This window comes from Thermogemmatispora argillosa (genome assembly GCF_059696725.1).
Genome location: NZ_AP019377.1, coordinates 2,878,235 through 2,935,905, shown reverse-complemented (window position 1 = coordinate 2,935,905; position 57,671 = coordinate 2,878,235). Strand labels below are relative to the sequence as shown.

The following is a 57,671-nucleotide window of genomic DNA, read 5'->3' as shown; positions in this document are numbered from 1 at the left end:
CAGGGAGGAATCGGAGGAAGGCAGGAAGCAGCTGTTAGCCCTGCGTGGCCTGCGACTCTGCGCGCTGCAGCAAGAGCAGTAACAGGATACCAAGCGGCGCCAGCTCCAGAAAACCTACGCCAGCGATAATGCCCAGGCGACCAGCAATTAACCCCACGATACTGGGCAAGACCACAGAAAAAGGTGTGCCCAGGCTCAGTAAGGCTCGCCCTGTGCCCGAGCGCCCCGGCAGACGCTCGTAGATTTGGGCGCGAGCCAGCGGAAACCAGCTAATCGAACTGGCCCCAACTACACAGAGCAAGAGCCCCGCGAGCCAGAGCGAGCGTGTGAGCAGGAGGGCCGTCATACCACCCAAAGCCACCAGGGCTGAGCCAGCCAATACCTGGCGCACGCTTAGTCCCAAGGCTAGCAACAGCTCGCAAAACACGAGACCGGCGAAGCCAGAGGCGCTCTCGAAGGTAATCAGGCTCTCCACTACGTCATCGGCCAGATGCAGGACATCTTGCAGATAGAGCGAAACAAAGGAGCGATAGACCTCGTCGAGCATGACCGGCAGAGTGGCGATTACCACCCAGCCGAGCAGAAAAGGATTGCGCAGAGCGGCAACAAAGCCCTCCAGGAGCAGGCCAAGACGCGAACGCCTGCCCTCGACGCGCTCCACCTGGGGGAAGCGCAGGAGACAGACAGCTAGAGTCACGACCAGCCAGATGGCCGCTGCCAGCCAGCAGAGACTTGCCCAGCCGAGAGCCAGCAGAGCGATAATGGTCACTGTCAACGGCGTCAAGAAATCGCCCAGGTTGCCGATAAAGGCCAGACGCAACATCGTACGTGTACTACGATGGGGATTCTCATCGATGAGCGAGGATTGCGCCGCTCCCAAGGCAATATCATTGGAAGGATAGAGCAGCGCAAAAGCCAGCAGAATCACGGCGAACGAGTGAGCAAAACCAGCCAGCACGAACGAGCCAGAGAGCACCAGTAGCCCGCCGATAACCCAGATCTTTTTCGTCCTCCCCAGGTCGCTGAGCACATTGCTCACAGGCTCCAACACCATCGACATAGCTGCCCCTAGCGTGAACAGCAGCCCGATCTGCGTATAGTTCATGGGCACCTGATGGCGCAACAGAGGCAGACCAATAGTGGGAATGCCCGAGAGCATCTCCTCCAGCAGCGTGATGCCAAAGAGGGTCAGACGCAAAGGAGAGAGGGAGAAGCGGCCCGGTAAGGCCCGCGAGAATAGCATGGAGCCTCCTTTCGTTCCAGTTCACTCAGATGCCTAACAACGCTAGCCTGGATGAGGAGCTGTATAGCTCCTCTCTGGCGCTGCCTGCCTGTCTATCTGCGCGGCAGCACCAGCTAAGCGACATTGCCGCCGGCTTCCTCTTTTGTGCCTGCTGATCTACGGTCATAGCTAGAATTTTATAGCTACTATTTATTATACTTAAACATTCAAATATATCTTAAGCATATAACAAGCGAGCAGTATTATAGAGATGTCTTGTGTAACAAAGTGTGGCTCTTGCCGGGGAGGGAGGGGGGTAGAGGAGCGCAGATTGGGAGAGGAGGGCTAAGTACTTTAGTACCAAAAAGAGAGCTTCAATGCAGGATTGTAGTAACCTAGTGACAAAATGAAGGTGAACTTGTTGGCAGGTGCCCATTCTGAGTAGAGAAGAGAGAAGGAAGAAAGCGAAGCCCACATGCCTGGGAACAGACAGGTTTTCAAGACAGCAATGGATGCCGCCGACCGCTACCGTTGGGAGAGCAAGTGGACGGAGGCAGCCCGCGAGTATCAGCGGGCGCTGGCAGAGTTCCCAGACGACACAGCGGCACATGAGGGCCTGGGCTTCTGCTATATGCAGACCAAGCAGTGGCAGCAGGCGCTTGATGAATATGAGTATCTACTGAAGCGCAAGCCTCATGATATCATTGTACTAAGCAAGGTGGCCGAGCTGTATGGATGGTTGGGCAGGCGCGAGGAGGCCTATAACGCCTATCTACAGCTTGCTGATCTCTATGCCCAGGCGGGCCAGGGAGCACGGGCCGAGGCCGCCTGGCAGAAGGCGCTTCAGTTCTCGCCTGCTAGTCCTGAACCTCACGAGCGGCTCGCAAACTACTACGCAGAGAAGAAAGATCTCTCGTTGATGATACAGGAGCGCCTGGCTGCTGCCAGAGGCTATCTGCTCAGAAATGACCTGGCGGCAGCGCGCGCTCAATGTGAAGAGGTCCTGCGTATCGATATCTCCAACGCTGAGGCGCGGTCACTTCTGACGCAGATCACTGCCGGTCTGCAGCAGGGGCCCGCTGGCTCAGCAGACTCGCTGGCCAGCGAGGCCCAGGCGGGTGCGCCCTCCAGTGAGGATAGGAGATACGCAGGTCAGGAGGCTTCTTTCACTGGTAGCCCGGTCGCTGGCCCTGCCGCGCCGGGCAACATAAGCGGAGGTAATACTGGCATCATGGGTAACATGGGTAGCGCGGGCAATTTCGGCGGCATGGGGAACCCGGGGCAGGCTCTTGCCCCGGCTGGCCCCGCTGGCGGAGGAGCAGCTCCGCAGAGACGCATCACGGCAAGCCAGGTCACGGGCATTTTGCGTCAGGCGCAGGCTTTTCAGGCCCAGGGTCGCTATAACGACGCCATCGATCTCTGTGAGCAGATCCTCGAAAGTGGGTTCGATCGTCCCGATGCGCGCTACTTTCTTGGCTGGCTCTATCAGGAGCAGAAGCGCTGGGATGACGCGATCCGTCAGTTCCAGATGCTGCTCAATGACCCTGAATATGCGCTTTCGTGCTATTATGCTCTGGGGCAATGCTATCGCGCGCGGGGTGATCTGCGCACGGCCACTGTTCATTTCGATGAAGCTGTCGATCGCGTCAATCTCGATGCCCTGACGATTGAGGAGGCTGACCAACTGGTCCAGCTCTGCCAGGAAGCGGCAGAGGCTCATCGCTTGCTCGGTGAGCAGGAACAGGCCCTGACTATCTATAACGCGCTGCTTGGCTTCCTGCGCAGTCGTGGCTGGAATGATAAGGTCGCTCAGGTTGAGCTGCTTTTGAAGCAGATGCAGAGTGCGCCTCCTGTTCAGCCCAGTACGCCGCCGCCTTCTTTGCAACAGCAACCGCTGCAGGCTTCCCCTGGCCTGCCACCTGAGCAGCCAGCCGCCCCGTCCATTCAGGATGCGGCCACCATGATGTTTTCGACTCCTGGGGCTGCTTCGGCGGCTCCTCAGCCTCCTGCCGCTCCTGCTGCGCCAGCCCCGGCCCCGGCGTCATCAGCCGCGCCTGCCGCTGGCGAATTGCCCGACTGGCTGACGGGTATTCTCAATGAGCCTGCACCTTCGCAGCCAACGGCGAATCCTGTGCAGCCTCAACAGGTGCCGGCTGCCTCAGCCCCCGTTTCGCCTCCGGCTGCCCCTCCGCCTCAGTCAGCGGCTCCACCCCAGTCGCCCACGGCTCCCAATCCACCGGCCCCGGCACCTGTCTCGTCGGCTTCCTGGCTGACCGATAGTCCAACCCGGCAGGTGGAACTGCAGCCGTCGGCCCCGGCTGCCCCAGCGGCTCCGGCCACTGCCCCAGCTTCAAACGCTGTTCCAACCCAGAGCCAGATGCCCGCCTCGCCAGCGGCTCCGCCCGCTACCGCCGCGCCGGCTTCGGTCCCTCTGACGTTGGAGCAGCTCAGTCCGGCGGCTCCTCCGCCTCCTTCGCCCGCTGGTGCTAAGGATAATGTCGAGGAGCTGCTGAGCAAGATCGCTGGCAATACCGCCCGTGATGAATCGCTGCAGCAGGTGGCCGGCGCGGTGCTCGCGAGCACGGCTTCACTGCCCGAGGGCGTCCGCATGCAGGTGGTGCGCTCGATGCAGGATATCCAGCGCTACATCGAGCATGGCTTGTTGAATTCGGCCATCGATGAGTGCTTGAAGGTCATCGAGATCGCTCCCCAGTACCTGGATGTGCACCAGGTCCTCTGTGAGATCTACGTGCGCCAGGGCCGCATCGAGCAGGCCATCACTAAGTACGCCATTCTGGTCGATACTTATATCGCCAATGGACGTATCGATGATGCAATTGCAACTTATCGGCGCATTCTGCAGCTAGAGCCAAATAATCTGACGTACCGCATGCGCCTGATCAATCTCCTCTCCTCCCACGGCAATAAGGAGGATCTGCTGCGCGAGCGTACTCAGGCTGCCGAGGCTTATCTGCGCCTGGGCTATATGGATCGCGCTCTCAGTGAGTTAGAGCAGGCGCTGCAGGAAAGTCCTACGAGTGTCCCCACTCGTTTGAATTACGCGCTGGCTCTGCAGAAGCTCGGTCGCTCTCAGCAGGCCGCCGCTGAGTATCAGCGCGTATTGCAGGTTGATCCGCGCAACATCGTGGCCCTGGTGCGCTGGCATCTCTTGATGATTACCGGCGCCGCTCCTGCCGGACGCGCTTCGGCTCTCGAGCTGTTGACGCGTATTCGCTGGCAGTTGCGCGGTCAGGGGCAGCGTCACTATGAGGTGGTGGCACGCGAGTATACGCAGGCGCTCGAACTGCAGCCGAATAATGCGGATCTCCATTTCTCGCTCGGCCAGATCCATCAGCAGGCCGGCTACTTCGATCGCGCGGTGGCGGCCTATCAACAGGCAGCGCGCGATAGCGCGGTGGAGGTACTGGCCCGTGTGAGTATGGCTCACTGCCTGCTCTCTCAGGGCAAGCCAGAGGAGGCTATCCAGCAGCTAGAGCAGGCTCTGCAGTTGGTGCGCCGCTCGCCGGCAGCGATGGACCCCACTATCTGGGCCGCTCGTCCGCGCGAGGATGATGAGGAGCACCAGGCCCCAGAGGTGGAGATTTCTCTCTTGCTGGCAAAGGCCTATCGCCGCGCTGGCAAAGAGGAGCAGATGCAGGCCGTGCTGCGCCGCATCAAGCAGATGACGACCTATCAGGATGAGGTGGCCTCTGCTCTGGCGGAGATCTCGGCGCGTCAGGGCGATATTGATAGCGCCCTCCAGGAATATGCTGAGCTGGCTCGCTATTATCTGAGTAAGCGCCAGGGCGATAATGCCCTCAATGTGCTCAATGAGATGGTGCGCCTGGCTCCCCAGGACCCCCGCGCTCATGCCGAGCTGGCGGAGATCTATATTAATCGTGGCCAGCTTGAGGAGGGCATCGCGGAGCTACGGCTGTTGGCCGATATCTATGAGCGGCGCAATCAGCGCAGTGAGGCCTCTGAGGCCATGCGCCGCATCGCTGATATCTATGCCGAGATGGGCAATAATGAGGAGGCGCTGACTTGCTACCGCCGCGCCGTTGATCTGGCCCCCAACGATATGGGGCTGCTGCGCGAGGTGGTGGCCTTCTGCTGGCGCATCGGTCGTACGCGCGAGGCCACCGAGTATCAGACGGTGGTGGCTCGCTACTACTTTGAGACCCATCAGGTTAAGGAGGCCGTGGCCGCTTTGCAGCAGTTGATTGCGATCGACCGCCATAATTATGAGGCTTACGATATGCTCGGTCAGACGTATCAGTCGGTCGGTGAGTATGAGCAGGCCAGCCGCGTGTATAAGAACCTGGCGCGTGTGAAGCCTGATAGTACGATCGCTCGTGAGCGCCTGGCTGCCTTGCAAGCTCTGCGCTCGGGTCAGTAGCTCGGGCCAGGCTCGTTATCACTCGGGTCACGGAGGGAAAGGCAAAAGAGCGGCGTACAGAGGCGGGCAAGGTCGGCCCGCTACACCTGTTAAGGCTGCTCTGTGCTGGAAGATAGAAAAAGATCGCTAAATAAAATGGGGATCGGCAAGCTGGTAGAACGAAATCGTAGAGCCGATCCCCGTTTTTTTGGGTTTCTGCTTTCTCTCGTGCCTGTCTTCAGGCTGCCTGCTGTGCCTGGCTCTCTAGTCCCGTTTAGTCCCCTTGGGCGGCGCCGGAGAGCGTTGCCTCTGTCTCCCGGCTGGCGGCTGCTCTCTGGCCCTGTGCCGCTTGCTTGCCAGCGGCTGCTTGAGTGGTGGTGCGACGCTGTAAGCGGCTCCGCTGTTGCTGATCACGCCAGCGCTTCACGTCTAGCAGGCGACGGTAGGCTTGATAGACGAGAGGCTTGTAGGCGAGATCGTGGGTCTCCAGGAAGCGCAGCGGATAGCCGCCGAAGCCTTGCTTGAAGACGTAGACGCCCCATAGCTCTTGACCCTCCTCCAGGACATCAGGAATGCCGCGAAAGTTGTAATACCAGCAGCCGTGCTCTTTGGCCCAGCGAATGGCTGTCCACTGCAGCAGGTGATTGGGCATACGGTTGCGGTGCTCATTGGAGGAGGCTCCGTACATGTACCAGCTCCAGCGACCGAAGCGTAGGGCAATTAGGCCGGCAATGGCCTGCCCTTCATATTCGGCGAGAAAGAGGGCGGCGCGATCGCCTTCGCTGTAAAGGCGCATGATGTCCTCATAGTGAGCCTTCTCGTGGATGAAAAAGTGGTCGCGCTCGCTGGTGATACGATAAAGGCGATAAAACGTCTCAAGGTCGGCTGGCCCTTCGCCGCGCCGTACACTGACGCCTTTACGTGTGGCCAGGCGAATGTTATAGCGCCACTTCTCTTTCATGTTGGCTAACAGGGTTTGTTCATCGGGCCGGATGTCTAGGACCCACTCATGGCGAATGTGCATAGCATAGGGCGTGCGGCGAAAGCCGTGGCTGCGCAGGGCGGCAAGCCAGCGCTCATCACCGTCGGGTACGCTTGGCTCGACTTTGAGCATAAAGGCGCCGCGACGCCGGGCCTCGTGACGCACGAAGTCCAGGAGCTGGCCCAAGGCGGGGGAGCTGGGATCATCAATCACCGGCCCGCGCGGTGCGTAAAAGTAGGTGCCCAGCACGGGGAGGCGCGAAACAAGGACGAGCATGGCCGCGCAGAGCTGTCCATGATTGTCGACAACGCCAGTGTAGAGGGCTTCGGCTCCGAGATGTGGGGCAAGCTGCCCCCACTCATAAGATTGGGTAATATTGCAGCAAACTGAGGCAGCTACAAACTCATTCCATTGCTGCCGATCGCTAATAAAACGCGCTTCCATAAGCTTTCCCTCTGCGAGGAACACATACAATCTCTTCGTCTCTTTGCTTTTTCACTAGAGCAATCAATGGCGGATCACGCAAGCACAAGGAAGAAGAGGTAGGCTCGTGCATGGATGGCTACCCTCACAGCTCCCTGGCAGCTCTCCCCTGGCCAGGCTGCCAGGGAGAAGCGAGCGGGCAGATGCTGAGCTAAGGGAGCACGTCCATACTGATGGGCCACCGCTGACGACGACGAAAGTCAGAGCCTATCACGGGGGCTGTTTCGCCATCGCAAAGCAGGACGGAGCGGGACAGAACAGAGCTGGTAGTGGGAACAAGCTGGCGCAGCGGGCACTCACTGGCTGGCGCCAGAGGACGAGGCTGGCTCTGCCGGCTGTTCTTCTTTGCCACCGTGGCTACTGCTCTGGGCTGGAGCGGCAGCCTGACTTTTGCCTCCCTGTCTGCCGCGCGCCGCCCGCTCCAGCTCAATGCGTCGTCGCTCGGCTCGCCTGCGCTCCCTTCGAATCTCCACCAGCTTGCTCCAGAGGCGGTAGATCAGAGGACGATACACATAGTCCTGTGTTGGCATATTGAGGCGAGAGTAGCCGCCAAAACCCTGCTTGTATTCATAGACGCCCCACATCTCTTCTCCAGGTTCCAGTACCTCTGGAATGGCGCGAAAGTCGAAGTGTGTGCACCCCTGCTCTTTGGCCCATTGGATGCAGCGGTACTGGAGCAGGTAAGCGGCCTTCAGATTGCGCTTGTGATTGGCGGTGGCTCCGAACATATCCCAGCACCAATCTCCAAAGCGGATCAGCATCTTGGCCGCCAGGGCTTCCCCTTCGTGCTCGGCCAGAAAGAGTACGGCGTCGCCGCGCGCGGCGAATTGGCGCAGGATCTCGCGATGATAGTCTTTGCTGTGGATAAAAAAATCGTCGCGCTCGCTCGTGATTTTGAGCAAGGCGTAGTAGGCATCGAAATCGGCCTCGCTGCTGGCTTCCCGTACAGTGACGCCCTTGCGCCCGGCGACCCGTACGTTCTGACGCCAGGTCATCTTAAAATTGGCGAAGAGGGTCTCTAGCGGGGGGCGGATATCCAGGACCCAGCTACGCCGGGGATGGACGGCGTAAGGATAGACGCGGAAGCCAAGCGCGCGATAGGTGCTTTGCCATTGCTCCAGGCGCGGATCATCGTCGGCGATGTTCGGTTCGAGGCGCAGCACTACACTGCCCTCCCGTCGGGCGATGGCATGGGCCTCAGAGATTAAGGCCGGCAGGGCCGGCGAATCGGGCGCCTCGACTGTGGGACCGCGACAGCTGTAGAGCCAGTTGAGTTGCAGTCCAGGCAGGCGAACAGGGAGCGGTACCGGCGCGACGGAAATCATCATGGCGCCGATCAGTCTTCCAGCCTCCAGCGCCCCCAGCCGGTAAATGCGTCCGCCAAGATACTTATTCAGCTCACCCCACTCGTAGGACTGCAGCAAATGCCCACCTGGCTGGGACGTCAGAAAGGCGTTCCATTGCTCGCGATCTGTGATTTCCTGCACAACAACAGTCATAGCTATGTCTATCCTCTAGAGAAAAAACTTCAGCTTCCCTTGTTCTCCTGCTCTAGACTTTCGAGATATTCGCTTCTGAGCAGGCTGTAGACGCGAACATCGTGATATTTCCCAAAGCGCAGAATCGCCTGACGCAGCGTTCCCTCATACTTAAAGCCGGCCTTTTCGTCGGCCCGCCAGCCTCCGATGTTCTCCTCCATATCCTGCGTCTGAATGCGGTTAAGATTCAGCTCCATGAAGCCATAGCGAATCATCAGTTTGGTGGCTTCCGTACCATAACCCTGGCCCCAGACCGCGCGATCGCCGATGATAATATAGAATTCTGCCGTCTGGTTAATATAGTTAATATCCTTTAAGCCGACAAGGCCGATTAGGCGATTGTTACTTTTAAGAGCCACTCCAAAGATGATATGCTTGCCATCCTTATAAAGCTGCTCCAGACGCTCTTTAGCGCGGGCGTCGCTGGTTGGATAGATCGAAAAGTAGCGGCGAATCTCCTCATCATTGAGCCAGGTGGCATACAGATGGTTGTCCTGGGTAGGTTCCAGCGGACGCAGATAGACGCGCTCACCAATGATAAATGGGTTCTGGAGATGGGCAGTCTCTTCAGCCATCGTCTTCTCACTCCTGGGATAGACTGGTGCGCGCCACGCCTGCTGCTGATCGTGCTAGCGCTCCGGGGAGGGACAGCGTGGCGGGCAGGAGAAACGTGCTAGACCTGTTCTTCGCTGAGCTGAGTATCCTGACACAATCGGCTAGTGCCAGTTCAGTATAGCATAGTCCCCCAAGGCCGACAACGCACGGCCCTGGTCCCTAGGACCAGAAGGGGCCGACACTCCTATAAGACGGCAGGGCGGCTGGAGGTCTGCTTGCCTGGCGGGCGCGCTACGCAAGGCGGGGGACGGGCCAGAGATGGTAGTGAATCTTTAAGGCAACAATGCGTGTGACGGAGGCGTCAATGGCCTGCAGCGAGAGCTGTCCGCTAGCCAGGGCCTGCTTGATGGCCGCTACCGCGCTACGCAGATCGTAGGAGCTGCGCACACCCAGGATCATATCATTGCCCGCTGCCAGGGCCAGGACTACGGCCTCTGGCAGGCTCCATTTTTTAGCGATGCCTTCCATGTAGAGGGCATCGGTGATGACCACGCCGTCGTAGCCTAGCTCGTGACGCAGAATGCCCGTTACGATCGTTGGAGATAGCTCCGCTGGCCAGACAGGATCGAGGGCCGGCATCAGCAGATCAGTCGTCATGATCATACCAGGATGATCCAGCGGCTGAGACGACTGAATAAAGTGTTTGAAAGGGACCAGCTCGGTGCTATAGATCTGTGCACGCGTGCGCTCAATGATTGGCAGGCCGGTATGGGCGTCGGTTCGCGCGGCACCCAAACCCGGAAAATGCTTAAGGCAGGCAATGACACCGTCGCCCTGAACAGCGCGCAAATAGGCCCCGCCATAATCGATGACGGACTGCGGCGTGTAGCCCCAGGTGCGTAGATACTGATCAGGACCGTTGACGACCGGTACGTCGACATCGGGAGCCAGATCGGTATTCAGTCCCAGCGCCTTCAAGTCGCGGGCAATGCTATGACCGAGCGCGGCAGCGTTACTGACTTTACCTGTCTGGTAGGTCTCCAGAGCGCCAGGTCGGTGACCGTAGATATTGTTGATCCGTTCGACAAAGCCCCCCTCCTCGTCTGCCGAGATGAAAAGAGGCATCCAGGCCCGGGCCTGCATACGCTGAATATCGCTGCGCGTTTGCTGAAAAGTGCGCATCTGAGCCGCATACATGATGACGCCGCCCGCGTAGAGATCATGGATCATCGTCTCCAGGTCGGCTGAATAGGTTGTCCCATAATACTGCACCATGAAGAGCTGGCCGAGCTTCTGATCAAGGGTCATGTGGGCCAGATAGAGGCGCGCCAGGGCCTGTTCGTTCATCGCGCTCTCGCGGTGACGCAGCGCCTCAACCTGTGCGGGGGTCAGCGGATTCGCAATAAATGGGCCAGGCAGGAGCTTCTCCTGTAGCTGACTGGCCTGCCGCGGCAGTAACGGCGCGTCACCTTTGCCCAAGAAGGTCATTGCTAGCAATAGGAGCGCGCCGCCGCTCGCCAGCAAAAGACGCAGCGCAGAATGCAAGGACCGCTGGCTAAACCGCCGTTGAGCCTGCCTGGAAGAGTTAACCGCTGTCTCCCGACGCTCTCGCTCCGGCGGGCAGGAGGCAGCAGCCGGTGGCTTGCTGTTCGTCAACATCACTGGAGGACCCCCGCATACAGGCTAATACTTTACTCTTATTCTGCAGATAAATAAGAAATTGTCTAACTCTATAGAGCGATAAACGCGTGTAAGCCACGGCCTATCTTGCTTGCGCTACTGAGCGCGCCCATCCTTATTTAAGCTGAAGGGGGAACCGCTGGCATCAGATGATACTGCATCTTCAAGGCCAGGATGCGCGTCACAGCCTCATTGACGCGCAGGATCGAGAGCCGTCCATCCTGAAGCGCCGCCTTGAGGCCGTTAATCATCGCCAGTGTTTGATCGCTGCCAGTAGGCCCGAGGAGCATATCGTTACCCGCATTGAGAGCCAGCACAGCCGCCTGGGGCATATCCCATGTCTGGGCGATTCCCTGCATATAGAGAGCATCGGTGATCACCACTCCGTCGTAGCCGAACTCCTGGCGCAGGATCTGGGTCATAAAGCGATAGGATAGCTCACCTGGCCATTTGGGGTCGATCGCGGGCATCAGCACATCGGTTGACATAATCATCCCTGGGCGCATATAGGGATTGGGGGCTTTGGCAAAGTACTTGTAGGGGGCAAGCTCGGTCTCATAGATCTGGCTGGCACTGCGATTATCTGAGGGCAGCGTCTTATGCGCATCTTCTGTCGTATTCCCCAGGCCACCGGGGTAATGTTTGATGCAGGCAATCAGGCCATCCTGCTGCATTGCAGCCATAAAGGGGCCAGCATACTTGATCACATCCTGGGCGGTCGTGCCAAAGGTGCGGGTCACCGTATCGTAGCCCGGCACCAGCATCACATCGACGTCCGGGGCCAGATCGACGTTGATGCCAAGCGCCAGCAGATCATGGGCCATCTTGTGGCCCTGCTGCTCGGCGTAGGCCACGCTGCCCGACTGGTAGATGTCCCAGGCAGAGGGACGCTGACCATAGATGTGGCTCAGGCGATGGACATAAGGGCCTCCCTCCTCATCGGTGGAGATCAGCAGGGGAATTTTCGCGTGTTGCTGCATAAGAGCAATGTCGTGTTTTGTCTGGGCAAAGGTCTGCATCTGGAACTCGTAGAGAATGACGCCGCCCGCATGGAGATTCGTGATCATATTGTTAAGATCAGGTGAATAATAATCATCAGCATACTCTACCATAATTAGCTGACCAAGCTTTTCATCCAGCGACATCCGCGCTACATAGAGGCTGGCAAGCTGCTTATAGGACATATGATCACTCAGATGACGCAGGGCATTGATCTGCTCGGGAGTATAGGGAGGACTGATAAAGATGCCTGCAGGATTGCTGACTAGCGGATTAGTCACAGAGGAAGAAAGCGGCCCAGGGAAAAGGTAGGCGGCGTTAAAGTAAGTCAACAGAGCACCGCTGGCTGTAACGATAGCCAGTATGATCATCGCAATGCCGAGCGCCAGGCGTAAGCGGCTGCCGCTCCGGACCGCTTGGGGAGAGGCCTGATTGCGCTGCATCTTTCCTGGCGCCTTCTGGGCCGCTGACGCGAACCGGCCAGCTTCCGCCAGGTTCGCCTGGGCGGCGGCCCGGCCATCGGCCCTGGCTTGAAAGACTTCAGTCCCAGCTAATAAAGTCGATCTTTTTAGAGATTTTTTCCCAAACAAAGACATAGAAACTCCCGCTCAAAATTATACTGCCTATCTATTATAAAAATGTTATCAACAAATGTTTGAAATCAGAGATCGTCAGCGTGTTCTGAGGAAGGGCCCGGAGCCAGCTCTTGTTCCTCCTTTGATAGTTTCAACGAGCGAGAAGAGCGATTCGTCGCATTGTGGGAAAGGGAGGAGGCGCCCCGGGAGGGTGAAGGCCCAAAGGACTCGCTGTCACCTTGGGGACTGATCTGGCTCAGCGAGCCAGTCGTAGCAGGAGCAGAAGGGGCGGCATGGGGCAAGTGCAGCGCGGCCGGCGCGGCCTGCCGGCGGCGCATACGGGAGGCGCGCACATTGGGCACCACCAAAGCTGGCTGCAGCGCATAATCAAAAATCACCTTGATCGCCCGCGTCTGGGCCCGGCGCATCGCCGTACTCAGGGCATGGCGATAATCGCTCAGAGCAAAGCGGTGGGTGATCAACTGCTCTGGAGCCAACAAGCCCTGAGCAATCAACTCGCAGGCTACAGCGAAAGTCGAGCTACGGTTTGGCTGGTCTGGAGGCCAATACTCCTGACCATGTGTCTGCGAACCAATCAAGTTCACCTCACGTGACCACACGGGCGTCAGGTCCAGATGCAGACGGTGGAGGCTGCGACCAACCAGGACAACCGTGCCGCCGGCCCGCGTCCAGCGCAGCGCATCTTGAAGCGTTTGACTGCGACCCACGGTATCGTAGATCACATCATAGCCTCCCAGCAAAATCGGTTGACCAAGAGGACCGCTGACTAGCTCGGCCCCCGTAACGCGCGCTACCTCACGATAGCGATCCTGGGGATAGATGATGTGAGCCGCTCCCAGGCGGGTAGCTCGCTCCACCTGGAAAGCGTGACGCGCCATTACCCCCACCACCGCGTCGGGAACTAAGGCCCGCACCACCTGTAAGGTCAGCAGACCGATCGTCCCCGCTCCGATGATCAAAACGCGCTCATGTGGCTGTGGCGGACAGCGCAGCACCGCATGCAAGGCTACTGCCGTCGGCTCTAACATTACGGCCTGCTCGTCACTCAGCAAAGGCTCACCTGGCTTCTCAGGGGAAGCTGGGAGGCGAAAAAGCTGGCGCTCATGGACCAGCATCTCCTCGCTCCAGCCCGAGCCGATCTGAGCTGGCCCCGGCTGATAAGCGCGCTCGCAGAGGTTATAGTCGCCAGCGGCGCAGGCCCGACAGGGCGTCGGCACCCCCAAAGTCAGACAATGAGGAGCATACTGTAGGACCACTATATCGCCCACCTGCAAGGTTTGAACCGCATCGCCCACCTCGATGACCTCCCCTACCACCTCATGGCCTGGATAAAGCTGCTGACCTGCCAGCGCCGCTGCCACGCGCGGATCAACGTCTGCCGCAATCAAGGGCAAATCGCTGCCGCAAATCCCTGCCAGTCGATTACGTACGCGCACCCAGTCAGGGGCAGGCAAAGGACGCCGGGGCAGGTTCTGCACCTGAAGCGGCGCAAACGAAGAAAAATACGCCCCCCTCCAGAAGCGTCCCAGCAGAGAAGTCACAAGCGCCCGTTTGGGATCAAGGTCCAGCGTTGCTATCCACATAGCGGTAGCCCTCCGCCGCGCATGCTCAGCTCACATAGCCTCTCATCCAGGCAGGAGAAAAAGCCTGTGCACGTTGCTACCGGCTTCTCTGCCTCTCTGCTCGCCGTAGGCTATAACCCCGTTGTCGCGAACAGCGTCACAGCGATCGGATCGAAGGCAGTGTACCATGTGCAGCATGCGCGGTCAATGCTCCTGAGAGCACCATCACTGATAACCAGTCGGCTGAAAGCTGCAGAACACCAGCGGAGACCGACCTGAGCATCTATCTCTCTCAGCGGCAATCGGCGGGTTGGCTGGCAAGGCAAGGGCAAAGAAACGCTGGCCAGAGGCAGACGCTGAGAGCGGCAGATCCGCAGCCAGACCGGGGGAGCTGCCTGCTAGACGAGAGAAGACCTTGCCATCGCAAAGACGCGGTCGACGCGACGCTAGTGCTCTGTGCCATTAGGCGAAGGCAAAGGCCGCGTTGGAGAACCAGGCAGGCAAGGCAAAGTCAGCGTGAACACAGAACCTTTATCCTGCTCGCTGCTCACACTCAGCTCGCCCTGATGAGCGTGTGCGATGGCGCGGGCAATAGCCAGTCCCAGACCCGCGCCGGGGATAGCACTACCATCCGCACGACTGGGCGGGATGTGACGACCGCGATAAAAACGCTCAAAAATATAAGGCAGGTCCTCGGGCGCGATGCCCGGCCCATTATCGATCACCTGGACCTCGCCAAGGTCAGCATGGCGGTTCAGACGGACAATCACCTGCCCCTCGGGAAAGGGACGTCCATACTTCACAGCATTGTCCAGCAAGGCTGCCAGCGCCTGCTTAAGACGATCCATATCGCCGCGGACAACCAGCCGCTCCTGGGTTGCCAGCTCCAACTGAATCCGTGGGCCCTGCTCACCGGAGGAGAGGCGTGCCTGCTCAACGCTCTCGACAGCCAGCTCTACCAGGTCCACCTCTCGTAACTGCAGCGGACGCCCCTCATCAAGGCGCACCAGCGTCAGCATATCATTGATCAGACGGGTCATACGCTCGGATTCGTTCTTGATCAAGCGCAGAACACGCTGCAATAGCTCAGGATCGTCCACCGGCCCGCGGAGCAGTACCTCCGAGAGGCCGCGAATCGACGTCAGCGGAGTGCGCAACTCATGAGAAGCACTGCTCAGGAGGCGCTGGACGCGAGCCTCGCTCTCATGCTGACGCGCGGTGGCCAGCTCTATCTGTCCCGCAAGCGCGTGGAGACTCTGGCCAAGAGAAGTCAGCTCATCAGCGGCTGGGGGAGCAGCAGAAGAGGGCAGCAGCGCCCGCTGACTGAAATCGCCTTCAGCCAGGGCTTGAGCGACCTGGGCCAGCTCCTGCAGAGGGCGCAGCACCTGGATGGTGGCAAACACACTTAAGCCACCGATCAGCAGGACTAAAATTAGATAACTGCAAAAAACAAGAGCTGGAGTGTCTAGGAATTTCACACGAACAAGAAGGAAAACCAGCAGAGCCATCAAAGCCAGGCCCAGGGCTAGAATAGCTAACTGGAGCAGAGCCAGGCGCAGACTCACACGATCTAGAGGTAGGCGCACAGAAGAGGCCAGCAGCGGACCGGCGGCCAGAGGACGCCGCTGAAGAGAGGCCAGAGCTGAAGCCTCAGCCCGATTGCCATCGTGCCTGCTGGCCTGCCCTTCCGGGGTCATCTTTCGTTCCGCTGATGACTCTTTCATCTTCTTCTCTGTGGACCCATCGGGAGCTCCTTCCGTGCGTGTCCTTACCGTTCCTCGCTCGGCTGGCATAACAGCTATCCCTGGCCTTTCAGAATATAGCCGACCCCACGCACCGTCTGGATTAAGCGGGGGGCGCTGGGGGTATCTTCGATTTTCTCGCGCAGGTAGCGCACATACACCTCAATAATATTGGTCTCTCCAAGAAAATCATAGCCCCAAACGCGATTAAGGATCGTCTGGCGATCCAAGACCTGGCGCGGATGGGTCATAAACAGGTGCAACAAGTTATATTCTGTAGCCGTCAGCTCGATAGGGCGATTACCGCGGCGGACCTCGCGCGTTGCCGTATTCATCCAGAGATCCTCGAACTGCAGAATATGCGCGGAGTCAGCAGAACCGCTATGCTCGCCGTGTCCGCTGCGGCGCAAACGGCGAAGAATCGCACGGATGCGAGCGACCAACTCTTCGAAGCTGAAAGGCTTCGTCAGGTAGTCATCGGCGCCGCTATCGAGACCGAGCACGCGATCGCGCACATCGTCTCTGGCCGTCAGCATTAGGATCGGCACATCGCTCGTCACCGGATTTTCGCGTAAGCGGCGACAGACCTCCAGGCCATCCATATCTGGCAGCATCAGGTCCAGGATCACGATGTCGGGGTCACAGCGCTGTGCCGCCGTCACGCCCTGCGCGCCGTCGGGGGCCGAGACCACCTCGAAGCCTTCATAGCGAAGGCCCAGCTTAATGAACTCGATAATCGACTGCTCGTCGTCGATCACCAGCGCCTTGAGGGGTCGTTTCTCCTGATCGGTGCGTTCGTGAACCACTTGCGGCATGGCTTGCATCCTTCTGTGTGGGATTCAATTTTCATTATAGTTACCACGCAGCAGCAGTGCAAGGCATGCGCCAGCAAGGGCCGCTCAGCAGAGTAAACAGAGCGCTAACAGTCCTGAGCTGGCCTTCCTGGCTGCTCTCTCATGTCTTACTGCCCGCCAGTCCGGTCAGAGCAGTGGATTGACGGCTTATCCCAGGACGCTTCTACTTCTGCCGCAGCTAGAGAGCTGGCTCCAGCTCTTACCGAAGGCGCCATCAGGGAGAAGCGGCCAGCAGCGAGTTTCCGCGAGAGGCGTAGCTCAAGTGTACACGACGCGCCAGGCCCGGTCAAGCTCAGCATCTTTGGCCACCACCGTAGTCTTGTCACCTATCCCTCCCACGAGAAAGGCGATAGAAGAGTTTCAGTAAAAGAACGGAAGTGTCTTGCGTTTTGGCAAAGTGTTTCTCATTGTCTTATCCTGGTTAATGGTAGCGGTCTTAAAAAACTCTTAAGAGCGCTGCACATTGATTGACAAGTGAGAGGGGACTCATTACAATGGTATTGATAGAGACGGCTCACGTAATCAGCAGGAGGCAGATTCATGGCAGTTGTGCATCCCGACTTCTATCGTCATGAGCACCTCGTCCGCAAATCAATTCAAATTCCGTTGAACCAGCACCAGGAGCTGAAAGCGCTGGCGATGGAACTGGACTCCTCTCTTGGGGATGTTGTGGAGACAATCATGGAACTAATGCGCCGGGACAACTACCAGCAACTGCGACAGGCAATCCTCCAGAAACGCGAACAAGCCCTCTCCTCCTTGACTCGCTCCCTCGATGAGGCGTATGCTTATCTAGGATCTCTCCCTGAGACTCTCGAAGATGCCCGCTTTTATTTTGAGGCCGGGCGTGAAGGTATCGTTGCATGAGTAATGAGGCCAGGCAAACATCGCCCAGCCCCAGCCATAGCGAGGATTCTGCCAATCGAATACGTGAAATGCCCAGTCCCAGGCGCGGCGAGATCTGGGATGTCAACTGGTCTCCCGGGCGTGGCGCGGAGCAGCAGGGTGTCCGCCCTGCCCTCATTATCCAGAATGATCGAGGTAACGCCTCCCCCACTTATCCTTTAACGATTGTTGCCTCGATGAGCCGTACGGAGCGTGAACTGCCCCTGCATGTGCGTATCGCGCCAACGCCGGAAAATGGATTGACCGACTTCACTGACGTGAAATGTGAACAGATTATGACGATCGAGAAGTCGCGTCTGATCCGTAAACGCGGGAGCATTACAAAGGAGGAACTCGCGCGCGTCGATATGGCGCTCAAAATCAGCCTTGATCTGCTCTCCTGATCTCAAACGTCGAGGGAGCAACCCAGGCAAGGCCAGGGCGCATACTTTACTCAGACAAAACGTGCGTGGGGCTGCTCTTCTTCTCTCTCCTCCTTGGCGGCCCGGCGCCTCCTGGCAGCATCCCTGCTGGTGGCTGCTCCAGTGCCTGGTAACGTTGTTTTGCTATGCCTGGCTGCTTGCTTAGAGACAGGGCGTGCCGGCCTCGGCTGGCTCGCTTGGCTGCAGGTGCCTACTTATACCTCTGTCAGTCGGCCGCTTGTCCGCCAGCCAGCCGCCTGGTTGGTCCCATGAGACAACGACTGAGACCATCCCTTCTTGTCGCTTCTCGCTGCTCAGTACCGCTCTCCTGACTATCCTCTTGCCTCTGGCTGGCTGATCTCCTCTAGCGCGATTGGCTGGTGTGAGCCAGCCACCAATGTGCTACAATGAAAACCAGATGTTCAGGCAAGACCCCAGGAGATGATCACCTATGCAGCAGAGAACGGTCGGAACGGTTGATGTCAAGCGCAGTTTCCCTGAGATGCTCAAGGGAGGCGTGATCTGCGACGTTGTCAATCCCGAACAGGCCAAGATCGCGGAGGAGGCCGGGGCAGTCGCGGTTATGGCCCTGGAGCGGGTTCCCGCCGATATTCGCGCTCAAGGCGGCGTCGCGCGCATGACCGATCCCGAGCTGATCATTCGCATTAAAGAGGCCGTCACTATTCCCGTCATGGCCAAGTGCCGCATCGGCCACTTTGTCGAAGCGGAGATCCTGCAGGCCATTGGCGTGGACTGCATTGATGAATCGGAAGTGCTCACGCCCGCCGATGAGCAATTTCATGTCAATAAGCATCTGTTCTCGGTGCCTTTCGTCTGTGGCGCGCGCGACCTGGGCGAGGCCCTGCGCCGCATCGGTGAGGGCGCGGCGATGATTCGGACCAAGGGCGAGGCCGGCACCGGCAATGTGGTGGAGGCGGTGCGCCATATGCGTGCTATCCAGGATGGCATTCGACGTTTACAGATGCTTCCCGAGGAAGAGCTAATGACCGAGGCCAAGCGCCTGGGAGCTCCCTATGAGCTGGTCTGTCAGGTCGCTCGCACAGGCAAGCTGCCAGTCGTGAACTTCTCCGCGGGCGGAATCGCTACCCCGGCGGATGCCGCGCTGATGATGCGCCTGGGGGCGGAAGGCATCTTTGTCGGCTCCGGTATCTTCAAGTCGGGCAATCCGCTGAAGCGCGCTCGCGCCATTGTGCGTGCCACCACCCATTTCGACAATCCCAAGATCCTGGCAGAGGTCTCGCGCGACCTGGGCGAGCCAATGGTAGGGATCAATCTCGATACTCTGCCCGAGCAGGAGCTGATGGCGCGCCGCGGCTGGTAGCTGCCTGGGCCTGCTTGGAGTGGGTGGGATTGGGTTGGATTGCCTTGGCTCGCCAGTAGACAAGAGAAGAAAAGAAGGCCAGAAGAGCCACAGAGGTTCGTGCCCGGTCCCATCCGCCGGCTCATTGCCTCTCTTCAGGAGAGAGGCGGGCCGGCGGCCCGCTTTTTAGGGCGGGATGAAATGCCAGGGGCACGGGTGTTCTCTCACAGCAGAGAGACTGCAGTACGACGAAGGAAGGAGGGGGCGGTGCAACGGGAGGAATGACCGGGCACCGCGTGAGTAGGCAATGGTCCACAACGGACAGGAACGACCGCTAATTGGGGTGCTGGCCCTCCAGGGAGATTTCGAGGCCCATCTCAAAGCGCTTTCGAAGCTGGGCGTAGCAACACGCGCCGTAAAACTCCCTGAGCATCTGACCGATTTAGATGGTATAATAATACCCGGTGGAGAGAGCACCACTATTGGCAAGCTCATGGTCGATTATGGCCTCGATAGGCCGCTGAAAAGCTTAATTGAGCAGGGCCTCCCCGTCTGGGGAACCTGCGCCGGTTTGATTCTCTTGGCCAAAAAGACGGACAACGCTCTGGAAGGTCAGCCGTTGCTGGCTGTGATGAATATCGCTGTCCGTCGCAATGCGTTCGGTAGTCAGCGGGAAAGTTTTGAAACTGATCTGTCGATACCCGTGCTGGGTGAAGTACCATTTCATGCCTTTTTCATTCGGGGGCCAGCTATTACCGAGGTAGGCCCCGATGTCGAGGTGCTGGCAACGCTCGATGATGGAACCATCGTCGCTGTCCGCGAGGGTAACCGGCTGGGTACCGCTTTTCACCCGGAGGTTTCCAGAGATCCGCGATTCCATCATTACTTTCTCCGCCTAGTACAGAGCGTTCGAAAGTAGAGGCGTGGCGACGTGACCAGGCGCTTGGTCTTGCTACTCGCTTGCCCGTTCGCCGTTCCTGGCCAGAGATGGGATGACCTGCTGACTCCCTTCATGAGCAGGCTCCCGCCTCGCCCGAAGGTAGAGATGAGCTGCTGGCTAACTGACCGGGACGGATGGTCCGGTGGGGGATAAGTGAGTGAGCTGGGCTAGCCGATAGAAGTTCGGTCCGCTTCCTGCACCCGGTCTGGCGCTAGCGCTGGCCGCCTGTGGAACGAAGCGGCTATGAAGCCTGGCACGACCACTTAGCGTGGACGAAGTGTAAGGATCTGCCTCTGCTTGGCGCAGGAGCACTGATGATACGACCGGTACCCTATGTTGACCTACCGGGAATCATCTACGCATTAGATCGGCGCGCACGCATGCGACAGCGCGCACTGGCGAACTTCGTTTGCTGGCTAGAACCGGTAGAGCACCGTGCTTCATGGCCTCCTCTCCTGCGCAATATCTTTCCTCTCGATCCGGTAGCGCGTACCTGGCTGTGTGAAGATCGCTGGCGCATCCTCGGATTCGCCCAGGTACGCGAGCGCCCATCGGGAACGATGTGGGAGCTGACCTATCTGGCCTCGATGCTCCAAAGTGCCTTCTCCGGCGAGGATGTTCTGACAGCTCTGCTCGACTATGTACTGGAGATGGCTGCCTCCCACGGCGTGCTACGCGTCTTCGCCAGAGTTGAGGAAGCACTGCCGGAACTGGAGCTGTTCGCCCGCAGCGGCTTTCAGCGCTATGCGCGCGAAATTACCTATGTCTACGGACTGGGCGATGAAACCGAGGCCGACGCTGTAGAAGAAGAAGAGATCGGTGCCTCGTCCAAAAACCGGCAGCCTCATCCTGGGCTGATCCTGAGCCCGGCTCCAGCCGAGCGCCTGCAGGCCTTAACTTCCTTGCAGCGCTGGAGCCGCCATCATGTCTGGGGGCTGCACCAGCTCTATCGGGCGGTCACGCCTCAGCGGGTCCAGATGGCTGAGCTGCTGGAAAATAGCGAGGAGTACGCGCGTCTGCTCGTTGGCTCCCAGCGAACAGGACTCCTGCCGCTTGGACGCAGGTGCGAAACCTACGTCTGTGACATGGGGGTACGCCTCGGCGCCTGGCTCCAGCTACGTCGGGGGCGTGGTACAAGGCCACATCAGCTCTCGCTGATTGTTCACCCAGAGTATGCTGATCTGGCCGAGCCGCTCGTAGGCTTCGCCTGTCAGCGCTTGCTGGCGAGCGACAGACGTCCGATCTATTGCCAGGTACGCGAGTATGAGGGCGCCGTTATCAATGCCTTGCGTGCCTGCGGCTTTGCGCCAAAAACCACCAGAGTCTTGCTTGTGCGCCACATGGCCTATCTGGCTGTGAGACAGCGCGTCGTTCCTGCATTAGAACAACGAGTAATCTACGGCGTGAAGGGCCTGGGTACGGCCAACTCACGCCAAACTATGAGGTGATTAAACTGTCTATGCACAATGCGATCACTGACGATCTGGAGGCTCTGCTGGAGGCCCTTCCTCCCAGCATCCACGAAGCGGTCGACCGCCTGGAGAACCGCGGTGAGCTGCTAGAGATCGTGATGGACCTGGGGCGCCTGCCCGAGGCCCGCTTCCCGGATGGAGAGGTGATCCTGAGCGACCAGCCCATCACCTATGCTGACCTCGAGTATGTCGTTGAGCGCATCGGTGAGTTCGGCGATGATAATCGCGCTGGCATCGAGCGCACGCTGCATCGCATCAGTGCCTTGCGCAATCGGAAAGGTCGCGTTGTCGGCCTGACCTGCCGCATTGGCCGTGCGGTGCTGGGGAGCATTGCGCTGATCCGCGATATCGTTGAACAGGGCCAGTCGATTCTGATCCTTGGTCGCCCGGGCGTAGGCAAGACAACCCTGCTGCGCGAGATCGCGCGCGTCCTGGCCGATGAGGCCAATAAGCGGGTGGTTGTGGTCGATACCTCCAACGAGATCGCCGGCGATGGCGATATTCCTCATCCCGGCATCGGGCGCGCACGACGCATGCAGGTGGCTCATACCTCGATGCAGCATGCGGTCATGATCGAGGCTGTGGAAAACCATATGCCCCAGGTGATCGTGATCGACGAGATCGGTACGGAGCTGGAGGCGCAGGCGGCGCGAACTATTGCAGAGCGTGGTGTCCAGCTAATCGCAACGGCGCACGGCAATTCGTTGAGCAACTTGCTGGTCAACCCAACCCTCTCCGACCTGGTGGGCGGTATCCAGACGGTGACGCTTGGCGACGAGGAGGCTCGCCGGCGCCATACGCAGAAGAGTATCCTGGAGCGTAAGGCTCCGCCTACCTTCGATGTGGTGGTGGAGCAGCAGAGCTGGCAGGAGCTGATCGTCCATCGCGATGTTGCTGAGACGGTCGACAACCTGCTGCGGGGCCAGCCGGTAATTGCCGAGGTACGGACGCGGGATGAGGAGACTGGACGAGTGTCGGTGCGCCGGGTGACCATCGGCGGTATGGAGCTGCCCGCCTGGGGCGGTGGCTCCGGCTCGCTCGCTGGACGTCAGGGGGGATATCTCCCTTTCGAACGCTCGGCGGGCGGCTGGAACAATCTGCGCCAAATCGGCCAGGTGACCTGGCGCGACGCCGCCACGGTTGACCCTTTGCGCCGCAATGGTCAGTCTTCGCTGCCAACGCTCGCACCTGGCGGCCTGGCAGCCAATGTACGCCGCTCGCCTTCAGGCCTGGTGACGTTAAGTAATACCGCTCCCGCGTTGGCCGCTGAGGAGACGCTGACAGGCGAGGAGGTGCAGGAGGCTGTCGCTCCCTCTCCTCCCAAGCCGATCCGTATCTATCCCTTCGGGGTCAATCGCGATCGCTTGGAGCAGGCCGCCCGCCAACTCGGGGTCCCGGTGATCATCACCAAGAATGAGCATGAAGCCAATGCCATTATCACGCTCAAGAATTACTATCGGCGCCAGCCTGAGCGCTTGCAGCAGGCCGCCGATAATCAGAAGACTATTATTATTCTGAAGAATAATACGGTAGCGCAGATGCAGCATGCCCTGGCGCGCATCTTTGCTCTTCCCGAGGAGGATGATGGTGAGGGAGAGTCGGATGCGTCCAGCTCGATCGCTGGCCTGGCTCACGATGAGGAGACACGGCGCGCTCTCCTGGAGGCAGAGGACGCGATCCATCGCTTGCTAAATAATGGGCTGACCGCTGCAGAGCTGGCCCCGGCTAATGCTTATGTGCGTCGGTTGCAGCATCAGCTTGCCAGCCGCTATAACTTGCTCTCGCGCAGTCGGGGAAAGGAGCCAAATCGGCGCGTGAAGATCTTCCGTAGTTAATAGCCAAACTGTAACGGCGCGGCATGGCATGGCAATTGCCCATCTCGCGCGCTGGCTTAAGCTTGCTCAGTCGGACCAGCCCGGTCGGGGCAACGATGATCAGGCTAAGCCAGCCGCGGTGAGGATGGTGAGATCGGCCCTCTGCCGCGCCGTGCTGCCTTCCCGGCCAGGTCCGTACCGTACCGCTGGGGTGAACTGACCAACATAGACGAGTAGGGGCAGGCTCGTCTCCCCTCTCTCTCCTTATCCTCTTGCGCTTCAGACTGACGCTGCGCTATAATAGCCGCAATTCGAAGGAGGGAGAAGAAACGCGTGGCATGCGAGCCTGGCCCGTCAATAGGTGACAGCAGGCAGGCAGATCAAGCAGGCCGACGAGGTGGGGAATAAGTTGTAGGGAAGGAGGGCATGCGGCCAGTCCGCTCCGGCGCAGCGCCGCGCTGCGAGCAGAGGCGAAAGTAGGGGAAGATAGACGGAAGGGAGAGAAGGAAGGCGCCAGCCACAGTGCTGTGGTCAGGTTCAATATTCTGTGAAAGGACTATGCCACCTATGCGTGTTGTGAAAGATGATCATGCCACCGGTACCGGCGAGCCGGCAGATAGGGGAGGAACGCCTTCAGCCACTCCTGCTGCTGTCCTGTCGTCCTCTACAGCTCTCCCCGTAACCATCGCCGATATCTGGGAGGCCTATAAGCTCCTGAAACCGCTGTTACATCACACTCCATTAACCCCCTCGCGTACGCTCCGGGAGATGACTGGGGCGGAGGTCTATTTGAAGGCCGAGAATATGCAGCGCTCTGGCTCGTTTAAGGTGCGAGGCGCTAGCTATAAGCTCTCGCGTCTGAGCGAGCAGGATTATCAGCGCGGTGTGATTGCGGCCTCCGCTGGAAACCATGCCCAGGGTGTGGCTATCGCGGCGGCTCAGCATAAGATCCCCTGTACGATTGTGATGCCGGAGACTGCCCCGCTGGCAAAGGTCATGGCCACTCAAGGGTATGGGGCCGAAGTGGTGCTGCATGGCTTCACCTACGATGATGCTTATCAGCGCTGTCTGGAGCTGCAGGAACAGACAGGCGCGACTTTTATCCATGCCTTTGACGACCCTGATATCATTGCCGGCCAGGGGACGCTAGGCCTGGAGATGCTCAGCGATCTCCCCGATGCCGATGCGATCCTGGTCCCTATTGGAGGCGGCGGCTTGATCGCTGGCATTGCCATTGCCGCCCGTGCTTTGCGTCCCAATATTACGATTATCGGGGTGCAGGCTGCCGGCGCTCCTAGCTGTCGCAGCTCGCTCGATGCTGGCCGACCGCTGGAGCTGCCCTCGATTACGACGGTGGCCGATGGTATCGCGGTGAAGCGCCCCGGCGAGCTGACCTTCTCGGTCATTCAGCGCCTGGTCGATGATGTCGTGTTGGTCGACGATGAGGCCATTATCAGTGCGGTGCTCTTCTTGATGGAGCGCTGCAAGATGCTGGTCGAGGGCGCGGGTGCCGCCGGCGTGGCGGCTTTGCTGAGTGGTACAGTAAAGCTGCCTGGTAAAAAGGTGCTGGTCCCCCTCACTGGCGGCAATATCGATATTAACCTCGTTGGCCGCTTTATTGAGCATGGCCTGGCCGCCGCCGGTCGCTACTTTGTGATTCATACTCGCCTGGAGGATCGCCCCGGCGAGCTCATGCGCTTCCTGAGCATTATCGCTGATATGCGTATTAACGTTATCGATGTGAGGCATCAGCGCATATCCAGTCATTTGCCAATTATGCAGCGCGAGGAAACGCTGACGCTAGAGACCCGCGATCGGGCTCAGTGTGAGCAGCTCCTCCAGCGCCTGCGGGCTGCTGGCTATGTGGTGGAGGAGGCGCAGTCGCTCGATTAGGCCATGCGAGCGGTGAGTGAGAGCCAGGCTGGCCTAGCATCTTCTGCCTGTGACCTTCCAGCTTTCTCCTCCAGAATGTCCTTCATGCCGCGTTGAATTCGTATGGATGTGGCAAGGGACATTCTGTCTGCTTGTCTGCCTATAGCCTCCAGCAGGAGCCGCTACGTGGAGCAGTGCGCTAATGGTACGAGCGTCGCTGGCCGTCAGGGAAGCTCTGAGCAAGCTAGTTAGTGTATTGACAAGAAGCTTAGATCTCCTATCGCGGCACGAGGCGCCTTTCTTCTGGTAGCAGGTCGTTCTCCTTGGCCAGCGAGCGAGGCTCTGCTTAGAGAAGAAAGCGATTGTCATGCTCCGGCTGCTTCGCTATAATGGCTGACAAATATCAATCCAGGATACGAGTAAAGAAGCAGTCTGCGGCACGATCAGGTAGTGATTAGTTCCAGACAAGGAGCCGGGGGAAGATCATGGATGCTGTCAACAGTCCGCCGGGCCTGGCTACACTCCGTTTCCTCACTGGCCCGTTGGCGGGCACGACTGTGCAAATCGTCAAGACGGTCACCACTCTTGGACGCGAGCCAAGTAACGATATCGTTATTTCTGACCCGACGGTTTCGCGGCAGCATGCTCGCCTGCTCTACGAAAACGGGACCTGGATCATTGAGAAGCTAAGCCCTCAGAATACTGTCACCGTCAATCAGCGGCAGGTGCAGCGGGAAACCATTCATGATCGTGACACGATCGGACTTGGTCCGGGCACGACCTTTCTTTTCCTGGTAGTAGCCGGGCAGGCTGGTGGTGGCGTCAGCAAGGGACCTGGCGAGGTCGGGCAGCCGGCTGGCGCTGGCGCCGTTGCGGGTACAGCGGGTAGCCCACAGTCGCCAGCTATGCCAGGCGCAAGGCCCACACCGTCGCCCACACCAGCGCCCGTGAGTGGACCGGGCGCCGTTCCGGCTGGCGCAGTACCGACGGCAGGTGAAGGAGGGACCGAGCGCGTTGATTCTGATCTCTTCAAGGGGCAGCTTGCAGCAATGGCCGATGCGGGCGTCCCCCAGGGAGTACCCTCGCTCGAGATCAGCAGCAACGTGCGGCGGGAAAAGCTAGTCTATCCGCTCAATAAGCCGGTCATCAGTATCGGGCGTGATCCCTCCAATGATATTGTGATCCCGGACCCGATTATCTCGGCCTTTCACGCTCAGATCGTCTTTGACGGCAACCAGCCCTACATCGTTCATCCTCACCCGGCGCGCGGGCGAACGCTCAACGGCCTCCTTTATCGTGGCCAGCGTATTCGGGGCGACGAACAATTTCGCAAGCCGCTAGAGCGAGGCGATATCTTCCGTATTGGCGACGAGCATGGTACCCTGGTCACACTGGCCTACAACGACGGCAGCGGCCAGGCTCAAGAGATGCTGCCCGAGATCCGTCCGGTGCCCCTGGGGGCGCCAGTGATCACCATCGGGCGCCATCGCGATAACATGCTCGTACTCAGCCATCCCCAGGTCTCGGGTCATCATGCACGCCTGGAGCGCCTGGCCGACGGTAGTTATCGCATCGTCGACCTGGGCAGCACAAACCATGTCTATGTCAACGGGCAGCGCGTGGGGCAGCGCCTCTTGATGCCCGGCGATGAGATCCGTATTGGCCCCTTCAGGCTGATCTACACCGGCACCGAGCTGACACAGCATGACGAGAGTCGCAGCATCCGCATTGATGCCCTGCATCTGAAGCGCTACGGCACCCATCATATGCTGTTGCTGCAAGACATCTCGCTTGTTATCCCGCCGCGCAAATTTGTGGCTGTCGTCGGTGGCTCGGGGGCTGGGAAATCGACCCTCATGGATGCCCTTAACGGTCTGCGGCCAGCTCAGGAAGGGCTTGTCCTCTACAATGGCCAGGACTACTACAAGAACCTGGCCGCCTTTAGTACTCAGCTTGGCTACGTTCCCCAAGATGATATTGTCCATCGCGATCTGACGGTGGAGCGCGTGCTCTACTACGCCGCCAAGTTGCGCTTGCCCGAAGATTTCACCCATGAGCAGATTCAGAAGCGCATCGAGGAGGTACTGGAAGACGTCGAAATGACCCACCGGCGTCATCTGCTGGTGAGTAAACTCTCCGGTGGCCAGCGAAAACGTGTCTCGATCGCGATGGAGCTGCTGGCTAATCCCAGCGTCTTCTTTCTGGATGAGCCGACCTCGGGCCTTGATCCTGGACTGGACCGCAAGATGATGCTGCTGCTGCGGCGCCTGGCTGATAAGGGGCATACCATCATCCTGGTGACGCATGCGACGACCAATATTAATGTCTGCGACTACATCTGTTTTCTGGCCCCGGGCGGCTATCTGGCCTACTTTGGACCCCCAGAAGAGGCCAAGCAGTTTTTTGGTCGCAGCGATTTTGCTGAGATCTATAGTCTGCTGGAGCCAACCGACGAGAATCCCAATATTCCCCAGCAGGCAGCGGAGCGCTTCAAGCAGTCCGCCGATTATCAGAAGTATGTTGCTATGCCGCTAAGCACGGGACCAGCGGGCCGCCTCAACCAGCCCTATGCCCAGACCGTGGCTGTCAAACCGCCAAAGCGCGGCAACCCGTGGCGGCAGTTCTGGCTGCTCTCTTTCCGCTATCTGGAGCTGCTCAAGAACGACGTTGGGAACCTGCTCATTTTGTTACTGCAGGCGCCTGTGATTGGCCTGATTCTCTTCTTCCTGGCCGGGCACGGTACCTTTGATTCGAGCAGCATCGCTACCTGCCAGACGCAGCCCCCCCCGTCGGGTCTACCAGCTATCCCGATCACGGTCCCCAACGGCAATAAATACGATTGCCAGAACGTGGTGAACGCCCTGCATACGCCGCAGGGACAGGCGCTTCTCGCCCAGAAAGGCCTGACCGAGGATCAGGCGCTGAACTACTACATTGCGCCGGGTTCGGGTGGTGATGCGCAGAAGATTCTCTTCATCATGGCCTTTGCCGCCGTGATGTTCGGCTGTATCAATGGCGCGCGCGAAATCGTCAAAGAGGCGCCCATCTACCGGCGTGAACGGGCGGTCAACCTGGGCATCATCCCGTACATGTTCTCAAAGATCGCGGTGCTGGGCCTGCTTTGCCTTCTTCAGAGCCTGGTCCTGGTAGTGATGGTCAATCTGAAAGCCCCCTTCCATCAGGGGATCTTCCTGCCCGTCGGGCTGGAGATCTACATTACGATGGCGCTCACCTCGCTGGCAGGCCTGATGCTGGGGCTGACCATCTCGGCCATTGCTCCCAACAATGACCGGGCTATGAGCTTTGTTCCGATAGTGCTCATTCCCCAGGTCATTTTCTCGGGCATCATCTTCGCCTTGAAAGGTCCACTCATGCAGTTCCTGGGCGCCTTCTTCGCGGCTCGCTGGGCGATGGCGGCGCTTGGCTCATCGATCGGTCTGCACGGCGATAAGCTAGGGGCCGACGACTTCTCTTATCACGGTACCCTCTTCCCAACCTATGAGGGCCATAGCCAGGCTGAGGCCGTCTTTCACCTGCTGCTGACCTGGTTTGCCCTGGCCCTCATGAGCGTTGTGCTCGCCTGGCTAATCGCCTACTTCCTGAAGCGCAAGGATGTCAGGCGCTAAGCAAGGCGGGTGATCGCGACTGACGACATATAGAGAAAAAGAGAGGCAAAAACAAGCGGGGACGAGGCATAGCCAGGGCTGGCAGCCGGCGCAGCAAGAGACAGTCGGCCAGCCCTGGCCGGCCCTCTCCTTGGCTTCGCTATCTCCGCTGTCCACTCCGGCCCTCCTTCCCTCCCTCCGCTTCCCGAGACTGCTGAGGCCCCCAGATCGGAGGGTGAAGGGATAGCAAGGAACAGCGAGAAACAGCGGCAGGATATCGGGCATAAAGGCGAAGAGGGGCGCATGGTACTTCTTGGCATCTTGCTTGATCGCACTTTTCACCTTATGTTATTGTAACAATGTTCTTATCCGGGTACACCCGGGCTAGTTCTGGATACAATGAGCGAGCGAGCGAGCGGACGGGCAACAGGGAAAGTGTTACTCAACAGGCGTATCATCGTCGGCGTTTGTGGGGGGATCGCCTGCTATAAGGCTGCTGACCTGGTGAGTAAGTTACAGCAGGCGGGGGCGCTCGTCGATGTGATTATGACGGAGCGCGCTGAAGAGTTTATCCGTCCCTTGACGTTCGCCGCTCTGAGCCATCGGCCCGTCTATAGCGATCTGTGGCAGGCGGCAGAGCATGCCGCCGAGTTACACATTGAGCTGGCGCGCGCTGCTGAGCTGCTGGCGATAGTGCCGGCAACAGCCAATACGATTGCGAAGCTGGCTCACGGAATCGCTGACAATTTGCTGACGGCGGTGGCCCTGGCCACGCGGGCGCCGCTCTTGCTGGCTCCTGCGATGGATGCTGAGATGTATGAGCATCCTGCAACACAGGCGAATCTGGCGCTCCTGCGTGAGCGCGGGGCCCATGTTGTCCCGCCGGAGGTAGGGCATCTGGCTTCTGGGGCCATCGGCCCCGGGCGCCTGCCAGAGACGTCGACCCTGCTGGGAGCGGTGCGCTGGCTGTTGGGACGCACTGGCGACCTGGCCGGTCGGCGTGTCGTTGTTACTGCCGGCGGTACGCGCGAGCCGCTTGATCCGGTCCGCTTCCTGGGAAATCGTTCCTCTGGGAAGATGGGCTTTGCTCTGGCTGCGGAGGCCCTGGCGCGCGGCGCTCAGGTGCGCTTGATTTCGGCTCCGACGGCTTTGACCCCCCCCTATGGGGCGGAGTTTGAGGAGGTAGAGACCACTCTCCAGATGTTGGAGGCCGTACGCAGCGCCGTTGCCACCGCCGATGTCTTGGTCATGAATGCTGCGGTGGCTGATTTCCGTCCCGCTGCCCCCGCACCGCGCAAAATTAAGAAGGAGGAGCTGGGTGGCCACGAAGGCGAGAGCGCGGAGGGGCGCGCTCAGGCTCAAGCCCAGGCCGATGAGGTCCTGACGCTGCGTCTGGTGCGTAATCCCGATATCTTGCAGGAACTCGCGCAGCTGTCCGCCAGGCAGGTAACGTCACAGGCCGCGGCTGCCGCCCAACAGACGCACGATGCGGCAGGGCCGGCAGCGGGGGCTGGGGCATCGCTCTCGCGCTCGTTGGAAACGTCTGCTCGCCCACACCGCCTGATCCGCGTTGGCTTTGCCGCCGAGACCCATGATGTGCTCTCCTACGCCCGGCAGAAGCTGGCGCAGAAGGGCCTGGATCTCCTGGTCGCCAACGATGTAACTCGACCCGATAGTGGCTTCGGCTCTGATACGAATAAGGTCTTTATCTTCCACGCCGATGGCGGCCTGGAGGAGTTGCCAGTCATGCCCAAGGAGGAGGTTGCGGCTGCCATCTGGGATCGGATCGTCCCCTTGTTGGGGACGAACTAAGTTGGGAGGACGTGGCTTTGTGATGGGTGCTTTTCTGTTAGAATTGTTGGGTACACGGAGTACGCAGGAGGAGTCCGCTATGGAACGCAGTGCTAGTGCTGGTTTCGAAGGTATCGCTCAGCTGCTGCTGGAGCAAAAGAAGTTGATGGAGGCCCTGGAGGCCGAGAACCGTGAGCTGCGCCGCCAGCTTGCCGATCTGCGCCGCGGCGTCGGCATCGCGGTGGTCATCGAGGGGAAGACAATTCAGTTGGCTACCGATCAGCCTATGGCTCAGTCTCAGGCTGCTCTACAGAGCTTGCAGAACCTTCAGAGCGCTCCAGTAACGCCCAATACGGCTCAAAATGCCAGTTATCCATCTCAGCAGATGCGCCAGACTGGTAGCCAGCAGTCAGTGAACTTGAATGAGAAGCGGGAGAATGGTAACAACCGCAGCCCGCTCGCTGATAGCTTCGTGCTCTAGTGGCCTGGTTCGATCCGGTTCTCTTCGATTGACTGCTTGATTGATCTGTTCGCTTGCTTGCTGGTCGATGGGAACCCGGTGAGAGCCAAAACCTGGCGCTGCGCTCGCGAGCCGGTGACTGGCGATCAGGAGAAAGCATGTTTTGTGCGCTGCCCGCCGCACCTAGCAGCCGCCCATAGCTGCGTCTGGCACCGCACTGCTTGCCTGTTTGCTTGTTGATCTCGATGGTCGCTGGCGGAGACCCTCAGCGGCTCCCGTTGATTCGCTACATACGTGGCTAGGTTGCCTGCTCTGCTCCGCGTTGCGCTGGCCCGCGGTTGAGGGTCTCTTTGCCTTTGTGGGTATTGGCGCGGCGCGCGCTCAGGTTACGGATAAGACCTATGTATTTGTAGGTAGTAAGTAGCGTAGGGCAGTGTGCTCTAGTCTCGCTGCCTCCTGCCCCCGCTCTGGCAGTGTGTGTGACTCCGGCTCTGCCTGGAGAAAGGGGGGTCTGTTGCCGCTTGAACGGCTGGGCGGTCGGTGCTCTCTCCTCCTCTACTCTGTTCACCGCCTCGGTTGGCTTTGCCTCTCTCCTCGCCGCTTGCTCGGCTAGCCGGGCGGCAGGCTCATGCTCCCATCTGGCAGCTCGTTCTTGAGTTCAAGGCTTTCTCTTCGTTTATATTTCTCAAGAGAGGGTATGCTACTTTTCTTGTCTTCGTGCCTCTGCTTTCTTGAGCAGGCTCGCTTGATACCGCTCTACGCGGAGCCGGAGCAGAGGAGGCGAGGTCAATGCATGCAAGGGGCGAACGAGAGCCATGATGGTGACGAACTGGCAACACGCCCCGCTTTCGTTGCTCTGCTGGCTGATTGGCTTGTCTGTCTACCTGCCTGGCCTCCCTGCCGCTGTCCAGGTAGAGCCGGGTGATCAGCGTGACTGGTGGGTGGTCAGGCGAGCTGCTGGGGAAAGCAAGAGGACCGAAAGCGGCAGAGCAATGACTGTGCCGTGATGTTGTTTGCGATGGATGGCGCGAGGCCGGTCAGAGCCGAGCGTTTGCCCTCTACTCTGAGCTGAGTTGGCCGCTGCTACGTCTCTGCTATGTCTTGCCTGGCCTATTTTGTTTGAACCTAGCACCCGGGAGGTTTTTGGTAATGATCTGTCCCCGTTGTCAAAGTCAAGTCGCTGATGGAGCGCGTTTCTGTGGTACTTGTGGGATGCCGCTGCAGCAGGCGGGGAGGACTCCCGTCCCGCCCTCGTCTTCGGCGGGGCCGGCTGATCCCTATAGCGCTCCCTCTGCAGGATATGTGCCCCCCCAGCAGTATGAAGAATACGGCAGCAGTCCTTTTGGCAACGCTGTGCCCCGTGCTGAGCTGCATAACCCCCGCGGCCCTTTGCAGATTGCCGATATGACCGTTTCCATCGAGGGCGAGCTTGTGCCGGTTGTTGATATCATGCTCGGCAGCCAAATGCCTATCTACTTCGAGCATCATATTCTGCTCTGGAAGCATCCTGGTGTTCAAATCGGCTTCAAATCACTCAGAGGGGCCGCGCGTCGTTTCTTTGCCGGACTGCAGATTTTCCTGACCGAGGCTTATGGGCCTGGCAATATTGCTTTCTCCCGCGACTCGGTTGGCCAGATTGTCGCCTTACGCCTCCAGCCTGGCCAGACCGTTGAGGTGCGCGAGCATCAGTTTCTTGTGGCTACTGGCAACATTGAGTACGACTTTACCTTTGTGCAGGGAATTGCCAACATCCTGTTTAGCCGTACAGGCTTCTTTATTGACCGTTTCACGGCTGTTGGTAGTGAGGGACTTCTATTGCTGCATGGATATGGCAATGTCTTTGAAAAGATGCTGGCCCCCGGCGAAGCGCTGGACATCGAGCCAGGGGCCTGGCTCTGGAAAGATCCTTCAGTGCAGATGACAGTGACGACTGTGGCCGGCTCGCAGCGCGGTGGGGGCATTCTGGGGGCCATCGGTGGTTTTATGGCGGGCGCTTCGATCACGCTGAATCGCTTCATTGGTCCGGGACGGGTGGGTATCCAGTCTATGACCTATCATCCACCCCAGTACGAAGGTGCTCCCCAGGCCGGGGGTACCAGTAACTTTGGGGGCCTGGGCAACCTCTTCAGCTAGAGGATCAGCACAGTAAGCAGCCGAGCTGGAAAGCAACATAGCAAGCCAGTGAGGCTGAACGTGAGCGCAGCAGCAAAAGTTCATGCACGGCGCTGGTAGGTGAATCAGTTATTCAGCCGGCGAGCTGGAGAAGCCACCGGCTGGATAAGAGACCGGGCCAGGTGGGGCAGGACACGGCGGGGCAGGACACATATGCTGACCCTACCGGAACAGAAGCCTTCTCTCTGGCCCGGCTCCTTGCCCTCGGGCGACGTCGGGACAGCCTCCTCTGCCTCCGTGCTTGCCTACAGCTCTTCGAAAACTGTCTGTCTCCTGCCAGACGAAAGGCGCCTGCCTCTCGTCTACGAGCCGGCGCGTCCCTGGTCCTTATCTCGACTCATGCGCAGTACCTTGAGCATGTACTGCTCCGAGTTGAGGTAATAAGGGTTACGTTTGATGTATTTCCCGACCACGGAGATAGGATGCAGCTTGAGCAGCTCAGCCACCAGGCCGGGCATGAGCTTGCTATGGTCATAGTGCATTAGGGCGATGATGGGCGCATTCTGGAAAGTGAACACGGCGTCAGAGGCTGCCTCGTACTTCAGAATCTGCTCGGGAGTCGCCACATCGCTGGTCAGCCAGGTCATATCGATAGAGATACGCACGGCTTTCCAGCCTTCGCGGAGAGCTTGAGCGATGAACGTCTGATGAGACGAGAGTAAGAAATAGGGATCGAAACGGGAGCCATTGGCAAGGAAACTTTCCCGTTCCTCATGCAAGACCAGCTGTCCGCTGGCAAGCGCGGCAGCGACATCGACGTTCAGCTTCACCAATTCCTCGCGCAGCTCTTGAACCTGGGCAGGTGCGGCAGCAAAGAGACACTTTTCCGAGGCTGCCAGGCCAACGCGCAAGAGACGCGCCGTCACACCTGGGATCTCCGTCACTTTGCTATAGAGCTGGCAAATGTGTGAGCCGGGAGGAATGCGCTCAGATTTGCCCTCGACACTAAGATCCATACCTACCTCCACGGTCTTCTTCTGCTGTCTGGCTTCTCTGGCTTAAGCGAGCCAGCCGCTCCTGACGCAGGCGCGCGGCTCGATTGTTGGTGGCGATGACGACCAGGCTTAAGAGGCCAAAGACCATCACGCCTGATAAGAACGTAATGAGTGCGAGTAGAATAATGTGCTGCGGAGAGAACCCGAGGAGCAAGGACAGGACAAGCGTCAGCAGCGTCATAGATACTGGAACGACCAGTATCCAGGCGATGATGATGCGCAGGCTCTGTTTGATCGTCAGCGCCTCTCCGCCACTATAGGGGAAGAAGATCCGCCGAAACAGGGAATAGCGTACGTGCTCTTGTTGCTCGTGCATAGGGCTAACAAGATCCTTCCTGTCGGTGCCGCTGTTGTAGCCAGCGCTGCAGAATGGCCTCCGCCTGGTAAAGAATATTGACCTCGTTCTGATAGGTCAGAAGGCGGCAGGCCTCGCCCAGGGAGAACCAGCCCACGCGGTCATACTCATGATCGTGCAGCGCGATATCGCCGCCGATGGCCTCCAGGAGGAAGTGACGCACCTGCTTATAGTAGCGGATGTGATCGCGCACGAAGCGATAAGAGATCGTGCCAATATAAGCGATCAGGCGCACCTGCAGGCCTGTCTCTTCCTGCACCTCGCGCAGGGCCACCTGTTCAATCGTCTCACCAGCATGGGGCGTCCCCTTTGGTAGGACCCAGATCCCTGGATGGCTGCGCCCGACCAGGGCCACCTCGATGCTCATCCCTTCGCTCCCAGCGGGGGCCTTCTGATTGCGTACCGCTTTCCCCTGAACGGATCGCTGTCTGGCGTAGTGCTCTTGCTGTTGCCTTTGGGCGATCGGGACTGGCGTAGGCGCAGGAACCAGGCGGAAAACCACGCCCCCAGCTGAGTACGCGCGCAGCGTACGATAGCGCTGGTAACGTTCCCAGCCCCGAGCTGTTTCCTCTCTATGCCATCGCAACTTCGCCCCACTCCTCCTTACTGCTGCTGCTGACCGTCGCTTACGCATCCTCGTCACTGAACCGAACTGAACCGGACCGGACCAAACCGAACCAGGCCAAGCCAGGCCGAGGCGAGGCAAGCCGAGCCAGGCTAAGCGAACGAAGCCGAGCCGAGCTGGCCAGCCAACAACAAAAGAATTGGGCGCGACCTGAGAGAGTCGCGCCGCGTACTGATACCTGCCAGAGCGTTGACGCAGCGCGAAACCTCTTCCTGCTAAAGGGAACAGGTTGCGCCGCTCCTTATCGTGGCAGTATAGCGAATGCCTTGACATGTGTCAAGACAGCATACGGCGGATGGCCTCCAAATTTCTAGGGGGGACATCTGGGGGGACAGCGCAGCCTGGGGCGAGGATGAAGTGTTCGCCGTTGGTTAGCTCCAAAGCCTTCTGCACCTCCTCCTGTACCTGGTCGGGGGTACCGGTGCGCAGCACGGTCTTTTCGCTGATGCCGCCCATCACCGCCTTTCCTGAGCGGCGTTTGCCCTCACGTAGATCGGGGTTCCCTTCCAGGGTGGCGGCCCAGCTAATGGCATGGACAGGGTAGTTTGCCAGCAGGTCAAAGTAGATGCGGGGACCGCAGTTATGCAGAATGGTGAATTTGCTGCGTCCCTTGATGGCGTCCAGAAATTCCAGATCGTACTGTTCGCCGAACTCGCGGTATTGGTCCTGGGTCAGCAGGCCCTCGCGAGCCCAGCCATTGGTGGCGTAGAAGATGCCGCTGGCGCCCTCTTCCATGCAGGCGATGGCGAAGGTAATGAATGTTTCCAGGATGGTCCGCAGCCCGGTATGCAGGGCTTTGCGGTCTTCGCGAATGCTATGCAGCACCGCCTCTGTACTGTTGCCCGCCAGATATTTGGCTACTCCCAGAGGGCAGAAAATGGTTTGGACAAAGTAGGCATCGTTGCCAAGATGATACTTGATGAGCTGCATGGCCCGTAGCTGCTCTGCCAGCGCTCCCTGGGTTGGCTCCAGCGGGCGTAGTCGCTTCCAATCCGCTGTACTCTTAATGGGGGTATCCTCGAAGATCGGCGGCTTGTATTTGTCGCCAGAGGGACGCACACGGACCTTCCAGCCCTCGACGTGGTAGGAGGCACGAGGGTTCACCTTGAGAAAGTCCCAGTCATAGCGCGTGAAGTTCTCGATCATGGCCTCGACAAAGGTTTGCATGTTCCATTCGCGCTCATAGTCGTGCCCCCACATACTCACCGGCACGCGATCGACCGGTTTGCCGCGCAAGGCGGCGTCAACACGTTCCTTCTTGTTCAAGGTCTTTCCCATCCCCTCTAGTCTAGACAAGGTCACTAACTATACAACAAACCAAGCCTATAGACAGTTTGAGATTCAACAGCGGCTGGCGCACGCTGCCATTCAGCTCCAGCTCAGCTCAGCTCAGGATAAGGCCCAATGGAGCCTGATTGCTCTATGGTTTGTCTGCCTGCTTGCTTGTGGATGAATGAAGCTGCCCACCCTGGCAGGCTGCCAGAGCGGCTGCTGTCTTGATTGGATCACTGGGTGGGTAGTACATAAGTCTGCTTCTTGCCTCCCTCTGGTTCCCTCGTTAGCCACCTGATCCAGCGCGGCGCGGCTTGGCCGTGGGGCTTCAGCTAGGCTGATAGCCCGAGCCGGGCCGTGAGCTGGTAGCGGACTGGGAGCGATGTGGCAACTGCCCAGGCGGAGATGACGAGAACGACACGGCTGACCTTCCTGCCAAAGTCCGGGATGGTCATAGTGGCTTGCCCGCTGGCCATATCAACAGCAAGGCGGCGAACGCTGAAGTTCTGGCCCTCATAGATCAGAGCCTGGACACTATAGTGTTCCGGTAGCACGTTCGCCGAACGGATAAAGCCGTGACTGACCCAGCCGTTGTCACTGGTCAGGGTATCCTCGAAGTGCAGCTCTGGAATGCGTATCCAGGCGAGGGCGAAGCCCTGGCGATTAACTGCATCATCGGTGACCTCCTCAAAGCGCAACTGGATGCGCTGACCAGCGTAGGGGGTCAAATCAATCTGCTCCTCTACCCATTGCGGGCTTGCGCCGCCGCTGGTTCCTGTATAGCCATAACCCCAGTTCCCCCCATTGGGGTTGCTGGCCGTGGTGTAGCGTCCAGGCAGCGTTTGCCAGTTGATCCCGTCGGTCGAGGCTTCTACAAAGGCATAGTCATAATCGCGTTCCAGGTCGAACCAGGCGGCGAATTGCAGAGTGACGTGTTTGCCTTTAAGCCCGCGCAGGTCAAAGGCGCGAGTTAGGGTACTATCCATATTATCATATCGGTTGCTCCACCACTCATAGTGCGAATGGTAGGGCGTGTTCGCAATAATCGGCGTGGTGGGTGTGCCGCTAAAGGTCAGGGTCAAAACGCCCGCCTGGCCTGCTGGCTCAAAGGTGTAGTACTCTGCTGCGTACTGCTGAATGCTGTTGATCATGGCGAAGGGATAGCTCGTCACTGGCTGCGACGGCACGCTAAGCCCGGTTTGAATGGTGGCGTAGCCGTAGTCTCCCTGATCGATACTGTAGTCCTGGACGAAGTTGGCGAGGTACCACTTATTTACTACGTCGTCAAAGCGGTCTTTATAACCATGACGGGCAAGGACATGGTCAAAGCTAAGGGGGGGATCAGCGGGATCGCTCAGCAGCTCTTTGAGGATGGGATAGCCGCCGTAGTGCTCGGCGAAGTAGGCGAGAAAGAGATAGGCGGCTCCATAGTGGTCGAGGGCTGCTGGCATGGCATCACTCCAGTCGGTGAGCTGGGTATTGGGATGGGCAAGAAAGGCGCGGTCGACGCCGTCGACGGAGAAGCCGTTAATGTGCTGAGCCAGCAAAGACATTCCTTCGTTGACCCAGCTCGGGTCACTTGGATGGACATGCCAGTGAATCATGTGCTGCAGTTCGTGGGCGAGGGTGCTGTTGTAATCCGCCGTGCCGGGGAGCAGGGTATCAAGGTCTATGTAGATCATCTCGCGCTCGTTGCTGTAGGGGTTGATGGCTGCTGGATACTCGTCATCGGAGGAAAAGTAGCCGCCGACGCCGCTCCCCAGCCCCGCGGCGTTCAAAATCGTCAGGTGGGGATCATCATCGATGCCTGGCTGCCACTCGCTGCCGAAGATAGCATGCTCGCCAGGATAGATGCGCTCCTCAAAAAGGTCGGCTGAGCTTTTGAGGGCCGTCAGGCTGACGCTCTGGCCATCCTCAACGTACATATAGACATGGGGGGTGATGTAGACGAGCCTGGCGCGAATGCGCTGGTAGCGGTGGGTATCAAGGTTGATCAGCCAGAACTGGTCTTCTTGGCCGATGTGCGCATTCAGCGGTGTGTTGCGTCCGCGGTGGGGCAACGCGCGCGGACTATGCAGCTTGAGACGCTGGGCGAGGCTGTAGAGGTCACGAGGGGGGTGCTCGGTGGTCATGAGCAGGTGCTCGGCTTGCAAAAGCGCGGGCAGGTTCTGGGGCGTCGGCGACGGCTTCGGGCTGGCCGTGACGTCGCCAGACGCCGGCGTCTTAACAGAGGCGGCATTGCCAAAGGGCGCACAGGCGCTCGCTGTGACCATTAGTAGAAGCAGCGGCAAAGCCAGCAAGCCCAGCCATTCGCGAGGACACAAGGTTCTACCCCGAACCTGGTTGTACATGGTCGCTTAGCCCTCCAATTCCTTGAAGCGATAGCCTACGCCCCGCTCTGTCAAGATATATTGAGGGTGGGCAGGATCTTTCTCGATCTTTTGCCGCAGGTAGGTAATATACAGTCGCAGATAGTGGGCCTCGTCGCGATATTCTCGACCCCAAACCTTAGAGAGCAGGGTTTCATGGGTGAGTAAGCGCCCGGCGTTGTTCACCAGGTGATAAAGTAGGCGGTACTCGGTCGGACGCAGCGTGACTTTCTGGCCACGGACAATGACCTCCCGCCTGGCAAAGTCGATCTTGAGATCCTTGTCAACGACGATCTCTGTCTTGCGCGCCGGTGGCGGCATGAAGGCCCGGCGCAGTAGGGCGCGAATACGCGAGAGCAGCTCCCGCGGGCTGAAGGGCTTGGCGATGTAGTCGTCGGCTCCCAGGTCCAGACCGCGGATGCGATCATGCTCGTCTTGGCGCACTGTCAGCATGATCACGGGCACGGTCGAGACCTCGCGAATCTGGCGCAGGGTCTCAAAGCCATCCATATCAGGCATCATGACGTCAAGCACAATGAGATCAGGCAGGTTTTCACGCAGTTGCTCCAGGGCCTCCTCTCCACTACTTGCTTCCAAAACATGATAGTTCTCTAGCTCGAGGTTCATTCGAACGAGATCGCGAATACGTGGCTCATCATCGACAATGAGGATAGTAATATCACGATGATCGAAATTTTCCTTTTCCATCTTTAAAACACCACCATTGGCAATTGCGCTTTCTCCTTGCGAGGCAGGCTGAACGAGAAGGTTGAGCCTTGATGCAGCGCACTTTCCACCCAGATCCTCCCTCCATGAGCCTCGATGATTGCGCGACAGATATAGAGGCCGAGGCCGGCGCCCGGGCGCCCCGATGTTGACGGGTGATTAATGCGCTGGAAACGCTGGAAAAGCCGCTCCTGGTCGCGCAGGGAGATACCCATGCCCTGATCGCTGACGCTCACAATCACTTCATCGCCCACGGTTGAGCAGCTCACGGTAACAGTGCGCTGCCGTGGCGAATATTTGATAGCGTTATCCAGCAAGTTTTCCAGGACCTCCTCGATGCGGTCGCGGTCGGCCATGACCAGCGGTAGATTGGGAGGGAGCTGTACCTTAATCTCGACGTCGGCGCTTCTGGCCTGGAAGCGCCGCACGACGCCCTGAATGAGCGGCTCCAGGTCCAGGGGAGCGATCTCCATGTGCAGGCCGCCGGCTTCGATACGCGAGGCATAGAGGAGGTTGCCCACCAGCTTATTGAGACGATCAGCCTCCTCCTCGATAGCGAGGAGGCGTGCACGCAGGGTCTCGCGGTCAAAGCTGGCGTCGGCGCGTGCCAGCGTCGAGGCGTAGCCTTTGATGATGGCGATCGGCGTCTGCAGCTCGTGGGAGATGACCGAGATGAACATCGAGCGCTGCTCTTCCTGTTCGCGCTCGCGGGTGATATCGCGCACCGTCAGAATGCCGTTCATCGGCTCGCCGCGCGCTGAGTGGACGCAGGAGGCGGAGACGCTGACGCTGAAGCGCTGGCCATCCCGCGCCGTGATTTGGATCTCGCGGTTGACCACGGGCTTGCCTGCGAACGCCTGCAAGATGGGCGAATTTTCTAGTCCCAGGTCGTTGCCTTGCCGATCCTTGGGGCGCAGCACATCATAATAAAAACGGCCCAGCACCTCGCTTTCGCGCCAGCCCGTCAGTCGTTCCATCGCCGGGTTAAAGTCGATGATGCGGAAGGCATGGTCAACGGTAAGGATGCCGTCGGTGCTGTATTGAAAGATAGCCGCCAGACGCTCCTGCTCGCGCACCAGCGACTGAGCCTTGAGGGCAAAGCGCATACTGGCGGCAAGCTGGGCCCGGAAGAGGGCGAAGCGAATTTCATCGCTCTCCAGACAGGAGTTGCGTCCAACGGGGCGAAGATAATGTAGCATCCCTATCAAGCCACCTTGATCGTGGAGGATCAGCGAGCAACGTTCATACTCCTGGGCCTGGCGATGGCTTTCAAGGCCGGAGCCGGCGGGGCGCTGACCACTGTGGACCTGGACAGGGACGGTCTTGGAATCGGCGTCCGGCCCGATGAAGTCCGCAAAGAGGTCCAGCTCATCCAATAGGGAAGCTGGCAGGCGCTCAACGACGAAGGGACGGGCCGGGGTAGGCAGTGGCCCGCGCTGGATGTGGGCCAGCAGGCTAGCGATCGCCGCCTCATTGATTTGATAAGCTGTGTATTCTTCGCTACTCTGGGGGTCAAAGGCCTCGTTGGCAACCACGAATAGCCCGGCCTCTCCCCCCAGGAGGCGAATGGCGCTCCCGATAAGAATCACAAGTTGGCCATGCAGGTCCTTGAAATGCTGCGTCAGGGATCGGGACATGGCAGGCTCCGCCAAAGACAAAAACAGAGATAAGGCATCTCTCTGGATACAGAGCGGGGCCGGCGGGTTGGCACGGCCTCCCGCCGGGGATTGTCAACGTTCGATGTCAGTGCTATTTTAACACAAAGCCTTCAGGTAGGACAGTGATGCACATCGACATCTTCACGCTCTTCCCGGCCATGTTTGAAGGGCCGTTTTCTGAAAGCATCTTGAAACGTGCCCGTGAGCGTGGTCTGCTCTCGATAGCCTTGCATAACATTCGGGATTTTACGACCGATAAGCATCACGTTGTCGACGATTATCCCTATGGTGGCGGCGTCGGGATGGTGATGAAGCCCGAGCCGATTTTTGCCGCCGTCGAGGCCGTCTATCAGGGCGGCCCCATTATTCTGCTCACTCCCCAGGGCCGGCTATTCAACCAGCAAATCGCGCGCGAGCTGGCGCGTGAGCCGCGCCTATCGCTGATCTGTGGTCACTACGAGGGGGTCGATGAGCGCGTAGCCGAGCATCTGGCTACCGATCAGCTCTCGATCGGCGATTATGTGCTCACCGGCGGCGAGCTACCAGCAATGGTAGTCGTCGACGCCGTCGCTCGCCTGATCCCCGGTGTTCTGGGGCATGACGAATCAACTCACGAAGAATCGCACAGCAATTATCTGCTCGAGTATCCCCAGTACACCCGTCCGCCCGAGTTCCGCGGCTGGAAGGTGCCAGAGATCTTGCTCTCGGGCAATCATGCGCAGATCGCTCGCTGGCGGAGAAAGGAAGCCCTGCGGCGCACACGCCGGCGGCGCCCCGATCTCTTTGCCAAGCTAGATTTGAGCAGCAAAGAGGATCAGAAGCTGCTCAAGGAGCTGGAGGCCGAGGGCTGGTGAGTCAGCCCGGACCTGATCGCCGCCCCAGTCGTGGTCTGCTGCCTGGCTGTCGGCCCTGCCCGCTTGTGCTGAGTGGCTGACTCGCTGCTCAGCCTGCCGCCTCTCCGCTGCCGTGGGCGTGGTCAATCAATCGATCGGGCGAGAGAGGTGCGAGCGCAGGGCAATGGTAACATGAATGAAGCCAGGGATGGGCCTGGTCGGGCGCGGATGGAGCCACCATCGCTAGCTCTTCATTGATCCTCACCAAGGGGCGGCTCGTGGTCAGCGGCGACGCGTGGCTCACGTAGCTGGCGCTCTTGCTGGCGACGGAGAGCCTCCTGCCTGGCCCGTTCCTCGGCAATAATCTCCTCCACCTCATCGGCCAGCGTGCGCCCTTCGCCATCGTGCCGGCCTCCGCCTGGCCCTGCATGGCTCTCCAGTACCTCGCGCGCCCGTCCGCCGCTCTCCTGGGGACCGATGACGCCGTGGGCCTCCAGCAGGTCGATCAGGCGAGCCGCGCGGGCGTAACCGATGCGTAGGCGCCGTTGCAGTAACGAGATCGATGCGCGCCCGTATTCACGTACTACCTGTTCTGCTTGCTCTAATAGCTCATCGTCAAGCGTGGCTTCTTCGGCGTCCTGTTCCTTGATCTCCCAACCGGGTTCAACCTCTGGCGTGCCTGCCGGACGATGCTGGGCCGCCTGCTCTTTCCAGTAGGAGACCAGGCGCTCAATCTCCTCGTCGGCAACAAAGGCCCCCTGAATACGCTCCGGCTTGCCAGCATCAGCGGGTAGATACAGCATATCGCCGCGCCCCAGGAGGCGCTCGGCTCCGCCCATGTCAATGATGGTGCGCGAGTCGATGGCCGAGCTGACCATAAAGGAGATGCGTGTCGGAATATTGGCTTTAATCAGTCCGGTAATCACGTCGACCGAAGGGCGCTGGGTAGCTACTACCAGATGAATACCCGTGGCCCGAGCGAGCTGAGCCAGACGACAGATCAGACCTTCTACCTCCTCGGGAGCGGTCATCATCAGGTCGGCCAGCTCATCAATGATGATGACAATAGCGGGCAGATTCTGGAGCGAGTTGTCTCCGCGGGCCAGCCGCTCGTTACGCAGCTTGCGATAGCTGTCCAGATTGCGCACTCCCAGACGCGAGAAGAGGCGATAGCGGCGCTCCATCTCGTGAATCGCGTTTTTGAGCAGGCCCACGACGGTATCGACCTCAGTCACTACGGGCATCAGCAGATGAGGGATGCCATTGTAATGCGTTAGCTCGACCATTTTAGGATCAACGAGCAAGAGGCGCAGATCATCGGGAGTGGCCTGCATCAGGAAGGTGGCGATCATCGCATTGATGCAGACGCTTTTGCCCGCTCCTGTGGCGCCAGCGATCAGCAGGTGGGGCATACGCGCCAGGTCGCCAACGCGCACCGCACCGGCGACATCTTTGCCCAAAGCCACCGCCAGCTTGGACTTGGCGCGCGCCGCCTGGTACTCCTTGCTCTCCAGCACCTCGCGCAGTGTCACCAGGCGACTATTTTTATTAGGAATCTCAACGCCAACATAGGGTCGGCCCGGGACTGGCGCCTCCATGCGAATCGAGCGCGCCTCCAGTACCAGCGCTAGATCGTTCTGCAGGGCCATAATACGACTCACGCGAGTGCGCGATTCATAGACGATGTTTCCAGAAGCATCGCGCACAGGGACCAGGCGCCCTTTCTCATCGGGCTGCATGGCCGGCTTACCAGTTGGGCGAATTCCGAAGCGGATGACCGTGGGGCCGATGCTGATATCTTCGGGTCGGACCTCAGCCTCAACGCGGAAGCTGCGCAGGGTGTCTTGAATCAACTTGGCCAGGGCCACGGTATCCTCACCAAGCATCTGGAGTTTCATATCTTCGGGGCGATTGAGCAGGCTGAGATCCGGTAGCTTCCAGGGAGATGGCGGCTGGCCAGCGCCCCGCGACTGGGAGCCCTTAGCAGCCTCTGCAGCGAACGAGGGTCGCTTGAGGGGGTTAGGCGTCAGCGGCTCCATTTCGGGCAGGTTGGGTACAACATTGCCCTCCGAAATATGCAATGGTTGCTGCGGAGCCCGCTCGGAGTCAAAAGGCAGCGGCTGCTGCTGAGCCCCGCGTGTAGCGGCCTGATATTCCTGACGATCAAGCGGCTTGGGAGATGGCTGAGAGCCCCGCGCAGCGAAACCGATCGGGAGGCGCTGAGACGCCCCTCTGTCGTTCTGCTCATCCTCGCTCTCGAAATCTGGCTCGAACTCGATGATGTCCTCTTCTTCGTCGCTGAAAGCGGACTCCTCGCCGGGCTGAGACTGGCCAGCGGAGCGGAAGCTCCCGGCTTCATGAGCGGTCCTGGCATCCGCTCTGTCGCTATTGCTGGCCTGGGCCTGATTGCTATAGCGACTGTAGCGAGGACGCTGACCGAGGAAAGGAGAAGGACCCCGAGCGCGTTCGCCGCCGCCGCCACGACTGGGACGCTCGGCACGATCGGCAAAGAGCCGTCGCACAAAGCGCGCGACAGCCAAAATTTGGCCGAAGGTAATGCGGAAAGTCACAATGCTGACAATAACGATCAGGCCCAGGATGAGAATATGGCCGACGGCGGCGGGCCAGTTGCGGAGAGGCCAAATGAGCAGCGCGCCGACAAAGCCGCCAGTCTCACCCCCGAAAATCAGCTGGCTCTCGGCCAGGAGCAGAAGCCAGAGCAGGGCCAGGCCGCCCACCAGTGACCAGCGCAGCAGGCTGCGCCGCGCTAGACCCTCAACCATTAAGGCCACGGCAAGAGCAAGCAGGCCTAACGCTAATATATAGGCTGCCCAACCGAAGAAGGTCATGAAAAACGCGTAGAAGTCCTTCAGAATAAAAGCTTGGCGAAAGATCGTCAGCGAGCCAAGCAGGAGTAAGGAGAGCAGCAAAAGGAGGAAGCTGTAGAATTGCTGCTGTTGATGCGGTTCGAGACGCTGCCACTGCGCGCGCAACCAATTGATAAAGCGCTCATCGCCGGTCTGATCTGGGGGTGACGAAGGCGAGGAGGAAGCCTTACGCTTCGGTGAGCGCGAACCTGAAGCGCGCTTAGGAGCCTGGCGGGCATTAGCAGAGCCAGGGCCAGGGGTTCGCTGCTCAACACGGACACGGTTCGACCCCACGGCGCCGGCAGCAGCGCTGGCCCGCGCTGTGCGTCTTGCCTCGACACCCGGTACAATACGCTCCTTGCGCTGATTCTTCTGGTCGCTGGCTGCCATTCCCGCTCCGTCTGCTCCTCCCGCTAGCTAGGCAGGCTATGTTCAAGCGTGGTCTTCACAAAAAGAGGCGTACTCTTCTGCCACCCCAGCAGCGCTTGTGCCTGGCTGGCGCTTGCCGGAGTTCTATACGCAACACCAGTATGATAGCGCAGATGTTCCAAGGGCGCAAGTGGGAAGATCGCCACTCAGTTTAGCGTGAGCGGCCCGCGGCGAGGAGCGTCTATAGTGGCCAGCCCCTGATATAGAGACGGCGCTGACCGAAAGAGGCCTGACGCTCTCCTCTGGTGTGACAAGCCGCCTGTCCAGGTGGAAGAAGCAGCCGGCGAAGCCAAAGAAAAAGAGAGCGCTCGGGAGACTGGCTGGATGAACAGAGCAGAGAAGGGATCGAATCTCAAAAGGCATCTGCTTCCGCAGTAATTCTCTCGCAGCGCTCTCTAACTGAAGCATAAGCGGCGCCTGTCGCAGGCGCATCGGTAACCTGTCGCAGAATTGTCGCAACCCGCGAACCCGCGAGACCAAAGCAGGCTGTTGCGATCCTGGCGGCCGGATCAAGCCCGACGCGAGAGGCCGGGCAGGAAAGGCCAGCCTCTTCAGATGCAACAGGGGCGAGAGACAAGGCCGACGATCGACGGATCGTGCGGCGGCTCTCGCCCCGGCTATTTCGTGCCGTAGGTAGTGGAGCGCTCCTGCTCTGTGCCGGTGCCGATTTAGACCTCCATCACCACCGGGAGGACCATAGGCCGGCGATGGGTCTTCTCGTAGAGAAACTCGCTGAGCGTGTGCTTGATCTTATCCTTGACGAACGACCAGTCGGAGGCGTGGCCATTAAGGCCGACGAACGACTCTAGCACCCGCTCGCGCGCGCTCGCCAGCAGCTCTTCGGCATCGCGCATGTAGACGAAGCCCCGCGAAATGATGTCTGGCCCTGCCAGCGGACGCCCAGTCTCCTTATCGACCGTAAGCACCGCCATCAGGATGCCATCCTGAGCCAGCACCTGGCGATCGCGCAGCACGATTTGACCGACGTCTCCGACGCCCAGGCCGTCGACATAGACATTGCCACAGGAGACATGGCCGACGGCCTGAATCGAGTTCTTCGTGACCTCGATCACGTCACCATCCTCGGCGATCACGATGTGATCCTCGGGGATGCCCAGCGAGGCGGCCAGCTTCGCATGTAGCATGAGCTGGCGATACTCGCCGTGGATCGGGACGAAGAACTTGGGCCGGATCATGCTCAGCATCAGCTTCAGCTCTTCCTGAGCGGCGTGACCAGAGACATGAACCGGCGAGACACCCTGATAGAAGACCTCCGCTCCCTGGCGGAACAGATTATTGATCGTGCGATTGACCATCTTCTCATTGCCCGGCACAGGCGTTGCGGAGAGGATCACGGTGTCGCCAGGCTGGATGCGCACCAGGCGATGATCCTGGTTAGCGATGCGCGTCAGGGCTGAGGTCGGTTCGCCCTGGCTGCCGGTACAGATGATCACAATACGCTCGGGCGGCAGCTTATGAATGTCCTCGGGCCGGATCAGCGTATGCTTGGGAATGTTCAGATAGCCCAGGTCAATGGCCATCTGCACATTGCTCACCATGCTGCGCCCGACCAGGGCCACTTGACGCCCATAGCGCACCGCTGTATCGACTACCTGCTGCACCCGTGAAATCAGCGAGGCGAAGGTAGCGATTAGAATGCGCCCGGGCGCATTGGCAAAGATCTTGTCAAGCGACTCACTGATCACCCGCTCAGAGGGCGTATAGCCAGGCGACTCAACGCGTGTACTATCGCCCAAGAGCACCAGGACACCCTCCGTTCCAATGCGCGCCAGGGTGCCGAAGTCCGCCGGCTGCCCGTCGACCGGCGTATGGTCGAATTTATAGTCACCGGTGTGCACCACGGTGCCGATAGGCGTGTGAATGACGATGCCTACCGCGTCAGGAATGCTGTGATTGACGTGGAAGAACTCCGCGGTGCACTTGCCCAGTTTCACCTTGTCGCCAGGAGCTACGACCTTAATGACGGCACGATCCTGTAGCTTGTGTTCCTTCAGCTTTACCTGAATCAGCCCCTGGGTCAGGCGAGTGGCGTAGACGGGAGGGAAGTCGAGCGCGGGGAGAACGTAGGGGAGGCCACCGATGTGGTCCTCGTGACCGTGGGTGATCAGGATGGCCCGGATACGCTGCTTTTTGTCTTGCAGATAGCTGGTGTCCGGTATCACCAGATCAACCCCGAACATCTCATCATCGGGAAACATCAGCCCTACGTCAACGATGATGATGTCCTCGCCATACTCGATCACCATCATGTTCTTTCCGACTTCCCCAAGTCCGCCCAGGGGGACAAGTCGAATTTTTTCCATTGTCAAGGTAACAAAAACCTCCTAACCACACTCAAGCATGAGTATGCCCACTCTTTTGCTTTCGATAAGATATATGTCCACTCCTGTCTCCGCCAACAGGAGTTATAGCCAAATACAGAAAAGTCTAGGTGCCGCTCAACTATCAAAAATACATACTATACGGATCTATTATTCCATTAAAAGTCTAGCATATTCTGTGCGAGAAGACAAGGAAGAGCTAAGCAGCAGCGGCTCATATGCAGCAACCTCACCCTTTCGTTGCCTTGCTGCCTGCCGATGCTGCAGCCAACCTGGCCAGGCCAGGTGAGACCTGTGTGGGACATGGCTGAGACGTGGCGCACTGCAGCGCAGCGAGAAAGCCTGACCATGATGCTCTCTCCCCGATGGCGCCTCTCAGTCACGCCCCTCTCATGTTATATCGACCGCTTTGGTCTTTTTCTGCAGATTAGAACACTTGTCTACTAGCGGATATTCCCTAGCAAGGCCCGTGCGATCACCACCCGCTGAATCTGGTTGGTGCCCTCGAAGATCTGAGCTACCTTTACATCGCGCATATAGCGCTCAACGGGATAATCTCGTACATAGCCGACGCCGCCCAGCACCTGGACCGCATTGGTTGTGACTTCCATAGCCACATCGGTAGCAAAGCACTTGGCCATCGAGGCGTACATACTGGCGTTTTGCTCGTGGTCCAGCTTGTAGGCGGCCTCATAGACCAGCAGGCGGGCGGCCTCGATCTTCATCGCCATATCGGCCAGCATAAACTGAACGCCCTGGAAAGCGCCGATCGGCTGGCCGAACTGCGTGCGCTGGCGAGCGTAGGAGCGGGCAACCTCAAAAGCGGCCTGCGCCACGCCCACGGCGATCGCGCCGATATTGATGCGCCCGCCGTCCAACGAGGAGAGCGCGATCTTGAAGCCCTGGCCCTCCTCGCCCAGGCGCTGACTGAGCGGAATAGCGCACTGCTCGAAGATCAGCTCCCGAGTTGGAGAGGAGCGCAGGCCCATCTTGCGCTCAGTTTTCCCGAAGCGCAAGCCGGGGGTACCTTTCTCGACCACAAAGCAGCTGATGCCCTGAGAGCCGCGGACCGGGCTGGTGCGGGCCATAACTAGATAGAGATCAGCTTCACCGCCGTTGGTGACCCACATCTTGGTCCCGTTGAGTACGTAGCTGTCGCCATGACGCTCGGCACGGCACTGGAGGCTAGCCGCATCCGAGCCGGCTCCAGCTTCACTGAGGGCAAAGGCCCCCAGCAGCTCGCCGCTGGCCAGGCGCCGGACCCAGCGCTCGCGCTGATCCTCGCTTCCGAAGCGTGCGATGGAGCCGGCTACCATGTTATGCACCGAGAGACCCACGGCGGTCGCCATGTCTCCCTGAGCCAACTCTTCATAGACCAGGGCGGCCACGGTCCGGCTGAGGGCACTTCCCCCATAGGCCTCGGGGATGGTCATGCCCAAGAGGCCCAGGGCGGCCATCTTCAGGTAGACTTCGCGCGGGAAATATTCCTCTTCATCCCACCTGGAGGCGTGGGGCGTAATCTCTTGCTCCGTGAAGCGACGGACGGTGTCGCGAATCGCTCGTTGCTCCTCATTGAGATCGAACTGCACTGCTGACTCCTGTTCTGCTACTGGCTCCGGCTTACTACCGAGCTGGCAGGCACAGGCGAGCCGGGACCGGCGAACATGCGTGCTTTTTTAGCTCGTCAACGCTGGCTGGCTGACTGATGCAGGCCGGGCCAGGATAGGAAAGACGAACAAGCAACAATGAAGCGGCAGGCGCGGGGTGCTCTGCCAGGCAGGCTCAGCGCCAGTGCGTGGCCTGCGATGAGCAGACGAGCAGTCTCCGCCAACCTCTTCATTATTATAGCAGTCTGACAACCAGGTGCCATTGATAGCTGCCGGCGTGAGGAACGGAGCGGAACAGGGCGAGCACCAGGCTCGCTCAGGTGTTTGCTAGACGCCAGCGAACATCCGTTCTGCGCAGGCAGCGAGCCGAGCGGTGGCCAGAGGGCAGAGAAGCTGACAGACCGGCGAACGGCGGAGCGAGCGGGTAACCACGAAGCTGCAGGCGCCTGGCTTGTGCGCTTCCTGCTGCGTCTCAACAAGCAGGGTGCCATCGACGTCGAAGCGCGCGGCTAAGCTGGATCAGACCAGGTCTGATCTCAGAATAGAAGGCAGCCGCGCCGAAGCCTGTTTACTGGGTCCTTCGCATTGCGTCGCGCCCTGCACAATATGGCAAGCCCCGGCGTTCCACAACTGCCGGGGCAGCGGAGCCGATGGTCGGACTCGAACCGACGACGACTCGCTTACAAGGCGAGTGCTCTACCAACTGAGCTACATCGGCCTCTCTTGACTCTCTGCCTGGGGCGCGCTAGCTCGCGCACGCGCCAGGCTTGCGGGTGATGGCTCTCTTTCTTCCTTCCTGTGTCACTACTATAGCATAACGGGGCTGAGATTGCAAGAGAGGGGGACAAGCGGGGACAGGGCCGGGCGGGCCGGCCGCAGCCCTTCTGGATCGCGTGAGATCAGGCGGTGAGGAGGTGGCTCAGCGAGTAGACGACAGGGGGAGGGAGCAAAGGGAAGACAGCGGCGTAGCTGGCTTGAAGGCTGGGTTGTCCTGATCTACGGAACTTGAAAAACGCCACAGAGCATAGCACGTCCCTGCCGGTCCGGGCTTTACACAATCTTTACAGATCCGTCACACTTTTCTGAACTCTTCTCGGTATACTTAAGCAGCGACCGGGTATCCTCCAGCAGGGATGGTGGTCTGCCAGATCTCCTGCCACCGGTGGTTCTTGCATGGCGGCAGACCATCCCTCCCTGCTGCGGCCAAAGGGCGGTCTCCTCTGGCTCTGGCAAACGGTAGGCCTTGGCGGCAGGCACCCATCTGCTAGAGGAAAGTGTCTATGCGCTGGCGGTCCTGGCGGCAAAGGCTGCAGGCCCAATAGGCGCGGCCAGACAACCAGGCTGAGTCAAGAAGATCGACGGAGCCGCTGCTACATCCACCTGGGCAGAGGTCTGAAGCGAGCATTGGGCAGAGATGAGACGTAGGGATGCTAAGGGTGGTCAAGAGACCTGCGCGTGCTGATGAGCGTAGTGTAGTATAGGGATCTTGGCCTGGCCTTAGCTGCGTTGTGGAGAGATTCAGAGCTAAATGTATGAGATTGCTGGTCATTGAAGACGAGCCTGATATCGCGCACGCGCTTGCGAAGGGGTTGCGTCAGCGTGGCTATGCTGTCGATCTGGCCTACGATGGGGAGCGCGGCTGCATGCTGGCCGAAGTCAATGACTACGATCTTGTGATCCTCGATCTCAATCTTCCCGGCCTTGATGGTCTAGAGGTGTGTCGCCGTCTCCGCGCGCTTCGCCCTTCCATGCTGATCCTCATGTTAACTGCTCGCAGCAAGCCAGATGAGCGCGTCGCCGGTCTGGAGCTGGGAGCCGATGATTATCTGGTGAAACCCTTCTACTTCGCTGAACTGGTGGCCCGCATTGGCGCCTTATTGCGGCGCGATCGACGCGGGCGTGAACCGCTCCTTTGCTACGCCGATCTAAAGCTTGACCCGGTGGCGCGGGTGGTCTGGCGTGGCAATCAGCGCCTCTCGCTGACAGGCAAGGAATTCGGCATCTTAGAGTATTTGATGCGTCACCAGGGCGAAGTTGTCAGCCAGGAAACATTGCTTGAACACGTCTGGGACTCCCAGGCCAATCCTTTCACTAATACGGTGCGTGTGCATATCAATTCGTTGCGGCGCAAGCTTGGTGATGTGGCCGAGGCGCCGCGCTATATCGAAACGATTGTTGGACAGGGTTATCGTTTGGGTCCTCCCTCTGCTCCATCGGAGGAAAAAGCATGACCAGATTCTCCATCTCACTCCCGCGTCTGAATCTGCGTCTGCGCCTCCCGCGGCTCCGTCCGGCTCGGAGGCGCTTATTGCCGCTACGTCTGCGTATTGCCATTGGTTCCGCCGCTCTGGTCTTTGTGCTCAGTTTCTCCCTGCTTTTCTTTATTAATATAGCGGCGATTAATGGCTTTGCCCGCGTCATCCACAGCAGCGGACTCGATTGGCCACGCACAACGGTTCTGCCGAATGGACTACGACTGAGGAACACGCTGCCGCCTTTGCCGGCCCCGCTGGCGGAGCGCCTGGCCGAGAGCTTCGCGCGCGGTCACCTGAATCCGATCGAACGAGCACTTCTCCTGGAGCTACAGAGCATCTCTCTGATCGGTCTGGCCCTGGTTGCGGTCCTGGGCGGGCTTGGAGCCTACTGGTTGGCGGGCACTGCTCTGCGTCCGCTCCGTCAGGTCAGCAATGCGGCGCGGCGCATCAGCGTCGAGACACTTGATACGCGTTTGGCCCTGACGGGACCGCGGGATGAGATTAAAGAACTGGCCGATGCTTTTGATGCCATGCTGGCGCGTCTGGGCGAGACCTTTGCCCAGCAGGGACGCTTTGTCGCCAACGTTGCTCATGAGCTGCGCACGCCGCTGGCGGCCATGCGCGCCAGTCTGGAAGTGGTAACGAGCGATCCTCAAGCAACGCTGGAAGATTATCAGGAGATGGCGGCGGCCCAGGAGCGCGCCCTCAGTCGCCTGGAATCGCTAGTCTCTAATATGTTGCTACTGGTCAAGAGCGAGCAGCCGCTGCGCACATACAGCGACGTCAGCCTTGGGCCATTGCTAGAGGAGGTGCTGCAGGAGCTACAGCCGCTGGCCGAAGAGCATGGGGTCAGTCTGATGCTGGAGAATCTGCCTGACCTGGTGGTGAGCGGCGACGAGCTGCTGTTAGCGCGCGTCTTTTCCAACCTGATCGAGAACGCGATCTGCTACAACCGTGTGGGCGGTGAAGTGCGCATCAGTGGGCTGGAGGCCGAGGGGCAGGCGCGCATCACGGTGGCCGATACGGGGATTGGTATCCCTCCCGAGGAGCAGGGACGCATTTTCGATCGCTTCTATCGCGTCGACAGCTCGCGCTCGCGGCACAGCGGAGGAGCCGGCCTCGGTCTCTCTATCGTGGCAGCGATCGTACAGCAACATCACGGGCAGATCAGCCTCTGGAGCGAGCCGGGCCGTGGTAGCATCTTCACTGTGACTCTGCCGTTAGCTCAGAATGTGCTCAACGACGGCGCCTCTGCGGCCCTGCCGGCGCCTGCCGGGCCCGCAGGCCGTGAAACGCCGGCACTGGCCAGGACATGATTCGCCTCTGTGCGTGTAAAAAGGACGCGCCAGCCCTGCGCGGAACCAGCCAGAAACTCACAGGCTCCTCATCTTAACAAGGATTTTATCCCCCATTGGCTAGACTCCCTATGTGACGATGCCCATAGAGTGTTACAGCGAAGGGAGTCACAGCACCATGATCATGGTTAAGCAGCCAGCGCGTCAATTGCTGCGCTACGCAGCCGTTGGCTTGCTCTCGCTGGCGACCCTCCTCTTACTGGCGGCCTGTGGTACCAACAGCGCCACCGGGGCGGGCGTCAGCGCCTCTGCCTCCGCAACTCCCACCTGTCCCCCTACCCCACGCTTTCAGAGCGTGAGCGGGACGGTGCAGAGCGTCAGTACTGGCTCCTTCACGGTCCTGAACCGGCAGGGGCAGAGCAAGCAGGTGGTCTATACCAGCAAGACGCGCTTTATAAAGCAGGTGCAAGAGAAGGTCAGCGACCTCAAGGACGGGGAGCAGGTCACAGTCTTTGTGAGCCAAAACTCTGACGGCAGCTACTCGGCTGTCTCCATTGAGGCTGGCGGCGGGCAGCTAGGCTTTGCGGGGAACGGCACTGGTCAGAGCGGCCAGGGCACGCGTCAGGGCCTCGCGGGCAACCGTGGCAACTTCAACACGGCCTGTTTCCGGCGCCAGGGTCAGGGTCAGAACGGCCTTGGGGCTAACGGCACCAGCGGCCAAAACTCGCGGGCGGTGCGCGGCAGCGTCACCCAGATTGTCGGGAACCAATTGACGGTGACCGATAGCAGTGGCAGCAACTTTGTGCTGACCTTGACCAGCTCCACACGCATCATCCAGACCGAAGCTGCCAGCGCGAGCGATCTCAAGAGCGGGGTAACGGTGCTGGTCATTGGTACGAACGATAGCCAGGGTCAGCTGACCGCCTCCAGTGTCACCATTAATCCCCAGACACAGGGGAGGTAAGGAATGAAGGCAGGCTGATAGCAGAAGCGACCTGGGAGCCTTCTTCTGAAAGGAGATGTAAGCATGTCCGATGTTGAGACGAATCTCCAGCCGTTACTGGAGGACGAAGGGAGTGAGATCGCTACAGAGGAAGCGGCGCGTTTCGAAACCAAGCTCGCTCTACCGCCACGCCGGCGCCGACGCCGCGGCTGGTTGATCGCCACCGTCGTGATAGTGGTCTTGCTACTGGCCGCCGGCGGAGCATTGGCCTACCTGCACATGAGCGCGCAGCAACAGCCGCAGTATACGCTGGCGACGGTGACCACCGGCAATCTCTCGGTAACGGTCTCGGGGACCGGGCCGATTCAGCCGCGGGCCCAATACAATCTGAACTTCCCCAGCTCAGTGGGAGGTCAGATCAGTGAGATCGATGTACAAGTCGGCCAGCATGTGACGAAAGGCCAGGTGCTGGCAAAGGTGAATTCACCTTCGCTGCAAGACGCGGTGACGCAGGCCCAACAGGCCGTAAACAACGCGCAGACGGCCTACAACGATGCCGTTAACAGTGGGGCCTCGCAGTCCCAGCTTGATCAGCTCCAGGGCCAGCTCCAGAGCGCTGAGGACCAGCTAGCAGCGGCTCAGCACAACCTGGCCCAGACTGTGCTGACAGCCCCCTCTGATGGGACAATTGTCGCCATCAATGGAACTGTTGGCCAGACGCCCGGTTCGACTGGCTCCGGCTCTAGCTCCGGTTCCTCCGGCGGCAGCGGGAACAATGCCTTTATGGTCCTAGTCGATACCAGCTCCCTGACCATTGCCGCCGCCGTTAATGAGGCCGACATTGCCAATGTGCAGGTCGGTCAGCCGGCTTCCTTCACAGTTGCGGCTTATCCTAACCGCACCTTCCATGCGACCGTTTCCTCAATCGATATCCTCGGCCAAAACTCTTCCAACGTCGTGAGCTATACCGTTGATCTGACGGTCGATCAGAACAGCCTCAACGGAGCCCACATCTATCCGGGCATGACCGCCACGGTCAATATTACGACCCAGCAGCGCATCGGGGTCCTGCTGGTGCCAAATCAGGCGCTGACCTTTACCAATGAGGCGGTACAGGTCGGGGCCATCAGCCGACAGACGCTGGCCCAGGTCTATCGCAATGCCGGCATCTCCTTCGGCCAGGGCCAGGGGAACAATGGCAGCGGCGCTGGCAGCACCAATGGGACCAGCCAGAGCAGCTCTAGCAGCAACAGCAGCAGCGGCAGCACACGCGTGGTGTTGACCCTGCGCAATGGTCAACTGACGCCGGTAGTGATCCAGACTGGCCTGACCAATGGCACCTATACCGAGGTAATCTCGGGCCTGCGGGACGGTGATCAGGTCGTGGTCAGCGCAAGCGGCGGCGTCTTCTCTAATCTCTCCACGACGAGCACAGGCACTGGAACCGGTGGCCTGGGCGGCGGCAATGGCTTCGGCGGTGGCGCACGCTTCTTCGGCGGAGGAGGAGGTGGCCGCTAAATGGAGCAGCGTGAGCAATGGCAGGCTGATGGACATCGCGCCTATCCATTGGTGCGAGTCCGTCAGCTTGTCAAAAACTATTACCTGGGTCATACGGTGGTACCAGCTCTGCGCGGGGTTGACCTCGATGTCTGGCCGGGCGAGTTTGTCGCCCTGATGGGCCCCTCCGGTTCAGGTAAATCGACCTTCATGAATCTGCTTGGCTGCCTGGATCAGCCGACGGCGGGTCGTTACCTGCTGAATGGGGTGCCTGTCGATGAACTGAGCCCCAACGAGCTGGCCGATGTGCGCAATCGCTCCATCGGCTTCGTCTTCCAGAATTTCAACCTTTTGCCCTGGATGACGGCCCTGGAAAATGTTGAGCTGCCGCTGACCTATATGCAGATGTCCGCTGAGGAGCGCAGAAGGCGGGCTGAGATTGCGCTGACGCTGGTGGGCCTGCGGACCCGCGCGCACCATCGTCCGACGGAGCTATCCGGTGGTCAGCAGCAGCGTGTCGCCATTGCGCGCGCCCTGGTAACATCGCCGACTCTGCTCCTGGCCGACGAACCGACAGGGAACCTGGATAGCCAAACCAGTATCCAGATCATGGGGATCTTGCAGGAGTTGAATCGCCGCGGCCTGACGATTATCCTGGTGACGCATGAGGCCGATATTGCCGCCTATTGTCGTCGTCAGGTGCGTTTCCGCGATGGGCGCGTCGTTGGCGATACGCTCAATCCGGAGCCGCTGGAGGCCCGCTTGCAGCTGACGCCCCATGATCACGATCAGGAACAGGAGGGAAGGAAGGTGACCTCATGAGTTTTCTGAGGCCCGAGACCGGTGCCCAACATGCGACGGTGCCGCAGCCAGCACCGCTGGAGCGCAGCGCTTTCCTGCCTCCCGTTCATGACTATCGGCGCGCGCGCGGCTTCTCCGCCGTCTACCAGGGAACTCGCAGCGCGCTACGCGCTTTGCGCGCCAATGCGCTGCGCTCCCTGTTGACCTCGCTGGGGATCATTATCGGCGTTGGCGCTGTGATCATGATGATCTCGATCAGCGAGGGAAACGCCGCAACCATCAATCAGCGGCTCTCGGCGCTCAATCCGACTCAGTTGACAGTCTTCCCGGGCAGCGCCCGCGGTACCGGTGGCGTGAGCGCCGGCCTCGGCTCGGCCCAGTCGTTGACGCTGGACGATGCCAATGCCATCGCTCAGCTCCCCCATGTGACCGCCGTCAGCCCCCTGATTAACACCCAGGGGCAGCTTGTCGCCGGTGATCAGAACTGGTCAACCTCGGTCGTCGGGGTGGCTCCCCCTTATCAGCAGATCGGCGGCTGGCAGCTTCAGGATGGCAGCTTTATCTCTCAAGATGATGAGGATAGCGGCCATACTGTAGCGGTGCTTGGGCAGACAGTGGTCGATAATCTCTTTGGTCCGGGGGCCGATCCGGTGGGCCAGAGCGTGCGCATCAATGGGGTGCCGTTCACGGTGATCGGCGTCCTGGCCCCCAAGGGGACCAACGGCGGGCGCAATGCCGATGATGTGGTCTATGTGCCCTATACGACGGCCCGGCAGCGCCTGAGCGGCGGGCGCTCTCTCGGTCAAATCGTGCTGACCGCCGATAGCACTTCCGATGTCGGCCTGGTGCAGAATGAGGTCGAGCAGTTGCTAGAGCAGCGGCATAACATTTCTAATCCGCAGCTCGATGACTTCCAGATCTCCAATCAGCTCCAGGTGCTGCAGTCGGTGCAAGGGACCAATCAGGCCCTGACCATTCTGCTGGTCAGCGTGGCCTCGGTCTCGCTGGTGGTCGGCGGTATCGGCATTATGAATATTATGCTGGTCTCGGTGACGGAGCGGACGCGCGAAATCGGTATCCGCATCGCGATCGGGGCCCGTCCACGCGACGTGATGACGCAGTTCCTGATTGAGGCCCTGGTGTTGAGCGTGCTGGGTGGAATCATCGGCATTATTCTGGGACCCGTAGGGGCCCTGGTGCTGATGCATTTCACGAATACGCCCTTTGTGCTCGATCCGCTCTCAGTGTTGCTGGCCTTCGGCGTCTCGGCCCTGGTCGGCATCATCTTCGGCTTCTATCCTGCGCAGCGCGCGGCGCGCCTTGATCCGATTATTGCGCTACGCACCGAGTGAGCCTGGCAGGTTTCTCACGATAGTGCCTGCAGCCCCTTCGTGAATACCCTCACCGACACTTGCCAGGGAGGGACGAGCCTGGTAGGAAGCTATGGCAGCTTCTGC

At 59.5% G+C, this 57,671-nt stretch carries 39 protein-coding genes and 1 tRNA gene; 20 read left to right on the top strand and 20 right to left on the bottom strand.

The features are described from left to right. Positions 1-34 precede the first annotated feature (34 nt). Positions 35-1,243, bottom strand: coding sequence for an MFS transporter (locus tag AC6H1L_RS11450; RefSeq protein WP_497597636.1), 1,209 nt, complete (start codon positions 1,241-1,243; stop codon positions 35-37). 454 nt (positions 1,244-1,697) lie between these two features. On the opposite strand from AC6H1L_RS11450, the gene AC6H1L_RS11445 reads away from it, so the two are divergent. Then, positions 1,698-5,621, top strand: a complete 3,924-nt coding sequence (locus tag AC6H1L_RS11445) for a tetratricopeptide repeat protein (RefSeq protein ID WP_497597635.1) — start codon at positions 1,698-1,700, stop codon at positions 5,619-5,621. Positions 5,622-5,874: 253 nt separating this feature from the next. Here AC6H1L_RS11445 and AC6H1L_RS11440 read toward each other — a convergent pair whose 3' ends face one another. The 8 genes from AC6H1L_RS11440 to AC6H1L_RS11405 all read right to left on the bottom strand — a co-directional run bounded on the left by AC6H1L_RS11440 (position 5,875) and on the right by AC6H1L_RS11405 (position 16,552). Continuing rightward, a complete protein-coding gene (locus AC6H1L_RS11440; RefSeq protein ID WP_497597634.1) occupies positions 5,875-7,026 on the bottom strand; it encodes a lipid II:glycine glycyltransferase FemX in 1,152 nt (383 codons plus the stop codon). A 335-nt stretch (positions 7,027-7,361) separates the two neighbouring features. Then, positions 7,362-8,564: a lipid II:glycine glycyltransferase FemX gene (locus AC6H1L_RS11435; protein WP_497597633.1), complete on the bottom strand. Its 1,203-nt coding sequence runs from the start codon at positions 8,562-8,564 to the stop codon at positions 7,362-7,364. A gap of 29 nt (positions 8,565-8,593) precedes the next feature. Continuing rightward, entirely contained in the window at positions 8,594-9,178 is a 585-nt protein-coding gene (locus AC6H1L_RS11430; protein WP_497597632.1) for a GNAT family N-acetyltransferase, read from the bottom strand. Positions 9,179-9,449: 271 nt separating this feature from the next. Continuing rightward, a complete protein-coding gene (locus tag AC6H1L_RS11425; RefSeq protein ID WP_497597631.1) occupies positions 9,450-10,817 on the bottom strand; it encodes a glycoside hydrolase family 3 N-terminal domain-containing protein in 1,368 nt (455 codons plus the stop codon). A gap of 140 nt (positions 10,818-10,957) precedes the next feature. Next, a complete protein-coding gene (locus AC6H1L_RS11420) occupies positions 10,958-12,280 on the bottom strand; it encodes a glycoside hydrolase family 3 N-terminal domain-containing protein (protein WP_497597630.1) in 1,323 nt (440 codons plus the stop codon). A 218-nt stretch (positions 12,281-12,498) separates the two neighbouring features. Continuing rightward, complete coding sequence (locus AC6H1L_RS11415; RefSeq protein WP_497597629.1) at positions 12,499-14,016, bottom strand: zinc-dependent alcohol dehydrogenase; 1,518 nt, start codon at positions 14,014-14,016, stop codon at positions 12,499-12,501. Positions 14,017-14,441: 425 nt separating this feature from the next. After that, a complete protein-coding gene (locus AC6H1L_RS11410; protein ID WP_497597628.1) occupies positions 14,442-15,692 on the bottom strand; it encodes a sensor histidine kinase in 1,251 nt (416 codons plus the stop codon). 101 nt (positions 15,693-15,793) lie between these two features. Further along, positions 15,794-16,552 carry a response regulator transcription factor gene (locus AC6H1L_RS11405; RefSeq protein WP_497597627.1) on the bottom strand — a complete coding sequence of 253 codons (759 nt, stop codon included), beginning with the start codon at positions 16,550-16,552 and terminating at the stop codon, positions 15,794-15,796. A gap of 579 nt (positions 16,553-17,131) precedes the next feature. Here AC6H1L_RS11405 and AC6H1L_RS11400 point away from each other — a divergent pair. From AC6H1L_RS11400 to AC6H1L_RS11350, 11 genes are all read left to right on the top strand, one after another. Next, positions 17,132-17,458: a hypothetical protein gene (locus tag AC6H1L_RS11400; protein WP_497597626.1), complete on the top strand. Its 327-nt coding sequence runs from the start codon at positions 17,132-17,134 to the stop codon at positions 17,456-17,458. After that, positions 17,455-17,880: a type II toxin-antitoxin system PemK/MazF family toxin gene (locus AC6H1L_RS11395; protein ID WP_297167071.1), complete on the top strand. Its 426-nt coding sequence runs from the start codon at positions 17,455-17,457 to the stop codon at positions 17,878-17,880. The genes AC6H1L_RS11400 and AC6H1L_RS11395 overlap by 4 nt, the downstream gene beginning before the upstream one ends. A 469-nt stretch (positions 17,881-18,349) precedes the next feature. Further along, a complete protein-coding gene (pdxS, locus tag AC6H1L_RS11390; protein WP_297167074.1) occupies positions 18,350-19,240 on the top strand; it encodes a pyridoxal 5'-phosphate synthase lyase subunit PdxS in 891 nt (296 codons plus the stop codon). A 286-nt stretch (positions 19,241-19,526) separates the two neighbouring features. Beyond that, a complete protein-coding gene (gene pdxT / locus AC6H1L_RS11385; RefSeq protein ID WP_497597625.1) occupies positions 19,527-20,138 on the top strand; it encodes a pyridoxal 5'-phosphate synthase glutaminase subunit PdxT in 612 nt (203 codons plus the stop codon). 335 nt (positions 20,139-20,473) lie between these two features. Beyond that, on the top strand, positions 20,474-21,607 hold the full coding sequence (locus AC6H1L_RS11380; protein WP_497597624.1) for a hypothetical protein: 1,134 nt from the start codon (positions 20,474-20,476) through the stop codon (positions 21,605-21,607). Between the two features lie 11 nt (positions 21,608-21,618). Beyond that, positions 21,619-23,466: a R3H domain-containing nucleic acid-binding protein gene (locus tag AC6H1L_RS11375; protein WP_497597623.1), complete on the top strand. Its 1,848-nt coding sequence runs from the start codon at positions 21,619-21,621 to the stop codon at positions 23,464-23,466. Positions 23,467-24,012: 546 nt separating this feature from the next. Next, positions 24,013-25,338, top strand: coding sequence for a threonine ammonia-lyase (ilvA, locus tag AC6H1L_RS11370; RefSeq protein ID WP_497597622.1), 1,326 nt, complete (start codon positions 24,013-24,015; stop codon positions 25,336-25,338). A gap of 464 nt (positions 25,339-25,802) precedes the next feature. After that, positions 25,803-28,943 (top strand): FHA domain-containing protein, encoded by a 3,141-nt coding sequence (locus AC6H1L_RS11365; protein ID WP_497597621.1) that lies wholly within the window; start codon positions 25,803-25,805, stop codon positions 28,941-28,943. A gap of 378 nt (positions 28,944-29,321) precedes the next feature. Continuing rightward, positions 29,322-30,734 (top strand): bifunctional phosphopantothenoylcysteine decarboxylase/phosphopantothenate--cysteine ligase CoaBC, encoded by a 1,413-nt coding sequence (gene coaBC / locus AC6H1L_RS11360; protein ID WP_497597620.1) that lies wholly within the window; start codon positions 29,322-29,324, stop codon positions 30,732-30,734. A 79-nt stretch (positions 30,735-30,813) separates the two neighbouring features. Then, positions 30,814-31,194, top strand: a complete 381-nt coding sequence (locus AC6H1L_RS11355; protein WP_497597619.1) for a hypothetical protein — start codon at positions 30,814-30,816, stop codon at positions 31,192-31,194. 1,191 nt (positions 31,195-32,385) lie between these two features. Continuing rightward, on the top strand, positions 32,386-33,306 hold the full coding sequence (locus AC6H1L_RS11350; protein ID WP_497601537.1) for an AIM24 family protein: 921 nt from the start codon (positions 32,386-32,388) through the stop codon (positions 33,304-33,306). 341 nt (positions 33,307-33,647) lie between these two features. Here AC6H1L_RS11350 and AC6H1L_RS11345 read toward each other — a convergent pair whose 3' ends face one another. The 7 genes from AC6H1L_RS11345 to AC6H1L_RS11315 all read right to left on the bottom strand — a co-directional run bounded on the left by AC6H1L_RS11345 (position 33,648) and on the right by AC6H1L_RS11315 (position 41,324). Continuing rightward, complete coding sequence (locus AC6H1L_RS11345; protein ID WP_497597618.1) at positions 33,648-34,301, bottom strand: MEDS domain-containing protein; 654 nt, start codon at positions 34,299-34,301, stop codon at positions 33,648-33,650. Beyond that, complete coding sequence (locus AC6H1L_RS11340) at positions 34,291-34,656, bottom strand: hypothetical protein (RefSeq protein ID WP_497597617.1); 366 nt, start codon at positions 34,654-34,656, stop codon at positions 34,291-34,293. Before AC6H1L_RS11340 ends, AC6H1L_RS11345 begins: the two co-directional genes overlap by 11 nt. 4 nt (positions 34,657-34,660) lie before the next feature. Further along, on the bottom strand, positions 34,661-35,281 hold the full coding sequence (locus AC6H1L_RS11335) for an NUDIX hydrolase (RefSeq protein ID WP_497597616.1): 621 nt from the start codon (positions 35,279-35,281) through the stop codon (positions 34,661-34,663). A 315-nt stretch (positions 35,282-35,596) separates the two neighbouring features. Beyond that, positions 35,597-36,586 (bottom strand): uroporphyrinogen decarboxylase family protein, encoded by a 990-nt coding sequence (locus AC6H1L_RS11330; RefSeq protein ID WP_497597615.1) that lies wholly within the window; start codon positions 36,584-36,586, stop codon positions 35,597-35,599. A gap of 338 nt (positions 36,587-36,924) precedes the next feature. Further along, positions 36,925-38,943 (bottom strand): hypothetical protein, encoded by a 2,019-nt coding sequence (locus AC6H1L_RS11325; protein WP_497597614.1) that lies wholly within the window; start codon positions 38,941-38,943, stop codon positions 36,925-36,927. Between the two features lie 6 nt (positions 38,944-38,949). After that, positions 38,950-39,669, bottom strand: a complete 720-nt coding sequence (locus AC6H1L_RS11320; RefSeq protein WP_297160113.1) for a response regulator transcription factor — start codon at positions 39,667-39,669, stop codon at positions 38,950-38,952. 2 nt (positions 39,670-39,671) lie between these two features. Further along, a complete protein-coding gene (locus AC6H1L_RS11315) occupies positions 39,672-41,324 on the bottom strand; it encodes a sensor histidine kinase (RefSeq protein ID WP_497597613.1) in 1,653 nt (550 codons plus the stop codon). Between the two features lie 146 nt (positions 41,325-41,470). Between AC6H1L_RS11315 and trmD the strand changes: the two genes are divergently transcribed. Next, positions 41,471-42,199 carry a tRNA (guanosine(37)-N1)-methyltransferase TrmD gene (gene trmD / locus AC6H1L_RS11310; RefSeq protein WP_497597612.1) on the top strand — a complete coding sequence of 243 codons (729 nt, stop codon included), beginning with the start codon at positions 41,471-41,473 and terminating at the stop codon, positions 42,197-42,199. 230 nt (positions 42,200-42,429) lie between these two features. Here trmD and AC6H1L_RS11305 read toward each other — a convergent pair whose 3' ends face one another. The 3 genes from AC6H1L_RS11305 to AC6H1L_RS11295 all read right to left on the bottom strand — a co-directional run bounded on the left by AC6H1L_RS11305 (position 42,430) and on the right by AC6H1L_RS11295 (position 49,405). Beyond that, positions 42,430-45,435 (bottom strand): DNA translocase FtsK, encoded by a 3,006-nt coding sequence (locus AC6H1L_RS11305; protein ID WP_497597611.1) that lies wholly within the window; start codon positions 45,433-45,435, stop codon positions 42,430-42,432. Between the two features lie 707 nt (positions 45,436-46,142). After that, entirely contained in the window at positions 46,143-47,798 is a 1,656-nt protein-coding gene (locus AC6H1L_RS11300; RefSeq protein ID WP_497601536.1) for a ribonuclease J, read from the bottom strand. A 461-nt stretch (positions 47,799-48,259) separates the two neighbouring features. Beyond that, positions 48,260-49,405: an acyl-CoA dehydrogenase family protein gene (locus tag AC6H1L_RS11295; RefSeq protein ID WP_497597610.1), complete on the bottom strand. Its 1,146-nt coding sequence runs from the start codon at positions 49,403-49,405 to the stop codon at positions 48,260-48,262. Between the two features lie 342 nt (positions 49,406-49,747). Between AC6H1L_RS11295 and AC6H1L_RS11290 the strand changes: the two genes are divergently transcribed. Beyond that, on the top strand, positions 49,748-49,936 hold the full coding sequence (locus AC6H1L_RS11290; protein WP_497597609.1) for a hypothetical protein: 189 nt from the start codon (positions 49,748-49,750) through the stop codon (positions 49,934-49,936). A 132-nt stretch (positions 49,937-50,068) separates the two neighbouring features. Here AC6H1L_RS11290 and AC6H1L_RS11285 read toward each other — a convergent pair. After that, positions 50,069-50,141: transfer RNA gene (locus tag AC6H1L_RS11285), tRNA-Thr, on the bottom strand. An 814-nt stretch (positions 50,142-50,955) separates the two neighbouring features. Between AC6H1L_RS11285 and AC6H1L_RS11280 the strand changes: the two genes are divergently transcribed. The 6 genes from AC6H1L_RS11280 (at position 50,956) to AC6H1L_RS11255 (ending at position 57,566) form a co-directional block, all read left to right on the top strand. Next, positions 50,956-51,654, top strand: coding sequence for a response regulator transcription factor (locus AC6H1L_RS11280; protein WP_497597608.1), 699 nt, complete (start codon positions 50,956-50,958; stop codon positions 51,652-51,654). Then, positions 51,651-52,994 carry a sensor histidine kinase gene (locus AC6H1L_RS11275; RefSeq protein WP_497597607.1) on the top strand — a complete coding sequence of 448 codons (1,344 nt, stop codon included), beginning with the start codon at positions 51,651-51,653 and terminating at the stop codon, positions 52,992-52,994. The genes AC6H1L_RS11280 and AC6H1L_RS11275 overlap by 4 nt, the downstream gene beginning before the upstream one ends. Before the next feature lie 157 nt (positions 52,995-53,151). Beyond that, on the top strand, positions 53,152-53,937 hold the full coding sequence (locus AC6H1L_RS11270; protein ID WP_497597606.1) for a DUF5666 domain-containing protein: 786 nt from the start codon (positions 53,152-53,154) through the stop codon (positions 53,935-53,937). A 63-nt stretch (positions 53,938-54,000) separates the two neighbouring features. Next, on the top strand, positions 54,001-55,434 hold the full coding sequence (locus AC6H1L_RS11265; protein WP_497597605.1) for an efflux RND transporter periplasmic adaptor subunit: 1,434 nt from the start codon (positions 54,001-54,003) through the stop codon (positions 55,432-55,434). Beyond that, positions 55,435-56,235, top strand: coding sequence for an ABC transporter ATP-binding protein (locus tag AC6H1L_RS11260; protein ID WP_497597604.1), 801 nt, complete (start codon positions 55,435-55,437; stop codon positions 56,233-56,235). It abuts the gene before it with no gap. Next, the gene (locus AC6H1L_RS11255) at positions 56,232-57,566 is read left to right on the top strand and encodes an ABC transporter permease (RefSeq protein ID WP_497597603.1); all 1,335 of its coding nucleotides are present in this window, start codon (positions 56,232-56,234) and stop codon (positions 57,564-57,566) included. The genes AC6H1L_RS11260 and AC6H1L_RS11255 overlap by 4 nt, the downstream gene beginning before the upstream one ends. The last annotated feature ends 105 nt before the right edge of the window (positions 57,567-57,671 follow it).

Coding starts and splice junctions, on each gene's coding strand:
- AC6H1L_RS11315 (WP_497597613.1), bottom strand. CDS start 41,324: ATGTCCCGATCCCTGACGCAGCATTTCAAGGACCTGCATGGCCAACTT.
- AC6H1L_RS11440 (WP_497597634.1), bottom strand. CDS start 7,026: ATGGAAGCGCGTTTTATTAGCGATCGGCAGCAATGGAATGAGTTTGTA.
- AC6H1L_RS11425 (WP_497597631.1), bottom strand. CDS start 10,817: ATGTTGACGAACAGCAAGCCACCGGCTGCTGCCTCCTGCCCGCCGGAG.
- AC6H1L_RS11350 (WP_497601537.1), top strand. CDS start 32,386: ATGCCGCTGCAGCAGGCGGGGAGGACTCCCGTCCCGCCCTCGTCTTCG.
- AC6H1L_RS11410 (WP_497597628.1), bottom strand. CDS start 15,692: ATGACCCCGGAAGGGCAGGCCAGCAGGCACGATGGCAATCGGGCTGAG.
- AC6H1L_RS11305 (WP_497597611.1), bottom strand. CDS start 45,435: ATGGCAGCCAGCGACCAGAAGAATCAGCGCAAGGAGCGTATTGTACCG.
- AC6H1L_RS11375 (WP_497597623.1), top strand. CDS start 21,619: ATGCACAATGCGATCACTGACGATCTGGAGGCTCTGCTGGAGGCCCTT.
- AC6H1L_RS11280 (WP_497597608.1), top strand. CDS start 50,956: ATGAGATTGCTGGTCATTGAAGACGAGCCTGATATCGCGCACGCGCTT.
- AC6H1L_RS11275 (WP_497597607.1), top strand. CDS start 51,651: ATGACCAGATTCTCCATCTCACTCCCGCGTCTGAATCTGCGTCTGCGC.
- AC6H1L_RS11260 (WP_497597604.1), top strand. CDS start 55,435: ATGGAGCAGCGTGAGCAATGGCAGGCTGATGGACATCGCGCCTATCCA.
- AC6H1L_RS11300 (WP_497601536.1), bottom strand. CDS start 47,798: ATGGAAAAAATTCGACTTGTCCCCCTGGGCGGACTTGGGGAAGTCGGA.
- pdxS (WP_297167074.1), top strand. CDS start 18,350: ATGCAGCAGAGAACGGTCGGAACGGTTGATGTCAAGCGCAGTTTCCCT.
- AC6H1L_RS11435 (WP_497597633.1), bottom strand. CDS start 8,564: ATGACTGTTGTTGTGCAGGAAATCACAGATCGCGAGCAATGGAACGCC.
- AC6H1L_RS11430 (WP_497597632.1), bottom strand. CDS start 9,178: ATGGCTGAAGAGACTGCCCATCTCCAGAACCCATTTATCATTGGTGAG.
- AC6H1L_RS11445 (WP_497597635.1), top strand. CDS start 1,698: ATGCCTGGGAACAGACAGGTTTTCAAGACAGCAATGGATGCCGCCGAC.
- AC6H1L_RS11270 (WP_497597606.1), top strand. CDS start 53,152: ATGATCATGGTTAAGCAGCCAGCGCGTCAATTGCTGCGCTACGCAGCC.
- AC6H1L_RS11415 (WP_497597629.1), bottom strand. CDS start 14,016: ATGTGGATAGCAACGCTGGACCTTGATCCCAAACGGGCGCTTGTGACT.
- pdxT (WP_497597625.1), top strand. CDS start 19,527: ATGGTCCACAACGGACAGGAACGACCGCTAATTGGGGTGCTGGCCCTC.
- AC6H1L_RS11365 (WP_497597621.1), top strand. CDS start 25,803: ATGGATGCTGTCAACAGTCCGCCGGGCCTGGCTACACTCCGTTTCCTC.
- AC6H1L_RS11255 (WP_497597603.1), top strand. CDS start 56,232: ATGAGTTTTCTGAGGCCCGAGACCGGTGCCCAACATGCGACGGTGCCG.
- AC6H1L_RS11355 (WP_497597619.1), top strand. CDS start 30,814: ATGGAACGCAGTGCTAGTGCTGGTTTCGAAGGTATCGCTCAGCTGCTG.
- AC6H1L_RS11450 (WP_497597636.1), bottom strand. CDS start 1,243: ATGCTATTCTCGCGGGCCTTACCGGGCCGCTTCTCCCTCTCTCCTTTG.
- AC6H1L_RS11320 (WP_297160113.1), bottom strand. CDS start 39,669: ATGGAAAAGGAAAATTTCGATCATCGTGATATTACTATCCTCATTGTC.
- AC6H1L_RS11405 (WP_497597627.1), bottom strand. CDS start 16,552: ATGCCGCAAGTGGTTCACGAACGCACCGATCAGGAGAAACGACCCCTC.
- AC6H1L_RS11400 (WP_497597626.1), top strand. CDS start 17,132: ATGGCAGTTGTGCATCCCGACTTCTATCGTCATGAGCACCTCGTCCGC.
- AC6H1L_RS11345 (WP_497597618.1), bottom strand. CDS start 34,301: ATGGATCTTAGTGTCGAGGGCAAATCTGAGCGCATTCCTCCCGGCTCA.
- coaBC (WP_497597620.1), top strand. CDS start 29,322: ATGAGCGAGCGAGCGAGCGGACGGGCAACAGGGAAAGTGTTACTCAAC.
- AC6H1L_RS11395 (WP_297167071.1), top strand. CDS start 17,455: ATGAGTAATGAGGCCAGGCAAACATCGCCCAGCCCCAGCCATAGCGAG.
- AC6H1L_RS11340 (WP_497597617.1), bottom strand. CDS start 34,656: ATGCACGAGCAACAAGAGCACGTACGCTATTCCCTGTTTCGGCGGATC.
- ilvA (WP_497597622.1), top strand. CDS start 24,013: ATGCGTGTTGTGAAAGATGATCATGCCACCGGTACCGGCGAGCCGGCA.
- AC6H1L_RS11380 (WP_497597624.1), top strand. CDS start 20,474: ATGATACGACCGGTACCCTATGTTGACCTACCGGGAATCATCTACGCA.
- trmD (WP_497597612.1), top strand. CDS start 41,471: ATGCACATCGACATCTTCACGCTCTTCCCGGCCATGTTTGAAGGGCCG.
- AC6H1L_RS11325 (WP_497597614.1), bottom strand. CDS start 38,943: ATGTACAACCAGGTTCGGGGTAGAACCTTGTGTCCTCGCGAATGGCTG.
- AC6H1L_RS11265 (WP_497597605.1), top strand. CDS start 54,001: ATGTCCGATGTTGAGACGAATCTCCAGCCGTTACTGGAGGACGAAGGG.
- AC6H1L_RS11420 (WP_497597630.1), bottom strand. CDS start 12,280: ATGCAGCGCAATCAGGCCTCTCCCCAAGCGGTCCGGAGCGGCAGCCGC.